The organism is Rhodococcus sp. BE178, assembly GCF_050433545.1.
In the GTDB taxonomy this organism is placed as follows: Bacteria; Actinomycetota; Actinomycetes; order Mycobacteriales; family Mycobacteriaceae; genus Prescottella.
This window is the reverse complement of the sequence record NZ_JBNPXA010000001.1, coordinates 631,753-689,423: the sequence shown is the minus strand read 5'-3', so window position 1 is coordinate 689,423 and position 57,671 is coordinate 631,753. Positions and strand designations below refer to the sequence as shown.

Below are 57,671 nucleotides of genomic sequence, written 5' to 3'. Positions count from 1 at the left end.
ATCCGATCCGGTACCTGTTGACTGCCTGCGCGACGGCCGCGGCGATCGGCATGGACACCGAGGGTCCGTGCCCCGGGAGGATGGTCTCCGCGTCGAGTGTCGCCAGATGGTCGAGCGCGGCGAGAGTGTCCGACGTCCCGTGGTCGAAGACCGCCGGGAGAAGTTGTGGGCCTTGCAGTTTCGACAGTGGATGCGCCGTGACCAGTGCGTCGCCGGTGACGATCACGCCGTGCTGCGGCAGGTGGTACGCCGTGTGCCCGGACGTGTGGCCGTGGGTCGCCACGGGGACGGGCGCACCGGGCAGGTCGAGGGGGCCGTCGGACGGGAAGGCGTGGGCGTCGTCGAGGGAGAGCGGCTTGGTCGCCCCGGCCCGTGCAATGCGCAGCAGCCACGGCAGCACTCCGTGCCTGTGAAGCATCGGAAGGAAGTCCTTGGCAGTTGCCTGCTCCAGGTAGTCCCGTCTCACGTGGGCGACCTCGGCAGGGTCCGTGAACACGGGAATTCCGTAGCGGTCGTGGAACGCGACGATCGCACCCATGTGGTCGATGTGTGCGTGAGTGAGCAGCATGCCCTGCACATCTTCGGGACGGCGGCCGAGGGAGCGGATTGCGCCTTCGACGGCGCCGATGTCGCCGGGATAGCCGCCGTCGATCAGGGTCAAGGCGTCACCGTCTCGGAGAATCGCCACGTTTACGTCCGTCCCGGTGGCACGGAAGACGTTGGGCGCCACTTCGTCCATTCTCGTCACGACGCCCATTCTGCGGTATGGCCGATCGACACCGGGAGTCGCGCACCATGATCCAGGCTTCCTCCGTCATGGCGGGATGGTTACATGATGTGAGGAAGCTGCGGAGCTCCGCGACGCCTCGACTTCCGGCGATCGGATCGAGGCAGCCGTCGATGTCATCGACGGCCCAGTGAAGGCGAGGCCCTCGGGTGGGCGCACTGTCACGCACCACCCGAGGTCACCGCTGTGACGTTGGCTCGTAGCGGGATTGTCCTGCGGGACAACCTTCGACGTCGAGCCTCGGTCTGTTCCGACACGGGCGGCTCCGAGAATGCAGTCAGTCGATGACGGCGGTCGCCTCCACCTCGACGAGCACGTCCGGCTCGAACAGATAATCCACGCCGATCAGCGATGCCGGCGGTAGCGGCAGCGGGAGCCCGATGTCCTCGGCGACCCGTTCGACACCGGTCATGAACTCGCCGATCTTCTCGGGATGCCAGTGCGTGACGTAGAAGGTCAGGCGAAGGACGTCGTTGAACGTCGCGCCCGCCCCGGCCAGCCCGGTAGCGGTGTTGCGCAGTGCCTGGGCGACCTGCCCCGGGAGATCGCCTGGAGCCACTGGGGTTCCATCGGCGAGCCGCGCGATCTGGCCGGCCACGTGGACGTGTCGGGTTCCGGAGCCGACGGCGACGTGATGATACGGAGTGGGATGCGTCATGCCCTCGGGCGTGAGGTACTGAACGGTCATGAGAGATCTCCTCGAAATACGAGCTGGATGGGTATAACTTTGATACCTGGTATACGGGGGTCACTTCAACGAGACTAGGTAGCATGCGCGATACTTCCCCGGCCGTTCGCGGCGAACTCACGATCACCCCGCCTCATCGAGAGCTGCTCGATCAGATCCTCGACAAGTGGTCGTTGGCGGTGCTCAACGAACTGTGCGAGAGGCCGAGCCGTTTCAACGATCTGCGTCGCGCGATCCCCGCGGTGACACAAAAATCGCTGACCGCCACGCTGCGTCGTCTCGAACGCAACGGCATCATCCAGCGCGAGTTGCTCAGTTCCCGCCCGATCGCCGTCGAATACCGGATCACCCCGCTCGGCAAGACCCTTCGTCACCCGGTCGACGTCCTCCTCGGGTGGGCCGAAACGTACTTGCCGGACATCGACAACGCCCGCGCACGCTTCGATGCCGAGTCGGAACTCGCCTGACGTTCTCGGCGCCGAACAGGTTGGTGAGGGAGCAGCAGGGCCGACAACTACACGACTCCTGGGCGCGCCGGGCTGAAGTGCCGGCCACCCAGGAAGCGATTCACTTGTCGAAGAGGAAGTTCCACAGACGCGGATCGGCAGGGTCCCGCCGGCCTGCGATGATGGCGAGGAACTGGTCGAAGTCGTCCGCTAGCGGCACCGATTCCTCGAACTCCGGCTCCTCGCCGAAGACCATCCTTCCGACACCCTCACCGGACGTCACGACTGCGACATACGAATAACCGTCCTTCACCGACACCAGAACCGGAAGGTGGCGGTCCCAGAAACGAACGACGGCCGAGACCTGTTCGTCGGTCACCGCGGCGTCCAAACTCATGATCTCGAACTCGTTCCACGCAAAGGCGTCTTCGCCGACGGCCGAGTAGTCACCTGCGGACAGAAACCACACTGTCTCATCCGCGTTCGACAGGCGCCCGAAGGCCGACGACCACGCCGAGAACTGCGGCGGTACCACCTCGTAACGAGAACCCGGAAACACCACCTGCCGGTCACCTGCAGGCTCCCACGCCCATCCAACAGCACGCAGGGCCGTGATCCCGCTCGAAATCAGATCCGTCACTTCAAAGCCTATTTCCCCAGACCATTCGAGGCGCCGACAGGTTCCGCTACATGGCTGCGACGTGCTGTTCGAGCAGATCGAGATTCTCGCCGTGATCATTGCCGACCTTGGCCAGCAGGCCGGTGGCCAGGAGCAGCCAGGACAGCAGTTGCGCACCCGGTCTACCGGCGAGTGCCGGGCGGAAGTGGATGGTCTCGGTCACGATGTGGCCGCCGTCCGCGGGCTCCATGGTGAGCACGACGTTCTGCCGGATCCCCCGCTGCTTGCCGGAGAACTCGAACACTTCGTTCGGCACGTGCCGGGTGATGGTCCATCGGACGACGTCGAAGTCGCATTCCTCGCCGTGCTTGCTGTCCCAGCCGTGCCCCGCGGCCATCGCAAAGTCGGGCCCGAGCACGGTCTCCGTCTTGTGCTCCTCGTACAGCCCCGTCTCCACCGGGTGGGTGAATGCGTGCCAGATGACGTCCGGGTCACCATCCAGTCGTCGCCAGTTGGTGAAGGATGCATAGCCCACGACTACCCCCAGATGATGTGGCCCGGCCGCGATCGCAGGGCGAAGGTTGCTGCAGGAAAGCAGAGTAGCGCCGACGGGTGGGGCGTCATGGGTGGAGGTCGCAGTCGTGAGTGCGTGAGGGTGGCTGTTCATCACCCCTCGGGGGACTATTCGCAGGCAGGGCACCCGACGGACGCTGGAGAGGCCTCGGAAACCGGCCACTCGTCGAGAGAGGTCCCCCGATCGAAAGGACCCCGCCCGCTATGCCCCGTATCCCCGGTACCGCCATCCCCGATGTTCACGAACACGGGCCGCCCGCCGCAGCCCTGCCCGCCGTCGAATCCGTCCGGAAGACGGTCCGTCCCGCTAGGCCTCCACCACCGGTCCCGCCGCACCGTCCTCCTCGCGTTCGTCACCGGCGCGGTGGTCCCTGTATGGGCTGGGCTCCTTGCAACGGTTGCCCTGTCGTCGCGCGGTGAGCACGACATGTTTCCGCTGACGCCGACGACGATCACGCTCTCGCTGATCGGGCACCTGATCTTCGGCCTCGTGCTCGGACTCGGCTTCCTGCGGGCGCGGGGCCGCCTCGGCCGGCACTGGCCGTGGCCGCCGCTGCTGGCGGTACGGTCCCCGGCCGGTGTGGGACGGCCGCGCATCGAGGCACTGGCGCGCGCGTGTGCTGAATGCGGCGCGCCTGCTGATGCGACCGAACGGTAGCGCTCCCGTCGGCGGCAGCCAGAGTGTGCCCGCGGGATGGTTAGCCGAAGGTGCGGGGCGGGGAGTGAGACGACGGTCTGGACCGCAACGACCCCGCCGTGGTGGCAGCATTGGAGCAAGTAGGGCTGGAATTGCACCGCGCCGATCCGAATCTTCGCCCTCACAGGGCACAGCAGACATTGTGCGAGCCGAAACCGCTGCGAGGTCTGGATCCGTCCGAAGGACCGTTCGGAAGATGAGAACCATGCGGCCTGTCGTCGCCGACACGGTAGGTGAGCCGTCCGAGGTTCTGCACCTGCAGACCCGCCCGATTCCGGAGCCCGGTCCCGGCCAGGTCCGGATCCGGGTGCTCGCCGTACCCGTCCATGCCAGCGATCTGCACACCATCCGCGGCCGATACGGATTCATCCCGGAGTTCCCCACCGTACCCGGAATCGAATCCGTCGGCGTGATCGACGAACTCGGTAGCGGCACAGACGGTCTGACCGTCGGGAAACGCGTCATCACGATCGGGGTCAAGGGCATGTGGCAGGAGTATGTCGTCGCCGACGCCGGGCGGGTCTTGCCGGTTCCCGCCGGCATGAGCGATTCCACGGCCGCCCAGATTCTCGCCAATCCGCTCACCGCCGTGATCTTGACCGGTGACGAGCTCGGCGGCGATGCGTCTCGTTCCGAGCCGACGGCGGCAGATGGCGGCGAGGCGTCGCGGATCGGCATCAAGCCCCGGCTAGTCTCGGGGCATGCTGGCCACCGCGATCATCGTCATCACGTTTGCCCTGGTCTTCTACTCCGTCGGCGTGTGGTCGGAACGCATCCAGAAGACCCTGAAGTGGTGGCATGCCGGCGCCTTCGCGCTCGGCCTGGTCTGCGACGCCACCGGTACCTTCCTGATGAGTCGAATCTCCGACGAGTCATCGGAAACCGGAACATCCACCTTCGACAAGATCATGATCGTCACCGGAGCCGTGGCAATCGTGCTCATGGCCGTTCACCTGGTGTGGGCCGTCATTGTCCTGCTCCGCGATCGTCCCTCCGAGAAGGCGAAGTTCCACCAGTTCAGCCTGGTCGTGTGGACGATCTGGCTGGTGCCCTACTTCACGGGGGCCATCGGCGCCATGACCGGCTAGCGCGGCCCGGGCCTGGCCTGCCGACGGCGGAATGTCGGCGCTGTCTGGTTCGATGTCGCCAGAATCGGATACAGGAGGGTGTGGACAGTATGGGGACCTGGGGCAGCGGCAACTTCGACGACGACACCGCCGCAGATCATCTCTCCGACATGACCGGCCGGCTCGTCGACGAGGTGACCAAGGCGATGTCCGGCGACCCGGTCGAGATCGAGCCGGATGAGTACTGGGGTGTCGCGGTGCCGTGCAACCTGGAGTTGCTCCACCTGATCGCGCAGCAGCACTACGTCGGGGTCACCCTGCCCGACGCAGAGACCATCGTCGGCTGGAGAGACCGGTTCCTGGCCGTCTGGGACGGGGCGATCGACGGGCTGGAGCCTGCGCCGGACTACAAGGAGCGGCGACGTGAGGTCCTCGTGCGGACCTTCGACCAACTGGCCGAGGTGGCGGCGGAGCGCGAGGGATGAGCGGCCGGGCTGGGGCGCAAGCGGACTGGCGCGGCTGACTGGTCGGCAGACACACGTATCGAGCACCACTGCTCATACGGATCCGGATCCGGATCCGGTCACGCCCATTCGGCAGCCGGGTGTCACCGTCGCGCATCTCCATCAGTGCTGTTGATTGATCGTTATCATTTTTGGGTGACTTATCATCTCGATCCTGGTTTGCGGGATGCTGACGGACAGTTGGCTCCCCAGTCCCTGGTGATTGCGCATGACGACTACCACGCGGCGTTCGTCGGGACGGCAGTCGACGGCCGCCAGTTCTTTGTCACGACTCCGTTCGCGTGGGCTAGTGGCGACGCGTCCGGGGCGGAGTTCGCAGCCAGGTACCTGTTCGATGTGGGCGGCGCGCTTGTGGATTCGACGATTGTTCCACTGGGAACCCGACCCGGGGATGGTTCGCTTCCCGGTAACGTCGCGCACTTCGACGAGCAGGAGAATGCCGTCGAGCGCCTGCTTTCGGAGATTCAACCAGTCTCGTTCTGCGACATTACCGTCGCCCCGTTCTCCGTGACGGCGCACGGGCACGAGTTCGGGTTGATCCTTCACGGGCCGGATTCGGAGGACGACCATGAGTGGTACTGGAATGTCACGGTCGAACCGGGCGACTATATGGCCTTCTACGCCCCGTGGGACGACGGAGACTATGACACCTAGTAGGACTTTGTTAGGTTGGAAACCTGTGGTGACACAGTGGGCAGGTGCCGATCCAGATGGCGAGTGCGCGTTGGATGTCGCGGACGATGCCGTAGAGGGTCAGCCCTGCCCACCGGCTTTTGGGTCGGTCAGCCGCAGGGTGGTCAGGAACAGGTGGGCGGCGGTGACAAGGGTGGCGTGGTGGTGCCAACCGGGCCAGGAGCGGCCTTCGAAGTGGTCGAGGCCCAGGGCGACTTTGAGTTCGCGGTAGTCGTGTTCGATGCGCCAGCGGAGTTTCGCGAGGCGGACGAGTTCGTCGATCGGGATGTCCGCGGGCAGGGTGGAGAGCCAGTAGTCGGTGGGTTCTGTTGCACCGATGGGCCATTCGGCCAGTAGCCACACCTGCTCGACCGATCCGTCGGTGGCGCGAGGCACTCGGTGGCCAGCGGGTCGGGCCCGCAGGGCGACGAACCGGGAGCGCATGACGGCGTCAGGATTGCCGGGTGTGGTCTTGGTGCCGCGCCGCCACGACACTTCCTGCGCCGCATCCGGTCCGGCGGCGATCACCATGTCCTTGCAGCTGGACTTCGGCACCCGGTAACGGGCGGTGAAGGGACGCCCGGGGCCGATCCGGGGCGGGGTCTCGGGCTGGGCGTCGGCCGGGTAGACGCCGGTCGCTGCTTTGACTGCCACCATGTAGGGGATACCGCGGTCGGAGAGTGCGGCGCGAAACTGTGCGCCCTCGCCGTAGCCGGCGTCCGCGACCACGACATCGGGCTGGGGACGACCCCAGGCGAGGAGTTCGTCGATCATCTCCACCGCCATCTCCCATTTCGGCCGGTGCCGCTCCCGGTCGGGTATCGCTGACTTCTTCCGGCGTGCCGCGACGACGCTCGCAGCACCTGGATCATCGACGCAGGTCTCGTCCCAGCTCTGCCGCACGAACAGTCGCCAGTTCAATGGGCATGACGCGTCGTCGGACGCGGCGTGCACGCTGACCGCGATCTGACAGTTGCCGACCTTGCCCAACGTGCCCGAGTACTGCCGGGCCACACATGGGGAGGCATCGCCGTCCTTGCCGAACCCCGTGTCGTCGACCACCCACGCGTCCGGTGCGATGAGCTCGCACGCCTTGCGTGAGAGCACCATCCGCACCGGCTCGACCTTCCACGGGGAGGTGGTCACGAACTGCTGTAACCGCTGATGATCGACACCGAGTCGGGCCGCCATCGGCTGCATCGACTTGCGCTCACCACTGAGCATCAATCCTCGCGTATACACCCCTGCCGTCGCCAGCCTGTCCTTACGCAACAACGACGAGAACACCTCACCGACAAAGGAATCAAGACGTTCATCGACCTCGGACAGGGCTGCGGCATCCACCCCATCATCGTCTCGAAGATCACGCCGAAACTCGAGACCCCACACCCAACCGTGACAGACCTAACAAAGTCCTACTAGTACTGCAACGGCACTTGCTTGACAGGTGTTCGATACTTGTTGAGTGGTTGTCGATGTGGTTGCTGCGGAGCTGGATACGTTGCATGAGCGGGTGTCTGGCCGGTTTGCGCGGGCATAGCCTCGGTCCCGGGTGCGTGAGTATGTCTCGGGTTTGGTTGCGGGTCTGGAACGGAAGAACGGGTGGACGCTGGCCGAGCGGGCCGGTGAGGTGAGCCCGGACGGGATGCAGCGGCTGTTGCGGCGGGCGGACTGGGACGTCGACGGGGTCCGTGATGATGTCCGTGATTACGTGGTCGAGCGCCTCGGCGACCGCTCGGGGGTGTTGATTGTCGACGACACCGGTTTCCTGAAGAAGGGCACCCGCTCGGCCGGGGTGCAGCGCCAGTACTCGGGCACCGCGGGGCGGGTGGAGAACTGCCAGATCGGGGTGTTCCTCGCCTACGCCTCCGATGCGGGGCACGCGTTGATCGACCGGGAGCTCTACCTACCCGAATCCTGGACTTGCGATCGGGCCCGGTGCCGCGCCGCGGGAATCGACGACGAGGTGGAGTTCGCGACCAAACCCACACTGGCGCAGCACATGATCGAACGAGCCCTGGACGCGCAGGTTCCGTTCTCCTGGGTCACCGCCGATGAGGCCTACGGTCAGGTGAAGTACCTGCGGGTCTGGCTCGAGGAGCGGGACGTGTCGTATGTGCTGGCCACCCGGCGCAACGACGACGTGTTCACCACCGACGGCCGCACCGGCCGCGCCGATCACCTGATCGAGGAGGTCCCCGCGAAGCAATGGCGCCGCATCTCCGCGGGCGACGGCGCCCACGGGCCGCGCGAGTATTCCTGGGTGCGGGTCCCGATCCGGATCGCCTGGGCGCCCGGGCGTGGGCACTGGCTCCTCGCACGCCGGTCCCTCTCCGATCCGACCCAGATCGCGTACTACATCTGTGCCGGGCCGCGCCGCACCACGCTCACTGAACTCGCCGCCGTCGCCGGGTCCCGGTGGCGGGTCGAGGAATGCTTCCAACAAGCCAAGAACGAGGCCGGCCTCGACCAGTACCAGGTTCGCACCTACCGCGCCTGGTACGCCCACACCACCCTGTCGATGCTCGCCCTCGCCTGGCTTGCCGGCACGAAAACCGAAGCAGCAAAAGGGGAACCGGAACACACGATCAGGGCATGATCGCGTATACGGTACCCGAGATCCGCCGCCTGCTCGTGCATCTAATCCTCCGACACGCCCACCCCGATGGCCACGTCTGGTCCTGGTCACCCTGGCGACGACGCCGACAACACCAGGCCCGCACCTGCCACTACCGAACCCGCGGACACCCGCTATAAGTGCCGTTGCAGTACTAAAGGGGCCCTCTGATCACACAGAATCTGGAGCAGTTCCGCTCAGCCGATGATCGGTCCTGCCGACACCCCGCGTCAGAATCAATCAGGAACCCTCTGTCTCTACCTACGTATGATCCGGTGGCCCTGTCCCTATCCGCGGTCCATCGATGCCACCAAGCTCGGCGACACCCCGGATCATTCGAGAGACAGGGGAAGAAAGTCATGCCGAACCTGGCGAGAGTGGCCCCGCGGTTCGGGACTGCGACGAAGATAACGGGGGTGAAGCCCTCAGACTGCTCACGCTCGTATGTCGGGCGCAGTCGGCCTATTGCGCATTAGCAACTGAAATGTCTGTTTGAACCTTTGCCGAAATTTCAGGTACGAAACGAGAGCGACGTCGGCGAAGGTGAAGACCGTGGTGCTGGGCCTGTGTGTCTTATCGGGTCTCGCGGGCTCACCAAGTTGTGACAGAGGGCGACTTGTTCGTCGCCAATCGTCAGGGTGATCGCCTCGACCCCGCACTGGCTGAAGGTCGCCAATCGGAGTAGGTCGATCATCGGCACCATCCGATCGACGAAATCGGCTATCGCGCCGGGGGCATCCCGCGGTAGCCGGATGCGCACACTCGCCTCAGCACGTCGTCGGCGGGTTCGTGGTCATGGTTGCGGAGGGCTGTGGGGGTTTCGAGTTTCCGCGACGGTCGCCGCGATTTGGCTGCGGGAGGAGAAGCCCAGCTTGACGAGGATTCTCTCGACGTAGCCTTCCGCGGTGCGCTGGGATATGACTAGGGCTTGAGCGATCTGCTTGTTGCTCATTCCTTGGGCCACGAGAGCGGCGACTTCCCTTTCGCGTTTGGTGAGCTCGTCGAGGGGCTCGTTGCTCGTAGCCGCCGTGTGAGTGGTGGTTTGCCCGAGCAGCTCACCTGCCAGTTCGCCGAGAGGCCGTTGGGTCCCTTCCGTGAACGCCTTGGTGTAGGCCCGTTCCCCGAGTGACTGTCGCACCTCTTGCTGGCAGCGCTGCTGGTATTCGTCGAAGTAGGGAAGCAGGGTGCCGCCGAATTCGGTGCGGACGGCACGAGCGGCGCCAGCCAGGAGCGCTGCTTCCTTGTATTGGCCGGCGCTCGCGGCAATCCAGCTCAGCGTCTCTAAGCAGAGCGCGGTGCAGTACTGGTCGCGGAATTCACCTTGCACGGAGAGACATTCCAGTTCGAGCGACCGAGCATGTGTCCATTCGCCTCGGCGCCAAGCCTCAATGCCTAGGCCCCACATCGCGTAGGCGCGGCGCCACCTTTCGCCGTGTTCCTCGCACAGGCGCAGGAGGTCTTGCCACTGGCCCATCGCCCGCTCGCGGTCACCTTGTATCGAGTAGCTATCGCCGAGCAGGATCTTGGCCGTGATTCCCCAGTCCCGGTCATCGCGGCGAAAGGGAATCTCTTCGACAAGCGCGACGGCGCCCGAGAAGTCGTACTGCTGCAGTGCGGCGAATGCTTCGGGAACCCTGTAACAGCGAGCATCAATGTCGTCGTCGAACTCGCCTTCCAGTTGCCGACTCTCCGGCAACATTCGGTTGGCCGCGGTGAGGTCGTTTTGCAGCAGTGCGAAGTGTATCGCGCTTGCGAGCGCACGAGCTCGGACAATAGTCGGCTCCCTATCCTGGTCCAGCAAGCGCTCGAACCAGTGACGTCCCTCGCTGATGAGCCCGTTGACCCTCCACACGTTGTGGCATGCGTCGGCGATCCGCAAACCCTCGTGGGATTCTCCCGGCGCGGCAAGGCAAAACTCAAGTGCGGCACGAATATTAGCGTGCTCCAACCACATTCGTTCCGCGAGTTGTACCTGGGTAGCCCCGAACCACCGCTGGTGGGTGTCTTCGGTCAGCTTCAGATACCACGCCTGGTGCCGCTCTTGGAGTTCCCGTTCATCCCCGTCGACGCGCAACGCCTCTCGGCCGTACTGGCGGATGGTTTCCAGCAGCCGGTAGCGAATCACGTCACCGCGTTCTTCGCGGAAGATCACGGACTTGTCCAACAGACCCGCTACCGCGGTTAACACATCACGTTCCGGCAGATCGTCGCTGGCGCAGACTGCTTCCGCGTCGCGGAGGTCGAAGCTTCCGGCGAAGACCGAGGCCCGGGCCCAGAGGGCCTGTTCCTGCTCGGTGCACAGGTGAAAGCTCCAGTCGATCGAGGCCCGCAGCGTTTGCTGGCGGGGGAGCGCGGCTCTGTTGCCAGACGTGAGTAGTGTCAGCTGGTCGTCGAGGTGCTCCAGAACCTGTCCCGGCGACAGAGCTCTGAGCCGGGCAGCAGCCAGTTCGATCGCCAGCGGGATGCCGTCCAAGCGGCGACAGAGGCGCGCGACTACGTGGGCGTTGTGGTCGTTGACTTCGAAGCCGCCCACTGCGGCGGCCGCCCGGTCCTCGAAGAGCTTGATTGCTTCGAACTTGCGCAAGGCTTGGGCAGACTGCGAGTCATCATCGGCCGGGGTGCGCATGGTCGACAGCGGCTGAACGCGTTCCCCGACGATGCCCAACGGTTGGCGACTCGTAGCCAAAATCCTGAGGTCCGGACACCGTTCCAAAAGTCTGGTGACGAGCCGAGAGCAGGTGTCCAGCAGGTGCTCGCAGTTGTCGAGCACGAGCAGTATCCGCCGGGCAGCCAGCTGTTGGGCCAGGGTGTCTGCCGTCCACCGAGTGGACTGGTCCTGCAGTCCCAGCGAGGTCACGATTGCCTGGGCCACGAGGCCGCCATCTTCCAAACCTGCGAGCTCTGCCACATAGGTGCCGTCCGGAAACGCTCTGCGCAATTCCCAGGATGCACGTATCGCCAGACGGGTCTTGCCCACACCACCGACACCCGTCAAGGTCACCAGCCGGGAGGTCGACAGCCCGCGCCTGACCTCGCGCAGTTCACCTTGGCGTCCGACGAACCCTGCCAGTTCGGCGGGCGGAAGGCCCTGGTGTTCCTGTACAGCCACGATGGTGCATCCTGATGAGGTGCTGTCGATGTTTGCGCTGCTCAATGGGAGTATAGCGGCGAGCAACCTGTGCGCGGGCACCGTTGTGTGCGCTACTGACGGCGTGGTGCCCGTGCCACGGCCTCGGGCACTTGCCGAGGACATTCGGATGGTCTGCCATCGCGTGAGACGGGCGAGGATCCGATAGACGCTCCCCGCAGGGGTGCATTTGCACCCAGTACTAGCGCGCTCCACATCCGGGCGACCGAGGCATCGCCAGCGTCGCTAGCAACCTCTCCCGCGTAATCGGCCCCGAACAGTGATGGGTGTCGTACCTGCTAACCAACTCTCTACGTACTAACTAAGGTCTGGAGGGAACGAATGTCGGAAACTGGGCGTTCTCCGGATGCCTCGAGAATTGGACGCGCAGACCCGGCGCGACGTCGGCAGGGCCCACCTGAACCCACGCAAAGGTCGACTGACCGCTGTCGAGCGCGATGATCGCCAGTTGGCTCGGATCGGGCTGTCGCCTTCGCGGTGGTTGCCGTACTGGTCTGAGTACCAGGACGGTTCCAGTTCGGGATGGATCGCCGGTGACCGGTGGGGCGATTTTGAGTAGGTGTCTCTCGGGGAACATGTGCTTCTCTCCGTGAGGCGGGGATTTCTGACGAGGTCAGCCTGTCGTAGTCCGGGAGAGGAAACTACGGTACAAATACACAGCTCAATACCCAGATTCCGTCCATGTATCCCCTGTCGGGACATGCCTGGACATCGGGACGGGCACAATCAGGAGTGGCGGTACGTCGATATTGCGTTTGGTATCGCGTTTTGCTCCTGTGTCACGGAAGTGGGATGTCCATTGAGGATGTAGCGTTCAGGAAAACGCGCATACCGTTGCGCCTCAACATGTTTCGTCAGCATTTTCGACGACCACGTTCGCGCCCACTTGACGACGCGGTCATCGCTCCTCCGTCTTCTCGAGTGCTGGATGCCGATCGTCGAGGTCGCCTGGCCTCCAAATGCGCGGTGCGGTGAAACGTCGAGTCAGGGGCGGACGAGGATCCCGAGGGTTTGGCGAGCGTCCATGGCCTGGTAGCCGTCGGGAACGGAGTCGAGGCCGATCTCGCAGTCGAATACCTTGCCTGGGTCGACGCGGCCGCCGAGGACATCGGGCAACAGCGTGTCGAAGTAGGCGTGGACCGGGGCCGGGCCGCCTGTCACAGTGATGTTCGGGCCGAGCAGGGAGGTGAACCCAGCCGGCGCGTTCTCGTACTGTGGCACACCGACCCGGGAAATAACTCCGCCGGTGCGCACGACACAGAGAGCTTGCTCGTAGGCGGAGATTAGGCCGCTTGTTTCGATCACGACGTGGGTGCCGGCGCCGCGGGTGAGCTCACGCACCGCGGAGATGCCCTCCGCGCCGCGTTCGACCACCACATCGGTGGCGCCGAACTCGCGGCCGAGGGCAATGCGATCCTTGTGTTGGCCCATCAGAACGATCCGCTGCGCCCCACGCTGTTTGGCGGACAGCACCGCCAGCAACCCGACCGCGCCGTCACCGATCACGGTCACTGTTCGGTCCGGGCCGACGCCGCCCGTCACTGCGGCGTGGTAACCGGTGCGGTAGATGTCGGACAGGGTCAGCAGCGACGGAATCAGCGACGAGTCCTCCGCGATCGGGGCCGCGACCAGGGTGGCATCAGCCTGCGGGACACGCACCGCCTCGGCCTGACAGCCGCCTACGGCGCCGGAATTCCAGATCACGAGATCGCCGCGGCGCACTGTCGAGACGTCGGCGCCGATGTCCTCGACAGTCCCGACGGACTCGTGTCCCATCGACACGCCGTCCGCGGTCGGGGCCATGGAACGATAACGGTGCAGGTCCGAGTCGCTGATGCAGCTACGCGCCACTCGCACCACCGCGTCGGCCGGATGCTCGATCACCGGGTCGGGCACGTCGATCACCCGGACATCGAACGGGCCGTACATGTATGTCGCTCGCATGGGGCTTCCCCTTACTGTCGTGGCGGGTAGGCCATGCTCTTGCACGCCGGGCATTTTCGGCGACCAGCGCCACGTCGAGGCATCGCCAATTGATGGTCCGGAGATCTCCGTCGGTCTGTCTTGCAGGACGATGTTGCACCACGATGCAGCGTGGTCGCGATTCGTGGCCAATTCCGATTTTGATCACTGGTATGCCCAAATGCGCATTCAGCACGGCCCGGGAGGCCCCCGGAATCCAATTGTGTGAAGGTTTTTTGCGCGAACGACGCTCGCGAGGGCGATCAGGAATGCCTATGCCTGTCTGGCTATGGTTGCGCATGGATCTGGCATTAGACGGTCATAGGCGGGCTACCGTACGTTCACTTCATGCGAGATGAGATCCGAGTCACTATGGCGAACCCGCGCGCCCTCGCCGAAGGTGAGTGCATCGAAGGGCGTTGCGCAGTCGGCAAATTCAGTGCACCTCCGGCGACGGATGTGGATTTGTCCAAGGTCAACGCCGGGCACCTCCGCGATAGGCGCGCCCTGCGCAGCCGGTCGCGTCGGTCTGGAATCGGCCGCGACGCCGGCACCGATTCCCTCGATTTCTACGCTGAATCGACGAATGTGTCCGTGGCGCTATGACAAGAACCTCAAGGCTCGCCGAATTTGCGACGTCGCTGGACAATGCAGTTACATCGGCCCGGGCGATTTCGCAGCTGAGTCTCGCGGACATGCTCACACTTGATGACGCATATCTCGTCCAGGGACTCGTCGCTAATCTGCGAATTGCGCGCGGCGATTTCGTGACGGGAGCCAAGCTGGGGTTCACCAGCAAAGCAAAAGCGCTGCAGATGGGCGTCTCAGACGTCATCTTCGGGCGACTACACGCATCACAGGCCTACGAGGACGGCGCCACAGTAGAACTTGACGGGTTTATTCACCCTCGCATCGAACCGGAATTGGCCTTTCGGCTTGGGCGGGCTTTCGACGCCGCTGGAACTGAACACCCCGCCACTGACATGGTCGATGCGATCGACGCAGTCGCGCCTGCCCTTGAGATCATCGACAGCCGCTATCTCGACTTTCGCTTCTCCCTTTCCGATGTCGTCGCCGACAACACCTCAGCTGCGGGCTTCGTTGTGGGCCGTTGGCAGCCTGTCGACCTGGTGGCGAGTCCTCCGGCTCTCAATGGCCAGCCAGTGACGCTGGACGTCGATGACGAGACTGCTGCTGCTGGCAGCACGAGCGACATCTTGGGCGACCCCTACCTCGCGATCCCCAACTTGGCGCGCATCGCCGCCGAGCAAGGAGTGGCGCTTCCTGCCGGAAGTGTGCTGCTTGCAGGCGCGGCGACCGCAGCTGTTCCACTCACTCCAGGTACCACCGTGATGGCCACAGTGGCCAGCTTGGGAACCGTATCGATCACCACTTCAAACACCGCAGGAGACCACCAATGAGCAATCAGACCCTCGTTGTCGAAGGCAAGGCCACCCCTCGCGGCCGCTACCCCCATGTCAAGGTCGTTGGAGACTTGGTCTTCGTGTCCGGGATGAGTAGTCGGCGGCCCGACAACACTCTCGCTGGCGCAGAAGCCGACGAACTCGGAGTGACCACGCTCGACATCGAGACCCAGACCCGAGCCGTCATCGAGAACATCCGTGACATTCTCTCCGAAGTCGGCTGCACCCTGAAGGACGTAGTCCAAGTCACTTCGTACCTCGTCAACATGAACGACTTCGCGGGCTACAACCGCGTATATGGCGAGTACTTCGATGAAACTGGGCCGGCGCGTACCACCGTCGCCGTGCACCAGCTTCCTCACCCGCATCTACTCATTGAGATCCAGTCGATTGCGATTCGCAGGCCAGGCGTGGTGGCAGAAGCCAGCTGAGAAGACCACATCCCTTTCGCCTTCAAATCTTCACGTGGTGCCAAGCCAGGACACCTGATCGAGCATCGATGCACGACCAGGAGATCTTCCCTGCGGCTCAACGAACACATCGTCCAGATCCTCGTCCGGGCCGAAGTGCTGCGACTTCCATCTCCCCTAGAGGAACACATGGCACTCGCCGCAGCGTCCCGGCGAAGGCCCGATTGGCGTAATGCGTGTTCGACGTGAAGGACAAACGCGTACAGCACGTTGTCGAAGTTGTCGAAAGCGCCGACACCTGACTGTTCCTGATTCTCCAAACACGTCCGAGCGTTCCCGCGACCGAGTCGTGAGACATACCCCATAGGCAGGGCGCGGCCCCGCCCTTCAGGCCGTTCCGCGCGGAAGGCACTGCCACAACACAAGCACGTTGAAAGGAACCGATCACCGTGATACTCACCAGCTATCGTGATGTCACTCCCTCCGTACTGGAGGTCATGGCGGAGACCAAGGATCCCCGCTTTCGTGAAATCATCACTTCCCTGGTCACACACCTCCACCAGTTCGTCAAGGAAGTTCGCCTGACCGAGGCAGAGTTTCGTACTGCGACAAAGATCCTCAACGAGATCGGTCAGGCGACCGACGACAAGCACAACGAAGCTGTGCTCATGTGCGGGTCCCTCGGCATCTCCACGCTGGTCTACCTGATGAACAACGGCGACAACGGCCAGACCGAGACCCAGCACTCCTCCCTGGGGCCATTCTGGCGTCTGCACTCACCTCGTACGGAGAACGGCGGAACCATTGTGCGCTCGGAGACACCTGGCGCCGCGCTTTTTGTCAACGCTCACGTCATCGATAAGAAGACGAGGCAGCCTGTCGTTGGTGCAGAGATCGACGTCTGGCACTCCTCCCCGGTCGGGCTGTACGAAAACCAAGATCCCGACCAGGTCGATTTCAATCTGCGCGGCAAGTTCACAACTGACGAAGAAGGTCGCTTCTGGCTACGTTCGGTGCGCATGTCGGGTTACCCGATCCCGACCAACACGGTCGTCGGACGGTTGCTCGAGGCACAGGGGCGGCATCCATGCCGGCCTGCACACTTGCATGCGCTCATCAACGCCGAGGGCTACAAGGTGCTGACCGCGCAGGTCTACCCCAGCGACGATTCATACCTGGAGACCGACGTGCAGTTCGGCGTCACCCGGGCACTGATCGGCAACGTCGTCGAACACCGCGAGCCCCATCCCGACCACCCAGAGCTTCAGACGCCGTGGTACTCGCTGGACTACACGTTCGAACTCGAGGAAGGGCCGACTGAGCTTCCCCTCGCGCCCATCAAATAGCCCGAGGGTCAGCTGTAGCAATGCAACCCGTTGGACTGAAACCAGCAAACATGCGAGGTCGTCCTGACCGTCGCAGGATCCAAGCCAGGACGACCTCGCATGTGGCGGCGAGTGTCCACCGCCCTATGCGTCGGCGGCAACGGTGGATGCAGACGACACCGTCGCGACCATCGCGGCGATGAAGAGTGGATCCAGCGATCACCACGGCAGCAGGGGAGAACGTCGAGCGGCTCGCACGAGGGCACGTAATCCGTCGATGGTGGCGACCTGCGACCTGCGACCTGATGAAGGGAGAGGTTAGTTTCAGTGACAAAGCAACATGTTCAAGTTGTTACGAATCTGATTACGTCTATGCCTGATTCGATGGTCGAGCCTATATTTGCGGTCATGGAAAGCCGGCGACTTCTCGACGGCAGATTGAAGCTCCGGCATCTGCTGCTCGTCGACCTCCTCTCCAGTCGTGGCAGCGTGGTCGGTGCTGCTGCGGCGCTCCACGTGACACAGCCAGTTGTCACCCGCAGCCTCCAAGAACTCGAGCGGATCCTCGGAGTCGAGTTGTATGAGCGCGGACATCGTGGGATCCAGCCTACGGAGGCTGGGGCGGTATTCACTGACTACGCGCGATCCGTGCTCGCCCAACTTCGACAAGCCGCACGGCACCTCGATGAGATCCAGGACGCGACCCGTGGCTACGTGGTCATCGGCACGCATCTTGCTGGCTCGAATCTACTTCTCCCGCGTGCGGTGGCACGTCTCAAAGGGGAACGGCCCATGCTACGGGTGGTGATCCGCGAAGGATCTCCCGAGTTCCTCCTCGAGGAACTTGCCGTGGGCACAGTCGATCTGATTGTCGGACGCGTGAGCGGCCCCACCCCAGAGGGCATGACCAGGCGCGTCCTGTACTCGGAGACTGTCAAGGTTGTCACCAGACTGGACCATCCACTGACGGAGCGTGCCACAGTCACGCTCGAGGACCTCTTGCCATTCGTGTGGATCCTGCCGGGCGTCGAAACGATGCTCCGCACCGAGATCGAGGCGTACTTCGCCCGCAACGGATACCCACTTCCGCCTAACAGTGTCGACGCAACCGCGTTTCTGACCGTGCGACAACTTCTGATAGAGACCGACATGATCACCGTACTTCCGGGACTCCTGGGAACACTCGACCCACGGCTCACGACACTGCCGATCTCATTCGATCAGGTAGGAGCGAATGTCGGCGTCACCCTAGCCTCCGATCGTCATCTCAATCCCGCCTCGCGCGCCATGCTCGACACTCTTGTCGAGGTAGCCCGCAGCATGCAGGACGAGTCCAGGGCTGGCTGAGCCCGCCTTATCAGTTTTTTCCATAACACCTCAGGAGTCCTGATGCAGTTTCACCACTACGGTTACGTCACCACTGATCCGCGCATCCAACCGGCCGCAGGTGTGGGGGTGGATCGCCAACCAGAGCTCCCCGATGACGTCGATGTGCTGATCGTCGGTGGCGGGCCCGCAGGCATGTTGTTGGCGGCTCAAATGTCGCAGTTCCCGACAGTCAACGCCCGCCTCATCGAACGTCGTCCAGGCAGGCTGGAAGTAGGACAGGCCGACGGAATCCAGGCCCGCAGCGTCGAGACATTCCAGGCGTTCGGCTTTGCCGAGCGAATCACGGCTGAAGCCTATCGATTCTGTGCCACTAATTTCTGGGCCCCCGACCCCGACGACCGGTCACGCATCATCCGAACCCAACGCACAGAGGACGACCCACACGGGGTCAGCGAGTTCCCCCACCTGACAATCAACCAGGCCCGGGTCCTGGACTACTTTGCCGAAGCCGCGGCCTACGGTCCAGGGCGTATCACGCCTGATTACGGCTGGGAGCTCGTTTCGCTCGAAGTCACCGATGGCGAGGAGTTCCCTGTCCAGGTCTCAGTCCGTCGTACCGGCGGCGACAACGCCGGCGAGGAACGTAGCGTGCGCGCTAAATACGTCGTCGGAACAGACGGGGCCCGGAGCGCCGTGCGTGAGGCGATCGGCCTCAAGCTGGAGGGCACGCAGGCAATGCATGCATGGGCGGTGATGGATGCGCTCACCGTCACCAACTTTCCAGACATCCGCACAAAGTGCGCGATCCAGTCGGAGAACGGCAGCGTTTTGCTGATCCCCCGCGAAGGCGGCTTTCTTCACAGGATGTACGTCGACCTGGGTGACGTCGCAGACTGCGACAACCACGCCATCCGTAGCACCACCGTCGAGCAGGCCATCGCCAAGGCCAACACGATCATGCACCCTTACACTCTCGATGTCCGTGATGTGCCGTGGTTCAGCGTGTATGAAGTCGGGCACCGTTTGGCGAAGAAGTTCGATGACGTCGCTGACGACGAGGTAGGAATCCGTACCCCGCGCGTCTTCATCGCGGGCGACGCATGCCACACCCACAGCGCGAAGGCTGGCCAGGGGATGAACGTCTCCATGCAGGACACCTTCAACCTGGGCTGGAAGCTCGGGCAGGTGTTGACCGGCCTCAGCCCGGAATCACTTCTTGACACCTACTCGGCCGAACGAAAGGCGGTGGCTCAAAACCTCATCGATTTCGACCGCGAATGGTCAGCGATGATGGCAAAGAGACCAGGCGAGATCCCCCCAGCCGAGTTGGCAGCGCACTTGGTCAAGAGCGCCGAGTTCACAGCGGGCTTCATGACGGAGTATCCGCCGTCGACGATAATCGGAGACCTGAACCACCAAGATCTCGCCTCCGGCCTCCCGATTGGCAAGCGATTCCGGTCAGCCCCGGTGGTCCGCGTCGCCGACGCCAACCCAGTCCATCTGGGACACCAAGCTCGAGCCGACGGCCGCTGGCGAATCTACGCGTTCGCCGACGGATCCACCGTCCGCGGAGCGAGCCTGTTACGTGACTGGTCGGAGTGGATGCTCTGTGCGCCCGACTCTCCGGTACAGCGATTCACGCGAATTGGGGCCGAGTTTGACAGCCTTTTTGACATCAAGGTGATTTTTCAGGGAACACACGATCAGGTTGCCGTGGAGGAGGTTTCGCGCCTCTACCTCCCATGCAAGGGACCGCACGCCGTCGTTGACTACGAGAAGGTCTTTGCCGTTGACCCGGCTCAAGACTTCTTCGACGCTCGGGGGTTGGAACGCAGCGGCTGTGTGGTGGTTGTCCGCCCGGACCAGTATGTCGCCCATGTACTGCCACTGACTGCGACGAGCGAACTCACCGCGTTCTTCGATCACATCCTGCTCGAATCGGGCCGGGCAACGGCGGCTCCGCCGGCGAATCTTGTAGACGCTCTGGCGCTTTGACTCCTATCCCCGGTCTGCGTCGAGGCGAACAGGGAAGAGAGGTGCCGAGAACTGGCATCAAACATGCACCAACTGAGGCATGGTCGGGCCTGCCGAGTATGCAGTGCAGCCACAGCACTCGCCTGACACTGTTCCGGTCCACAACCCTCCACCCTCCGCGGATCATTGATGACCGCTCCCGCGCGGAGACCGTCGCAATTCTCGAAACGGCGATCCCGCCGGGGTGCGATGGGCCTGTACCGGACAACTACCAGTAGGCGTCATCCCTAGCCAGACAGCCTCGCCTCTGCGAGCCCGGAAGCAATCCGATTCCTGCAACTGCCGAGCGAGCGCCCGGTCGAATAAAGAGGGATCGCGTCACGACAGAGCGCGCGAGCTGGTCCAACAGGGCCTCTCGTGCGCTTTCTCGGGATCTCCGATATCGACCGAACATAGCCGAATTGAAATACCCAGTGCCTGATTCGGCATTTGTGAGTCATGTCTCACGCGTGCAGAATCTTCTTCACGAGGCCGATACGGCCACTGGATTCCCTTGGTGAACAACAGATCTCGATGATCCCACCGCCCTCCACCGACACCCGATAGGTATCTGCGATGACCGACAGCACACGCGGTAGAGCCGCCGCCCCCGCCACAGCCGCGCGCAGCCGCGTCGCCATGGCGACCCTGGCCGGCGCCACGCTCGAGTGGTACGACTTCTTCCTCTACGGCACTGCCGCCGCACTCATCTTCAACAAGCAGTTCTTCCCCAGCCTGAGCCCCACCGCCGGAGCCCTCGCCGCGTTCAGCACGTTCGCGGCCGGCTTCGTCGCCCGGCCCATCGGAGGGCTGGTATTCGGTCACTTCGGTGACCGAATCGGGCGCAAGGCGACGCTGGTGGTCTCCCTCCTGATGATGGGTATCGGATCGACACTGATCGGCCTCATTCCGAACTACAACGCCATCGGCGTCTGGGCGCCGATCCTCCTGGTCGCCATGCGCGTGGTTCAGGGCATCGGCCTCGGCGGTGAGGGTGCCGGCGCGACGCTCATGTCAATGGAACACGCCCCCGTCGGGAAGAAGAACCTCTACGCCGGCTTCCCGCAGATGGGCACCCCGGCGGGCCTCGTGCTTGCGAACGGCATCTTCCTCACGACCAGCTCGGTGATGTCGGACAGTGCGTTCACCTCCTGGGGTTGGCGTATCCCGTTCCTGCTCAGCATCGTGCTGGTCGCGATCGGACTGGTCATCCGCCTGCGCATCACCGAGTCCCCGTCCTTCACCGGGATCGTCGAGAACAACAAGGTGTCGCGGTTCCCGCTCCGCGAGGCACTCGACGTCGGATTCCCCCGCCTGATCCTGACAGTGCTCGCGATTCTGGCGAATTCCGCTGTCGCCTATACCTTCATGGTGTTCTCGCTGTCGTACGGCACACGGCACCTCGGCTACGACAAGCAGTTCTTGATTCTCGGGGTGACGGCGGCTGCGGTGTTGTGGTTCGCGTCGATCCCCGTGTGGACCAGGGTCGCCGACCAGCACGGCCGACGCACGATGTTCATCGCCGGCTCCGCCGCCATCTTGGTGTGGTGCGCGGTGTTCTTCCCGCTGCTCAACACGGAGAACACGATCGTGGCCGTGATCGCCTTCCTCGGAATGGGTCTCATCATTCCGGTGACCCACTGCGTGCAGGGCAGCATGATCGCGGACACGTTCCCCGCGAAGGTGCGCTACTCCGGATCGTCGCTGATCCTGCAGAGCTCGGTCATCCTCGGTGGTGGACTGGCGCCGATGATCGCGACCGCGCTGCTCGACGCCACCGGATCGTCCACCGGTGTCACGTGGTACCTCGCGGTCGTCTGCACGATCAGCCTGCTCGGTGCCATGGCTCTGTTCCGCGTGGTTCCGGACTCGTCACGCGGGCTGCAACACGACGAGGCGCCAGCGGCCGTCCCCGCCTGATCGTTCGTCGCGGCAACCGGAGCCGCCCACCGTCGGGGTGGGCGGCTCCGGTGCGCTCCGCGTCAGGACCGAGCGGGTGTGACCTCGGCGGCGAACTTCTCGAGGAAGTCCACCAGCTCCGACGCCGACGGGCTCAGGGTGCGTCGGGCGGACAGGGTGTTGCGGGCGAAGAGCTCCTCGAGCTCGCGGCGCAGTGCGGTCTCGACGCCGGGCAGGATCCACGGGTACTGGGGGAGATCGTTCAACTGCAGCGTCGACCGGCCCGCGAGCGGGTGTCCCAGTCGCGTCACGAGTTCCATCGATTCGGCGTACAACGTGCGTCGCACGGCCATCTCGTCGTGGGGAATCTGCCGAGCGCCGGCTGGTTGGCAGAACGAATAGCCGAGCCGGAGAGGAAGGAGAGGACGAGCAGAGAGAGAAGAGAGACCGAGACCGCCAGACCGAGAGAGAGACAGACCGACAGACTGATGGATGGAAGGGATGGGAGGAGAGGTGTTCACCAATGGCGGCCGGCCCTGGACGGCAGACTTTTTGGCTAGACCGACCGATTGGTAGTCACACTTAACGAGGGCCCCTGATCACACAAATCTGGATGAGTTCCAGAGTGCAGGCCACTTGTCTTGTCACCACTGAATGCCGCAGTCCCCGAAAATACTTCGCGCAGGCGGCTCGGATCGGATGGCGTAAGGCAATGTCGAGGGCGTTGAACCCGTCCGGTCCGAGCATCTCCGTCACGCCCCGGCCCCAGGGCTGTAGGTGCGGAGGTCACCTTCGGGCGGGCGCCCGACCGGTCGGGTGTCGTTCCGCGCCACCCGGCCGCACACGCGCCACCAATGAGGGCACCCCGTCGCGGAGTTCGGATGTGTGAACACCGGGAGCGACGGGGTGTCGGAACATTCCGCTACCAAAGGCATACGTCATCGGCTTCACAACCCGTCCGGCGTCGCCGGCACCGAAGTCGCTGAGCTGGCGTGCCGGTGGGGTTGGCACCGCGCCGTCCGTCCAGAGGGTGGGGTCTTTGCGACGACCACTATGCGCGCGTGTGACAGGAGGTGGCGACAGATCGTTCGGAATGACCCGCCATTGATAAACACCTCAGTCGAGACGATCCCCGGGCGTCTCGAATATCTGCGTGGCATCGCACTCGGCTTCCGCAACCTCGACCACTACATCGTGCGGTCACTGGTCCATTCCGGTCATCTCGAGCATCGGATCCGGAAGAGCACCCTATGGGTGGTCGGGCGCAAGAGCCCGAGCGAAGGGATGAGTGTTGAAGAAGCGTGATCACGAGAGCGACATGGATGGGGGAGCGAGAAGAGTTCACGAATGGCGGGTCATTCTGCGCTCCATGCGGATTGGATAGGTCGACCGCTCGGTGATCACGCCGGACGAGGGCCTTCAATCACACATATCTGGATCAATTCGAACTGTTGCACGATTGGGTGCCAAGTTCGGCGACCCGATCGTGCAGCAGTCACATTCTGATGCCCGACGAACGGCCGTGAAGAGTGCGGCCCCGCTGGTCTCGGGTCGCCACATCGCCAACAGTGAAAGGATTGGCAAGGTGCACACGATCAGTGGGGTGTCGATGGGGATCAGAAGGTCGCCACTACGTGCACAGTGACGTCAGGGGACGACCACGTCCGTCGAGACCGGAATGCTCGGGTGGTCGGTCCGCATGGTGAGCCGAACACGTCCCGGGCCCGTACCCACATGCACGTATACCGGCCAGGCGCTCGTGTTGCTCGCAGGGATGTATCGACTCACTGTGCCGGTTTGACCGGTATCGAGGTTCTGCCAATCGATGATCGCAGTTGCGTTGCAGGCCAGGACAGTCGACCCCCACTCGCCCAAAGGTGAGAGGCCCTGCGTAACTCGCAGTTCGACGGAATGGACCGCCCCTGGAGCGCTGGAGTACTCCGACAGTGGTCCGTCGAACGCATTCCCGGAGGCGACCAGCATCCCTGGACAGATGCCGTCTCCCAGTGTCCACACCGGGGCCATCCCGACGTCTGTCATAGCGCACGTTCGTGGTCCCACATTCGACCACCCGAGCTGGCAAGGATCAGCGGCGCTGGCCACACCCGGCGCCGCAACGAACATTGCAGCGCCCATGAGCCCGGCAGCCGCGGCTGAAGTAGATCGATGTGAAATGTTCATGCTCCAAGCATCGCACGGTGTGCCGTGTTCAGTACGTATTGTGTGGATCCTGCTGTGCAGGAACCGTTCCGGCTTCTCTCGATAGGCGGAGGCGCGGCGAACTCGCGCGCCGCCGCCCGCTCCAACGACAACCGAAACATGCAGCGGATCGCCGATGCGGTGAACAGCACCAGCATCTGCTCGAGGAGTCCATCCGTGCGGGCTTCGACGACGGTTTGCCCGCTGAGGCAGATTGATTCGCTATGTGCTCGGTCGGTGACCACACTTTTCGGAGGCCCCTGAGCACACGACGCCTGTCGACCCGATGTGGCGTCGGACCTCACGACTTCCCGGTAGAGGTGGCCGAAAGTGGGACGACACCTCGCAGATAGGCAGTGAGGATGGATTCCAGGGGGGTGGTTCCGTGGATGACCGTTCGCGTGAACACCAAGGAGTCCGTGAGCGAGATCAGCTCCTCGATCCGTTCGTCGGAACTGGGAAGACCCGCGCTGGTGAGGAGTGACGAGGTCACCTCTCGGGTAACCGCATGGACTTCGGACTGCGTAGTCAACTTCCCCTGAAGCAGGGGAACGTCATCGAGTTCGAGGATGAGTGCGTAGCGGGCTTTCATGTCGTCGCGGCGGTCCGAGAGTCTCTCGACGAGTGCGCCGATCACGCCTGCAAGCTCGGTGATGTTCAGCTGGTGTTCGCCCTGAGGCGTTGCGGCCAGGGCGTCTGCGGCGTGCTTGGCGTCAGCTATCGCGCGTTCGGCGAGCGTGTCGACTACAAGTTCGAGTAGTGCGAGCCTGGTTCTTGCATGATGGGAGGTCGACCCCTGCGGGATCCCGGCTTCCCGGTCGACGGCTCGGTGTGTGAGCGCCCGAAGTCCGTCGCGGGAAATGATGCGGATGGCGCTGTTTGCGACCAGTTCTCGGCGTTCATCGGCGCCGGTTGCTCGTGTAGACACAACCACATGCTACAGGTGTAGCGTACTGGTCAGAATGTGCTACACCTGTAGCGCAACCTCGCGGTGAGGGTTGCTGCGCAGGGGGTGGGATTCGGTGGCCTGGGTTTGGTCACCGAGCGCGCGCCGGCCCTGTAGAGCGACGTGAAGAGATGGTCCGGACGAGGAGGGCGCTCAATGATGATCGATTTCGTTCCCGACGAGACCCTGTATCCGTTCGAGTCGCGATGGTTCGACTCGTCTGTCGGTCGGGTGCACTACATCGATGAGGGATCCGGACCGCCGATTCTGTTCTGTCACGGCTCACCGACGTGGAGTTTCCTATACCGCCACATCGTGAAGGGCCTGCGTGACCAGTATCGGTGCATCGCCGTGGATCATCTGGGCTTCGGACTGTCCGAAAGGCCGGAGAATTTCGACTACAGGATCGCTGAGCACGCGACGGTCCTGGGCGAACTGATCGACCATCTGCAACTGGACGGCTTCGTCGTGGTGGGGCACGACTGGGGCGGCCCCATCGGGCTGAGCGCGGCAACCGCGCGGGCAGATCGAGTCAGAGGGGTCGTGCTGGGCAACACGGTGTTCTGGCCGATCGATCCACTGGTCAATAGGGCATTCAGCGTGATCATGAGCAGCCGTCCCATGCAACGTCGCATACTCGGGCAGAACCTGCTTGTGGAGCGATTCCTGCTCGGGGAGCTGGGCCGCACGCTCACCGAGGCAGAGGCCGACCACTACCGCATGGTGCAACCCACCGAGGAAGCACGACGGGGGCTCACGTTCATGCCCAAGGAAATTCGCGCCGCACGCCCGCTATTGGACCAACTCGCCCAAGACGTACCCGCCCTGCTGGGACACAAGCCGACGCTGGCAGTGTGGGGGATGCGGGACATGATCTTCCGTCCGAAGGTGTGTATCCCGCGGATGCATGCCGCATTTGCCGATCTCGACGTCGTCGAGCTACCCCGTGCGCGGCACTTCATCCAGGAGCGCGAGCCAGACGAGATCATCTCGGCAATCGCCAATCGGTTCCCGTGAACAGCGCGGAGGGTGCGAATGCGTGCGCCCGGGTGGCTCATGATGGCTGGATGGCGGCTGGCTGAGGAAGAGAACCGTGAGGTGGAGTGGAGTGGATGGATGGAGAGGTGTTCACCTGTAGCTGGTCCTGTTGTGCCGTCGGTTCATTGCGTGAAGTGACGGATCGGTAATCACGCTTGGGAGTGGCCGCTGATCACGCCGAATCTGGACTGGTTCCACGGTTGGCGGCGGTCGGGTAGGCGGGGCCGTCGCGACAGGTTGCAGCTTCGCACCTCTGCCGGTGAAAAGCCGAGCACTCGCAAGCGTCGTCGGATCAGATGCCCCCCCACGGCAGGTAGCGTCGCTGTCGTGGGGACAGATCAAGCGCGGTCGTGGTGGGACGAATACAACGACGATATTCTCCGCGCGCGCGAAACCGGTTGGGGACGGTACGAGCCGCTGCTGTCCCGACAGATGTGCGAGTTACTCGCCGACGTCGACGCGGCATTCGCGACCAGCGGTGCAGCCACTCCTGGATGGCCGCACCCGTACAAGGATGGCCACGCTCCTGACGCGGCAGCGTACGAGAAAGTCACCAACCCGGAGAAGTTCCTGATCGTGGTGGCCAGAGCGCGAGCGTGGACGAAGGTTCTCCTCGACCGCGGCTGGGCGCGAGAAGCATCGCAAATAGATTGGGCGCTCCGCCCCTTTGATGCAGGCGGTGCCGACACCGTCCTCGAGCCCGCAGCCGACGGAGCAGTCCCCCTGGTTCTGACGACGCACACACCGGTGGACAACGACCACATCGTCACCGTCACCGTTGCAGCGGGAGACCCTGCAATGAGGTTGGCATCAATTCCCGATTGTGGATGCGACGCGTGCGATCGCGGGTCCGCTGAACTGCTCAGAGATATGGACCGATGGGTGCTGTCCATCGTCGATGGTTCCCTCGCCGTTCACCTCACAACCAACCGCTACTCGGTGCGCGCATCATTCGCCAATGAAGGTGGCACCGTTCAGAATGTCGCCGAGCCCACATCGTTCACAGCAGCACCGTGGCCCCCGAACTGGGTGTCGCGCCCCGTCTGAAACCAGGTCGAAACTGCCGCTCGCAGGACCAGCGTTTCCATGATCGGTTGTGGCCCCAACGGATGGGTGGGCATCCAACCATCCAAAGGGGGGTCACCCTTTCATGCCCGTTGTGTTTCACCGACGGAGAGAGCGCGACAGTGGATAGGTGTTCACCTATGGCGGTTCGTTCTGGGTTGCATGCGGATTGGATGGGTTGACCAGTCGGTAATCGCACTTTGACGAGGGCTTCTGATCACACAGATCTGGATGGGTGCCACTTGGTGCAGTAGCCGAGTGCCTGGCTCTGGGTTCAGTGTTCGTGGACAAGCTCGGGATGGCCCGTCTTCCACTTTGCTGACTCGCTCGTGCTGTGGGCACCTCAGCGGCGATGTGCTGCGTGGAAGCCGGACACGCACGGCACCTACCTCTATCCGAGCGTGAGCATCGCCTCGGTGACCTCGCCGACCGCCGCATCGGGTATCGCGGTGGCGGCTTCTTCGAGGACGAGCAGCCGTGCCGTGGGGATCTCGCGCGCGATCGCCTGGCCGTTGCCGACGGGGAAGAACCGGTTGCGGCGGCCGTGGACGACGAGCGTGGGGACCTCGATCTCGGGCAGGCGCTCGCGCCAGCGGGGTTTGCAGTCGAGCCTGGAAAACACCAGGCCCATCTGGTTGGCCATCTGGACCGGGGGTGCGGTGCCGGGCGTGCGGTCCCAGATGCGCCCTGCGATTGCTCGCGCGGCGACGGGGTCGTCGCCGAGGATCTCCGCGCCGGCGGCGGCGAACTCCGCGACCGCCTCGCGGTCGGTCCAATCGGGCATCGGGCGCGCGAACAGTCGGCTCATCGTCGCCTGGTCATGGTTGGGGAGGTCATCGTCGGGCGGGCCAGGGGCAACCGGGCGGGTGCCGACCAGGGTGAGCGCCGAGAAGGCGCCTGGATGGTCGAGCACGGCCACCTGGGCGACCATCCCGCCGACGCCGATTCCCGCGAGGTGTGCAGGCCCGCCGGCGAGCGCGTCAGCAAGGGCAGCGGCGTCGGCGGCGAGGCCGCGCAAGGTGTAGGCGGGCGCCTCCGGATCCGTCGTCGTCGACTCCCCGCTATCGCGCAGGTCGTAGCGCACCACACGGCGCCCGCCGGCGACGAGGCGCTCGCACAGCGCGTCTGGCCAGGAGAACATCGTCGTTCCGCCCGCGAGCAGAACCAGTGGCGCGTCGTCGTCACCGAACGACTCGATGCCCAAGGCGATCCCATTGGCGTTGATAGTGGTCATCGGATCACCCGAGAAGTCGTAGGTCAGTTGCGTCACGGTCGATGTCGAGCTGGAGGTCGCGGCCGAGGACGGCGGCGCCCGAGCGGGTGGCCCCCTCGCGCAGGATCCGGCGGTCGTCGGGGTAGTCGGAAAGAGCCCCCGTGTGCAGGGCCTCGCCGCCGGTGCCCAGACCGTAGTCCGGGCTGGGATCGGGCCCGGTGACGAAGCCGTCCAGAGAGACCGAGATGTCGGCAACAATTCGAGTCATGCCAAGGCAGACCCGATCCGCCGCCCAAACTCATCGCTGACGCATGAATGGTATGGCGGATGCAACTCGATAGCACGACGCGTGAGGCGGCACGTCGGATGTACACTGGACGATCGCCCGCGACCACCTAAGAGGCGCACATGCACTGGTGAAAGCACATGGCTTCTTTGGTGTTCGGGGTGGCCCGGTGAACGTTGGTCACGTCCATGCGTCCACGTTGCGCCGCCGCTTGGAGAGATGGCCCCACGGTGGCCGCCGGTGTGAGTAGTGGATGGATGATGGAGCGAGCGAGCGTGAGAGAGAAGAAGATGGATGGACAGCGAGAGGAGTGTCCACCAATGTCGGAGCGTGCTGGGCTACAAACGGATTGGATAGGTTGACCGGTCGGTAATCAGACTTAAGGACGGCTCCAGATCACACAAATCTGGATGAGCTCCAGGTTACTGATACTGGGCGGTTAGCGGTACGTCGGCGCCGTCGTCTGCCCGCGGATGTCGATGTCGAGTGCTCTCGCCGCGAGCGCCGCCGCGGCGACCAGCTCGCCGACGGTCGCGCCGTCCCGGGCACGGGTGGACATGCCCTGGATCGTCGCGGCGAGGAACTCGGCCGCGGCTCGCGGATCCACATCGTTGGGAAGCTCCCCCAGCTCATCACCGGATCGGAGGCGGTCTTGGAGACGCGCGACGTTTGCGTTGCGTTGATCCCGCAGTACGGATGCGACGGCAGAATCCATGACGGTGCTTCCCGCATTGACCACCAGACAACCACCAGGCTCGTCGGGGTCGGCGTAGTGGTGGGCCGCTTCGACGAGCAGTCGTCCTACCAGCCCCGGTACGGTCGTCTCTTCCTCGAACACGCGGTCCATCCAGGCGCCAGGACCGCTTAGGTAGTGCTCGACCACCCGATCGAACAACTGGCGTTTGTCGCCGAACGCCGCATAGAGACTCGGAGGTGAGATACCCATCGTTTTGGTCAGTCCGGCAACCGTGGTTCCCTCGTAGCCCTGCCGCCAGAACATGTTCATCGCGGCGGTCAAAGCGCTGTCGATATCGAACTTACGTCCCTGCCCAGGCACACCGGCCATGCTGATCCCTTCCCGCGGCCTCACCATGGATGATGAAGCCGCGCCACTCGAGGCTAGCCGGGGGTAGTCACAGTCCGACCGCTCACGCCACCGTGGAACGGTCGCGCCGAGTGGACGAGCGTTTCGGGCGTCTGCCCAATCATGTCTGCAAGGAGATCCGCGATCGCGGACGCCCCTGCATCGTTCGCGTGGATTCCGTCGCCGCAGTCGAACTCCGGCGCAAGAACGCCAGGTGTCTCCGGGTGCTCGAGCACCTCGTGAATCGGAGCCACGTCGAAGTCACTTGCGACCAGGACCTGATTGACTGCCGTGCGCGCTTCACGGAGGCCCGGCCTGCTGAACTGCGGGTCCATGCTCGTATCGCACGGAGGCAACGTCGCCACCACGACGTCGGGGCCTGCGCAGGAAATCGCTGCGGCGGTCTCTAGGATCCGTTCGGCGAGGACCACCCCGTCGTTCGCATCGAGTACTGCTCCGGGATGCGTCGCCGCGAGGTCGTTGATTCCGATCTGCACGACCACACGGTCCGGGCGTGCTTCCAGCGCGTCACGGGCGGTTCGGCTCTGCAGGGCCGGCCCGATCTCGTCGGCAGTGAGTCGATTCCCGGCGATACCGAGGTTGAGGATGGCGTAACCGTGACGGTACGCGAGGACACCCGGGAATCCGTGCACGGTGCTCCCGTAACCTGCGGAGACCGAGTCTCCCAGCGCAACCGTGAGCGGCGCGGTGTCCGGGGTGAGAACGTCGATCCCGGCTACGTAGAGTTGCGTGGTGAGTGTCCGAGTGTGTCGCGGCAGCGCGGTGTCGCGCCGCGTTGCCGGCGTGAGTAGCGTCCGGTGTGTCATCGACGGGTTGTAGGTTGCGAGTTCGGTCGAGCCGTGGGCGCGCACACCGATCGCGACGGTGTCGTTCCGGTCGACGTGTGGCGTCACCCGGTCGGACCACGCGAGTTCTCCGGGAGCGAGCGTCACCTTCTCAGCGCCATCGAAATGAACGTGCTGGGGCGGTCTGGTGTCGATCTCCACGCTGAGGGTGACCGGGGCGCGCCCGTATTCGTTGGACAGGGCGATACGGAACTCGGATCCTGCGAATGCGAGTCGGTGGTGCTGAACGGCGACAAGGTTGTCCGACAACGTGATCGATGCGACGTTCGATGTGGATTCGTACGGGCTGACCAGCGGTACCCGGTGGCCCGCGCGCCAGGATTTACGCCCCGACACGGGAGGCACCCGACTCGCGGGTCGGACGCAGCTCGCCTCGAACCGACCACAGCGCGACGAGCAGTCCGAGCGCCGTTGCAGTCGCGCCGATCCAGCCGAGATCTCGCTCGGACAGTCCGTGTGCAAGCGCAGCACCGCCGATCAGAGACCCGAGTGCAATGCCGACGTTGATGCCGGACGTATTCGCGGCGATGGCCGAAGGTGCACCGTCGGCCATCGTCAGTACTCGGGTCTGATAGGCCGGGACCACGGCGAATCCAGCTGCTCCGAGCAGGACGAGTGCCGCCACCACCGCTGGCTTGGACGGCGCAGTGATGCTCAGGGTGAGAAGGGCCACCACGAGAACGGCAAGCAGAATGGTCAACGCGCGGGGCAGGTTCCAGTCGGCGAGTCGGCCGCCGGCGAGGTTTCCGAGGAAGCCGCCGACGCCCAAGACGAGGAGCAGCAGTGCCACGGTTGCGCCGCCGAATCCGGAGACGTCTTCGAGCAGTGGGGTGATGTAGGTGTAGGCCGTGAAGAACCCGGTCTGTCCCAGGGCGCTGAACGCGAGGACGATGAGGACCTGTGGGCGGATGATCGTGCGGAGTTCTCCGAGGACGTCGGGAGGTGTATCGGCGGGGACATCGACCGGGATCGCTGCCGACACCGCGACGATTCCGGCAGCGGCGGTCACGGCAAGGGCAACGAATGTTGCTCGCCACCCGAGGTTTTGGCCGATGATTGTGCCGAGCGGCGCACCGAGGATCATCGCGAGGATCAGGCCTCCGGCGACCCACGAGATCGCTTGTGCGATGCGTTGCGGTGGAACCATCGTAGCCACCGTTGCGATCGAGAACGCCGCGAAGGCACTGAGGGCGAGGGCGGCGATGACGCGGCCGGTGAGGATGAGCACGATGTTCGGCGCTGCGGCGCTGATGAGGTTGCCGATGAGAAAGACGATCATGAGCGCGATCATGGAGCGCTTGCGCGAGTATCGCGCCAGGTACGCGGCAAGGAAGGGGCCCGTGATTGCAACGGTCACGGCATAGACGGTAACGATCCATCCGGACGCGGTAACGGTCGATCCGAGATCGCGTGCGATGTCGGGTAGTAGACCGATCACGGCGTACTCCGCGCTGCCGAGGGCGAACACGCACAGCATCATTGCGAGAACCGGAACGATGGGGATCGATCCCGGGGCTGATGCTGCCGGCGTGTCCGCGGTTGCGGTGGGACTTTCGGTTGTCATGTCGAGCCTCCGTTGAGTAGGCGTAGCGGTGCGGGTCGCTCAGGCAAGGATCTCGACGATTGCTGCGCCCCAGTTGAATCCGATTCCGGACGAGCAGAGGGCGACTCGGGATCCTGGTCCGACAGCTCCGGTGGAGATCAGGTGATGTAGCCCCGCAAGTTGATCGGCGGCTCCGACATGGCCGACCGTGCGACCCCACTCCCAGCACGTACGTTCCTCGCCGATTCCGTACTTGTCCAGGAACTTCCATTCACCGATTCCTCGGCCGGTGTTGGGGAAGACGAATCGATCGATGTCGGTGATCTTGCAGTCCGCATCGTCCGCGGATACAAGGAGGACTTCCTCCATTGCCCCGGTCAGTTGGGCGATCACGTCGTCCACCGAACATGTCTGCAGGTAGTCGTCTTTTCGTCCGCGTAGGTCGAGGGGAACATCGGGCGTGTTCGGGAGCGCACGTGGCGCGTCGCCGGCATACAGCGGCTCGAGACCGGGGTCCCCGATGAGCGCGGTGCTGCGCAGCGCCGCGATACCAGGCGTGCGCCCGAGCACCACGGCGGCGCCTCCGTCGCCGAGGACGAGCCCCTTGTCGCTGCGGTACCGGTCGAAGTGGGGTCGACGGAAGACGTCGGCTGCAGTGACCGCGACCGATCCAGACGTGAGCCGCTCTGTGTAGAGGGCTGCCGTGTTCAGAGCTGCGAGGCCACCGTTGGAAGCCTGCCGAACCTCCATCGTGGTGATACGTCTACCGGCCTCGTGGCGGTCACCGAGAGCCAGCCGTGCGATGTGCGCGGCCGGAGTCCAGTAGTCCTGCCCCTGAAAGTGAATTCCGGTGTGCACGAGCGCACGCACGTCGTGCGCGGCTCCGGGGCTCGTGTTCAGCGCGTCGCGCAGCGCGGTGGCCGCGACCTCGGTAGGGCGAGCGTCCGGAAGTACGGAGATCGATGCCAGATCGTCGTCTCGGGCCTCGTCCGGATCGTAATCGCCTCGCTCCACGGCCGATTCGACCGAATCCGGTTCCCCCAGTACTGTCGCGATTCCTGCGATGAACACGTCGGTGTGTCGCACACCGTCTCCCCTCCGTGATGGCCGAATAGGCCGGAACCTCGTGCGAGGTTCCGGCGAAGAGGCGCCCGCCGTCGCGTTCCCGGACGGGCACCACGATCCAGATCATTCCAATAGTGATCGATACACGAGTATGGGGGCGGGGTCACGAGAGTGCAACCATGCGAACCCGCGGATGTCGAGCAGCGCCTGTGAGTCGCGTCACTCCAGTAGTGATCGCTACACATATGGCCTAGCGTTCACCACGGGGGGAACATCGGGGAAAAATTTCGGATCGCATATCCAATCCTCCTGCAGCATCGGCATTTACATGCTCAAGGGCGTTGAGTGACGGGCGCACACGTAGATTCCACGACAGAGGAGAACGATTGACATGCGTAGCGGCACACGATTCAAGATCGGACTCGCACACGTCGCCGCCGACGACTCCGAATGGACGGTCGAAGCGGTCAAGCAGGTTGCGTACCAAGTCATTGCATCAGCAGACCTCTTCCATCCGGACAACACACAACTCCTGGACGGGTGCGCCGCGGCGCCGCTCAGGCCTGGGGAACGACGTCTCGTTCTGATCGACGCCTCCGTCGATCGGCCGCACGGTGAACGGGTGCGCCGATGGTTTACCAGGCACGGTGTCCGTGGAACTTTCGTTCCGATGCGTGCCAATGAAGCCGTCAAGGACTGGGAATCGGTCGAACAGGTCATCGACGCGATGAATACCTTCGGAATCGACCGCCGACGAGAACCAGTCATCGTGATCAGGGGAGGAGTCCTTCTCGACATCGTGGGCCTGGCAGCCAGCCTCTACCGACGCGGCACCCCGTACATCCGGATTCCCACGACGCTCATCGGTCTCGTCGACGCGGGAGTTGGCGTCAAGACAGGTGTCAACTACGGCAACGGAAAGAACCGACTCGGCTCGTAAGCTGACCGCGATGCGCGACGCCCTGGGCCGCGCCGGACTCAGCGTGAAGACTGCGGCCTCGGTTGAGGTCGGGTCAAGCCCCGCGTACGAGGGCTGCTGACGGAGGTACTCACGGGCGGTAGTCGTGCTGAGAGCCGCGCAGCGGGGGGCGTGGAGAGCGCCCCAGCGCCGGACTGGCTGACCGACGAGCTGGACGAAGCGCAGGCTGTTTGCGCTGACGACGTACTGGACGCCGAGGTGGTAGAGATCGACCAAAAGCCAGAACACACACCCACCCCGGTAGTCCTCGGCAATGGGCTTCTCTCGATGGAGGACGCGTTGGACCAGCTTTGGAGCACGTCGCCGCCGCCCGTGACGCAGGCGCGGCGCAGGGGACGACGTTAGACCCAGCCATCCTTCGCTCCAGCAGCTTTGACGGGCGGGGTGGGGTAGTTTGCCTGCCCTACCCGTAAACCAGCGGTCAAATCCGATTCGAAGGCGCGCGAGTCAGGCGAGCGAATAATCAAGTTAGAAAACGATACTCATGGTTCATGCGCACTTCGTTACGCCATGGTGGGGCGTAAGGCGTTGGCGTTGCATTACGCCCCAACCATCAAGGGAGACAGAGGGAATGACCGGAGTTGAACGGCAACACATGCTCGGCTATGTGCGCGTCAGCACTGACGAGCAGGCCCGCAGCGGGCTGGGGTTGGAGGCTCAGGAGTCAGCCCTCAAGGCTGAGGCTGAGCGGCGCGGCTGGGAGTTGACGATCTTGCGCGATGAGGGCGCGAGCGGGAAGCAGGTGAACCCCGGCCTTCGGAAAGCGTTGGAGCAGTTGGCGTCTGGGCTTGCGGATGGCCTCGTCGTCGCGAAGATGGACCGCATCAGCCGGTCACTCCTGCACGCGGTGGAGATCCTGGACACCGCCAAGGCGCAGGGATGGGCGCTCGTTGTGCTGGACCTCGGAGTGGACCTGACCACTCCCGCAGGCCGTGCCCTGGCCGGAACGATGGCGGTGTTCGCCGAGTTCGAGCGAGAGCTGATCCGCGAGCGCACCCGCGCAGCAGCCGCAGCCGCCAAGGCGCGCGGTACGAAGCTGGGCCGTCCCAGTCAGATTCCCACGCCGGTAGCGCGACGCATCGTGGAGATGCGTGAGACAGGGCTGTCGTACGGGGCTATCGCCCGAGCTCTCACCGACGACCAGGTGCTCAGTCCAGCGGGAAGGCCCACCTGGCAGGCGTCTACCGTGCGCCGGTTCTGCAACTCGGTTGAGCTGGCGAAGGCGGTGGCCTGACATGGCACATGTGCAGAAGCGGACCACCAGCGCCGGACAGACCCGCTACGTGGTGAAGTGGCGCACCCCGGACGGCAAGCAACGGAGTAAGGGCGGCTTCACCACGAAGAAGGCAGCCGACGACTACGCGACCGAGCTGGACTACAACGCCAACCGGGGAACGCGGTTCGATCCGAAGGCGGGTGTGGTGGTATTCCGGGTTGCAGCGGCAGCATGGTTGGAGTCGCGCCACGACCTGAAGCCTCGGACCCGCGCCGAGTACGAGAACCTGTTGCGCCCCAAGACGAGAGGGCCGATCGCTACTCGTGGGCTGAGCATCGACGCGACCTTTGGCGGCTACCCGCTGAACGCGATCACGCGACAGCGGATCAGCGAGTGGGTGCGCGCCCTCACGGCGGCAGGGAAGAAGGCCAGCACGGTCCGTCACGCCTACTTCATTGTGCGGATGGTGCTGGCGCAGGCCGTAGTGGACGGACGGCTGACCGAGAACCCCGCCGACTACGTGAAGCTCCCCAGTCAGCACAGCACCCACGGAGGTGCACCTGGCGTCGTGGACGACCCTGACCAGTTCCTAACGGCGGAGCAAGTGACCGCGCTCGTTGAGGCGGCGCCCTGGCCGTACAACGTGCTGGTTCACGTGGCCGCGTGGACTGGGCTGCGTGCCGCTGAACTGGCTGGGTTGTAGGTGGGAGATGTTGACCTACCCGCGAGGTCACTCAACCCGAACGCCCGACCCAAGCCCGGCACCCTGCGGGTTGAGCGGACCGTCATCACCGTGGACGGCGCGCTCGTCTACGACACCCCGAAGACGCGGGGGAGCCGGCGACGAGTTCCCCTCACTCCCGCCACGGTTGATCTGCTGCGGGACTACCTGGCGCGGCACCCCCGCGCCGACGAGCCCACCGCGCCATTGTTCCCATCGATGCGGCTGGTCGCGCAGAAGCCGACCGGACTACGCGCCACGGACGAGACCGGCCAGCGGGTAGTCCCCAAGGCTGAGGACGCCTTGGCCGCGCTCACCGTGGACGAGGCCGAAGCCCGCCTGACGCGGGACTGGGACGCGATGCTCCGGCACCAGACTTTCTACAAGGCAGTGTTTCGCCCAGCGGTGCTCCGCGCGAACAGGATTGCCGCAGAGCAGGGTCGCGGTGCCTTGGCGGGTCGGCCCGTCGCGCTACCGCCCGGCCTCAAGTTCCATGCACTGCGCCACACCTACGCCTCGCTCTGCGTGGCGGCAGGCATCCCGCCGTTGGAGCTGGCCCGGTTTATGGGGCACGCCAAGATTACGACCACCCTCAGCGTGTATGCCCACCTGTTCGAGGACGACCACGCTGACGCGATGGCCGCGCTCGGGGCGATGGGCCAACCGGCCACACCGCCCCGGCGGACAGGCAACGTGGTGCCGATGCGTGCGGGTTAGTCCGTCGGCTTCTTGTAGCCAGATCGCATGTATTGCACCAGCCACCCGTTCGGCGTGATCTCAATGGTCCTACGTCGGGAATCGTCCTCGTCGATCGCGCTGATGACGAGGTTCGCGTCCTCCAGTGTCTTAATGTACGGGCGCATCGCTTCCCTGCTTGAGAAGCCGAAGTGCTCGAACTCGCTGGGGCTACAACTGCCACCGAAGATGATCAACTCGTCGAATACGCGCCAGGTCCGATCGGTGAGCGAACCTGCATCCGCGGCGTACGCGTCAGCTTGATCTGTCAACCAGACCTCAAGCAATTTCAATCGGTCTTCCGAGCCGCCACCTTCGGAGTTCCTGTCGTACCACTTCGTGAATTCGCCAGCGTGCTTCAGCGCAATTCTCAAGTTGTTGTTGAGTACGCGATACAGGTGCAGGAATCCCTCTGGTTCGACTGGCGGGTTGGGGGTGACCCCTATTTGGTTCCCGTACTCACTGATCCGTCTCCGAATCACTTCCGGGACTGCAGTCCGTTGCAAGGGTTCCAAACGCAACGGATCGGCAATTCTCCCGGTCAGCCGCGGAGACCCGACAGCGCTACGCACAATGCCATTCGCGCCGCAAAGGACCCAGCGGATGCCGGGGATGCTCAGCACGCCGTCACGCATTTCCTCTAGCCGTCGTCGCGCTTCCTTGGAAGTCGACAGCAACTCCATGTTGTCGAGAATGCCAACGAATCCGCCAGCAGCCCTGGAGGGGAACATGTTACGGAGATTGGAGTTCACTAACTCGATCAGTCCGTTATCGGTGAAACCGGGTGATGTACTGGAGGCTGCACCGTAGCTTCCGCCGCCACCGAAGCCGAGAACGCTGCCGGAAGCGCCCTTGGTCTTGTTCGTTGGAGAGTCCAGCCATTGGCGAAGACCGCTCAGGTCGGACATGATGTAGCCCGCCTTTTCGAGGCGGTCCTGATTATCCAAGAGTGTTCGAGCGAGTGCGAGATAGACTCTGCTGGTAAAGCCTTCCGCTTCGGATGTCAGCTGAAAAATCTCGCCAATTGGGATGATCAGCGGCTTCCGTGCCGCTTCTCTCGCGACCATGTCCCGGTATGCCGCAACGGCCACCAAACTAGTCTTGCCAACGCCGTTGGCGCCCTCGACGGTTGCGTGTGTGTCGTAGGACGCCCAGTGGTCCTGCAGTTCCTCGACCTCAGCATCACGGCCAACAAGTAGGCGCGATCCCTCTTCGTTTCCCGGCAGTGGTGGCGTCGCGTACAGATTCTCGCGGAAGCCAAGACGTTCCCACACGCTCATCTATGTCGCTGCTCCTTCGGCCTCCGTAGTGGTGGCCACCGACCGCTCAGGATAGAGGGTCTCAGCCTGCGGCGGGTGTAGACACACCGCGCGCTGGAGGTACCACGGAGGTACGGGCGGCCCGAGAATTACGAAAGCCCCGACCAGAAACCGCCCTCTGGCCGGGGCTTTCATCTGAGGGATGTTCACCAATGGCGGAGCGTGGTGGGCTGCATGCGGATTGGATAGGTCTACCGGTCGGTAATCACGCTTAAGGAGGTCTCCAGATCACGGAAGTCTGGAAGAGTTCCAGACTTTGTAAGTCCGGGTGCGCTCGAGTCCGGTATAGGCCACCTTTCCCGGACTGAATGCAGGACGGTTACCGGGACGCCTGCGCCGGCCGCTGGGCGAGGTCGTCCCGACGCTGTGCCGCGTGGAGGGCGGCGAGGTACGTAGCGGACCTGCCAGCACAGATCACCGCCTGCGCCCAGGAAACCGAGGCGCTGCGGCGTGCCGACATGCGGATCGGACAGATGATGGACCTGCGCTCGGTTCATCCTGTAAATCCCAGCCGGATCGTGTCCAGCTTCTGGGTACCCCGTGGGGCCATCGCCATCATTTCCAGGTCGGTGGGGGACTCTACGCCGAACTTCCGCAATGCCGCTGTGGTCTCCGCGGCGATCCGGCGGCCTGATTGGAATGCGGGTGGGTACGACCGCTCGAACGGCTCAGCTCCCGGCAGATGAATTTCCAGACCCGCACCTTCGTCGGAGAACCAACCTCGAATGAAGATTCCGGGCTCCTCGGCCACCCGAAATCCCCACAAAACCCCGGTCGCATACGGAGCGAGCAGCGCCAGGTCACGCGCCAGCGACGGGAACAATTCAGCGATGTAGTCGTCGAGCATCGACCACGTCACCGCGCGCCGTTCCGGGACCCACCAATCCCGGGTCCCGAAGCGAACTCCGTCGGCACCAGTCGTCACCCGCCAACTCTCCGGCGGGTTCCAGTCGTCACCCCACTTCCACTCCCAGTACTCCAACCCTTCGACGGACTCGGTCGGCGTTGCGGTGAAGGACAGCCCACCACCGGAGTTCGACAGCGTGTAGGTGACGTTCGCTCCGCGCCAGATCGCCTGCGCGTTAGGGCCTCCGACGACAGGCGGTGGACCGAGCAACTCGACGCACGACCGGAGTGCGGCAGCGTAGGCCTCCGGCACGACTCGCCACGACAGCGACTGGCGCAGAGTCAGTCGCCAGTACTCTCCGAAACCCCACCGGTCGGCATCCATGTAGTCCTCAGTCCGACTGGCATGCAACGAGGCCCGCACCGCGTCCCCGTTCAGTTCGGCTACCAGATCTTCTCGGAACAGGCGTCCCTCACTGATGTCGATCGGCCACCCGACCGCCTCGAACAACGGATCCAGATCGGAGCGGGACCACGACCCCAAGTGCGCGTTCGCGATTCGCGGTAGCACGGCGAGGAACGGCGCAAAATCAGTGCGCTGCTCATCCCGTTCCCGCCATGTTTCAACCGACCTGTGCGCTTCAGGGCTGAGCAGGCGGTAGTACGCGCCATCGGTCAGACAGTGCAGTTCGACAACCACCTGCGGCAACACCCAGACGAGACTTCCGGTTTCCCCGTAGATATCCGAATCAGGCTCGCTCCAAGCCTCGATCAGATCCATACGAAGGGCAGCGAACCCCGTCCGCAACGCGTCGCGCTCCGCATCGTCGACCGAGTTGTTGCTGATACCCGCGATATCAATTATCACGACATCGAGTTCGGTGGTCGTCGCCGAGTGCACCTTCGAACCACGCAACTCGATCGGGGCGAGCAGGCTTTGCAACTGCGCGATATCGCTGGCCGACCACGACCATTCGAATCGCTCCACCCCCCGCGCTACTCGCATCGCTTCAGCAACATCAAACACGGGCGATTCGCTCACACGGCGCGACGTTACCATCAGCCACCGATACCCTGACCATGCATAGAAGGACCCCGCGCTCGGCGAATTGCTCGACCAGCAACCGTAATCCCGCACCTCTATGCGATGGTGTGCGGGAGTTCGGAACCTTGCCTCGCTCTCAAGATGCTGGCGATAGCGCGCGAGTGAGCGAAAATGGTGCTGGGTGAGCGCTCCTACCCGGCCGACTCTGCGGCGCCCGGTCGTCCGTATCGGGAGAGTCCCTGGAGTGGTTGGAATCGGTGAGGCTCTGACCAGCTGACCTTGCTGCGTGTCGCTGCCAGGTTCGGGGTGGGCCACCGCGTACTTGGTGCGTTTGCGGAGGAGAGAGCCGTCTGGAGCCGATGACGGGAATCGAACCCGCGTATTCAGCTTGGGAAGCTGATGTTCTACCATTGAACTACATCGGCATGCAGGGGTTTTACCGTGATCCGAGGATCCGGCCCTGCAAGCGGCAACTGTAGCAGAAGCCTCCGCGTGCGTGTTCGATGCCACTGAGTGTCCTGGTGTCGGCCGGCGATCGCCGAGGTCCGCGCCCGTCACAATGGTCGCCCCGGTAGCCTCTTGCTGTGCTGCTCTCAGATCGTGACATCCGTGCCGAGATTTCCTCCGGACGACTGGGCATCGACCCGTTCGACCCCGAGATGGTGCAGCCCTCCAGTGTCGACGTCCGACTCGACGGACTGTTCCGCGTCTTCGACAACACCAAGTACACCCATATCGACCCTGCGCTCCGTCAGGACGAGTTGACGTCGCTGGTCGAGCCGACGGCGGGGGAGCCGTTCGTACTGCACCCGGGGGAGTTCGTCCTCGGATCCACCCTCGAGGTGTGCACCCTTCCCGACGATCTGGCCGGCCGGCTCGAGGGCAAGTCGAGTCTCGGACGCCTCGGCCTGCTCACCCACTCCACCGCAGGGTTCATCGATCCGGGGTTCAGCGGCCACATCACGCTCGAACTCTCGAACGTCGCCAACCTGCCGATCACGCTGTGGCCGGGCATGAAGATCGGCCAACTGTGCCTGCTGCGCCTCACCAGTGCTGCGGAGAACCCGTACGGCAGTTCGGTGGTCGGATCGAAGTATCAGGGTCAGCGCGGACCGACCCCGTCGAAGGCCTACCTGAACTTCGCCACGCATCCGGGCGGCCGTACGCGCTGACCCACGCCCTCGTCGTCCTCTTTCTGAGCGCCGTTGGGATAGTTGAACATTCAGGCATGTGGCGGCTAGGCGTCCGTCGTGTGGGCAGATTCGGCATTCTGCCCGCCATCGTCAAGATGTGATTTCCGACACATTGACATACCGTTTGGTTTGCGCCGCTGGGCGCCATCTCGGCCGCGGTGGTGAATCAATCAAGAGGATCTTCCGTGTCCGTGCGGGGCTGGTCATGCCGCCCCTGTGCGGAGGGAGGGCTTGCCGCGGGCGGCCGAGAAGGCTGCAATGAGGCACTGGGTGCGGATGGTCTTCGCAGGTCGATTCGGTTACCAGAGAGTAGTACCGCTGTACCAGTAGTTGCTAAAAGGTCAGTCTCCCCGTTAATTTCGGGTAGGGACTTTGTTCCCTGATGTGCCGGCATTGTGGACGTTCGTCCAAATCCTCGAGTCCGTGAACCGGACGAATGCCCAACTCTTCCAGTCGGTCTCTTCGACTTTTGGCGAGCATCGGGCCGTGCTAGAACGATTCCGTACAGCTGAGGGTGCAGCGGCATTTCGCACCCGATGCGCATCTGTTCCAGGGGTGAATTCACGACTCGCGCAGGCTCTCCAGTCGGCGGGTCGGGGGATGATCCCGAGCCGGTGTCGTCGCCTTCGTGCGCCGGGCCGGGGGGACTGGGACAGGTGATGCGGACTGTGCGCCTCGACCGTGTCGAGCGCGGAGTTCGGGCTCGACAACAGATCGACCCGTCGGGGGTCATGTCATGTGAATGGTCGATGGAGGTGAAGGCGTGACGGCTTCGCGTTACCTGGAAACGGGAGCCGAGGTGGGGTTGGATGAAGGTCCCGCTCCGCTTCGACTAGTGGATGAAGCTTCTCCGCAACATAATTCGCGCAGCCTGTGGCAGCACTGCTACGTCAGTCGACTACGGATGGTCGACGCGGCCATCGTGGGATTGGCCGTCGCGGCAGCGCAGGTCGTTCGATTCGGAACGGCTACCGAGTCGGTAGCAGCCGGAACAACTTCCGGTCTCAGCTACACGATGATGTCCGTTGCGCTGGCTGGTCTGTGGATCGCGATGCTCGCGATCCACCGCACGCGGTCGACTCGTGTCATCGGCGCCGGCGCCGAGGAGTATCGCCGAATCGTCGCCGCGACGTTCCAACTCTTCGGGCTGATCGGCATGCTCAGCCTGCTGTTCCGTGTCGACATCGCCCGCGGATACCTGGCGATCGCCTTCCCTGCCGGACTCGCCGGACTGCTGGTCGGGCGATGGGTCATGCGGAAGGTCGTCACCTACAAGCGTGCCCAGGGCGACTGCCACACTTCCGTGCTCGTTGTCGGGAGCCAGCAATCCGTGCTGACGATGACGCGAAACTTCGAGCGTGAGTCTTCGTCCGGCTATCGCGTGGTCGGTGTCTGCATGCCCGGCTACGGCTACCGCGAGGACGAGCACGTCGTGGTCGACGGTCGCGAGATCCCGGTGCTCGGTAACGAGTACTCGGTGGTCGATGCACTGCGTGCCTGTGGTGCCGACACTGTGGTCGTGACCGCGACCGAACAGCTTGGTCACGACGGAATCCGCAGTCTTGTATGGGATCTGGAGCCCCTGAACGTCGACTTGGTTGTGGCACCGGGCGTCGTCGACGTCGCCGGACCGCGGCTGGTGATGCGTCCGGTCGCCGGCTTCCCGCTGATCCACGTCGAGAAGCCGCGGTACCACGGCGCGAAGCGCTTCGGGAAGACCGCATTCGACGCGTGCTTCGCGATGGCGGCGCTGATCCTGATCTCTCCGGTGATGCTCGTCGCGGCGATCGCGGTCAAGGCCACCAGCAAGGGACCGGTCCTCTACAAGTCGGAGCGCATCGGGCTCAACGGTCGACCGTTCCCGATGTTGAAGTTCCGCACCATGGTCGACGGCGCCGACAAGCAGGTGACAGCGCTGCTCGGCCAGAACGAGGGCGCCGGTGTCCTGTTCAAGATGAAGGACGATCCCCGCATCACGCCGGTCGGAAAGTTCCTGCGCAAGTACAGCCTCGACGAACTCCCGCAGTTCGTGAACGTGCTGCGCCGCGAGATGAGTGTCGTCGGCCCCCGCCCGCCGCTGCGGCGCGAGGTTGAGGCCTACGACGGCACCGTTCGCCGCCGCATGCTCGTCAAGCCGGGCCTGACCGGTCTGTGGCAGGTCAGTGGCCGCAGTGACCTGTCCTGGGACGAGACTGTGCGACTTGATCTTTCATACGTCGAGAACTGGTCGATGATGCAGGACATCCTGATCGTCGGCAAGACCGTCCGCGCCGTCACGGCCGGCAGCGGAGCGTACTGACCAACTGTCGCGGCTTCCGCGATCCCCGAATCCACCGGCAAATACCGGCGATCGTCCGACGCCGGTATTTGTCGATCACGAAACTCGAAGATTGAGGCAGATCATGAGCACTCCGATGGCGGTATTCGGTACCGGTTACCTGGGCGCGACACACGCCGCATGCATGGCAGAGCTTGGGCACCAGGTTCTCGGTGTGGACGTCGACGAATCGAAGCTGGCGAAGCTCGAGGCCGGCGAGGTCCCCTTCTACGAGCCCGGGCTCGAAGAAGTTCTCAAGCGCAACATCGAGGCTGGTCGGTTGCGGTTCACATCGTCGTACGAGGAAGCCGCGGAGTTTGCGGATGTGCACTTCGTCGGTGTCGGAACCCCGCAGAAAAAGGGCGAGTTCGCGGCAGACCTGTCGTACGTCGACGCGGTGATCGACACGCTGGCACCGCTTCTGAAGCGTCCTGCGGTGATCTTCGGCAAGTCGACGGTTCCCGTGGGTACGGCCGCGCGCCTCGGTGCGCGTGCCCGCGCGTTGGCTCCGGCCAAGGACGCGGTCGAGGTTGCGTGGAATCCGGAGTTCCTCCGTGAGGGATTCGCGGTGCAGGACACCCTCCATCCCGACCGTCTCGTTCTCGGACTCGATCGGGAGAAGCCTGGCCGCGCGGAAGAGGTTGCGCGGGAAGTCTATGCGCGTCTCCTCGACGAGAAGATTCCATTCCTTGTGACCGACTTGGCAACCGCCGAGCTGGTGAAGACCTCGGCGAACGCCTTCCTCGCGACGAAGATTTCGTTCATCAACGCGATGGCCGAGGTCTGTGAGGCTGTCGATGCCGACGTCACGGTCCTCGCGGACGCAATTGGTCACGATGCGCGGATCGGGCGGCGGTTCCTGAACGCAGGCCTCGGGTTCGGCGGTGGGTGTCTGCCCAAGGACATCCGCGCCTTCATGGCCCGCGCCGGTGAGCTCGGCGCGGATCACGCGCTGACCTTCCTTCGGGAGGTGGATGCGGTCAATATGCGTCGGCGCACGCGTATGGTCGAGATGGCGCGAGAGGCATGTGGCGGCAACCTTCTCGGTACACGGGTTGCGGTTCTCGGCGCGGCCTTCAAGCCGGAGTCCGACGACGTACGGGACTCTCCGGCGCTCAACGTAGCCGGCCAGATCCAGCTCCAGGGTGCAACCGTCACGGTGTACGACCCCAAGGCGATGGAGAACTCGCGGCGAATCTTCCCCACCCTGAACTATGCGGCTGACGTCAATGAGGCCGTCGAGGGTGCGGACGTGATCCTGGTGTTGACGGAATGGCAGCAGTTCCGGGATCTTCGGCCCGCCAGACTGAGCAAGTTGGTTCGGCAGCGCAGCATCATCGACGGGCGCAACTGCCTGCACCCAACCGCATGGCGAGACGCGGGTTGGAACTACCGAGGCATGGGGCGTCGCTGAGCGGTTCGTTGCGATCGGTCTTCTCCTGGAGTGAGCCCCCTTCGGAATGAACCGAGCATCGACTGGATCGATACGTACGCCATGAGCGGTGACGGCTCTTCCGCCGCCGAACACTGCGCGCCTCACTAAGGAGATTACCTGTGACAGAGAAGCATCCACTGGCTCAGCTCGTACCGCCTCAGGCGCGCGTGCTTTGGGTCGCGTCGTCGGGAGGGCACTTCTCGCAGCTGATGCGAATTGCGGATGCTGCTGACGCAGCTGTCGATTCCGATTGGGTTACCTTCGCGAATCCACAGACGTTGGGTGCGCTCGACGGGAAGCGCGCGCACTTCGTGGACTACATCGCACCACGTGATGTGAAGAACGCAGCGAAGGCCGCGCGCTGGGCCGCCGGCCATCTCCGGAACGAGAAGTATGATCTCTGCATCAGTACCGGTGCGGCGCTGGCGGTCTCCGTCCTTCCTGTGGCAGCAGCCCGCGGCATCGAGACGGTATACGTGGAGAGCATTTCTCGTGTCGACGGACCGTCGCTCAGTGGGAGGATGCTGCAGCGTTTCCCGCGTATTCGCACGTTCACCCAGCACGAAGGATGGGCATCGACGAAGTGGCAGTGGAAGGGTTCGATTCTCGACAGCTGGGCCGCCGAGAATCGAGAGACGAGCCGCGAGCCGAAACGATTCTTCGTCACCCTCGGGACCATCCGTCCGTACCGATTCGACAGGGCGATCGACGCAATTCTAGCCGTGCTGCAGCCGGGGGACGAGGTTACCTGGCAGCTGGGCTGCAGCGAGCGCGATGACCTTCCCGGTTCAGTTCACCGTGAGGTGAAGCCCACGGAGTTCCGTAAGCTCGCGCAGGAAGCCGACGTGACTATCACGCACGCGGGTGTCGGTAGCATCCTCGAACTGCTCGACATGGGCATTACGCCGGCCATCGTTGTGCGCTCACAGGACAACGCAGAACATGTCGACAATCACCAACGGCAGATCGCCGCGGCGATGACATCTCGAGGGCTTGCGTTCGAATTGGATCTGGAGCAGCCGTCACGTGGAACCTTGGTGCGTGCTGCGGAGTTCGGCGCCATGAGTGTGTCCGCCTGATATGACGCTGGGGGCAGAGACCCGCTGCGCGGAACGAACTGATGGAGAGCGACAGAAATGACCGAGACTGACCTTCGGCCGAGGATCACGGTGCTCCACGCGTTGGGCAAACCGGACGGAACCACCCGGTATGTCGACCACATGATCGACAGCGCGCCAGAGGAACTGAAGGTTGAGACATTCTCCTGGACCGAAGCTCTGTTCGGTCGATACGATGTTTTCCACATTCACTGGCCCGAGAATCTGCTTCGAGGTCGGCGTCGCGGTGCCGGCGCGCTGAAGAAGCTGATGTTCCTGATGCTCGTGGCGCGCCTGCGGATCACGGGTCGTCCGATCGTCCGTACCGTCCACAATCTCGACCCGCATGAAGACGGCGGCGCGGCCGAGGGGGCACTTCTCAGTTTGTGTGACTCGGTCACGAACGGGTTCGTCCGGTTGAACACGACGACACAACTGCCCGAGGGCAGGTCGTCGACAACGATCCCACATGGACACTACAAAGATCGTCCTGAGTATCAATGTTCGGTCCCTCAGGATCCGACACGACTGCTGTATTTCGGGCTGATTCGCCCGTACAAGGGCGTCGACGATCTCTTGCAAGCTTTCGCTGAGTTGGAATCCGACGACCTGAGCCTTCGGGTGGTCGGAAAGCCTCAGGATGCGGGGCTCGCTGCCCAGATCCACCAGGCTACCGAATCCGACAACAACATCTCGTGCCGACTCGAATTCCTACCCGACACAGATCTGGGGGAGGAGATCGCCCAGGCCATGCTCGTGGTGTTGCCGTACCGGGAAATGCACAACTCAGGCTCCACGATTCTCGCCCTGTCCATGGCGCGCCCTGTCCTGGTGCCCTCGACTCCGGTGAATCGTGCCCTGAAAGACGAAGTGGGTCCCGGCTGGGTGTATCTCTACGATTCTCCCGCACTGGATTCGGAGACACTTCGCAGAATTCTGCACGAGGTGGATACAGATCGTCTGACGAGATCGGGAGAGCCGAACCTGTCCGATCGGGACTGGGGCACCGTGGGTGAGCGACACTATGCGCTGTATCGAGAACTGCTGACCGCGGGCGGCAGTAAGAGTCGCGCACGGGTATGACAGCCGATTCGATCACGGAACGGGAGCCGTCTCTGGGCGCCGTCGCAGCGCGCGGCGCGGCGGTGACGCTTGCCGGTCAAGCGGTCAAGTTCGGAATCCAGTTCGGCGGAATCATCGTTCTCGCCAGGCTTCTCTCCCCGGAGGCTTTCGGACTGGTAGCCATGGTGACAGCGGTCGTCGGAGTCGGCGAGGTACTGCGTGACTTCGGCTTGTCTTCAGCTGCAGTACAGGCGAAGTCGCTCACGCCAGGGCAGCGGAGCAATCTGTTCTGGATCAACTCCGCAATCGGAGCTGCGCTGTCGGTGGGTGTCGTTCTCTGCGCGCCCTTGATCGCCGGACTGTACGGGGAGCCTCGGCTCGAAGCTGTCGCGCGCGTACTTGCGGTCACGTTCCTTCTGAACGGGCTCACAACTCAGTTCCGTGCGAACATGACCCGGCAGTTGAAGTTCGGGAAGCTCGCGGTTGCCGATATCGTCGCCCAGGCATGTGGGCTCGGGGTCGGAATCGGAATGGCCCTCGGTGGGGCCGGCTATTGGGCCATCGTCGGACAGCAGGTGGCTCAGGCGGTTCTGACGCTCGCACTCACTGCAGTGCTCGGGAGGTGGGCGCCGGGCTGTCCGCAGCGACGTGAAGAGATGCGCGGGCTGCTGTCCTTCGGGTGGAATCTGATGGGCACTCAACTGCTGCAGTACACAAGTAAGAACATCGACTCGGTCATCGTGGGACACCAGTTCGGCGCAACGAGCCTCGGCTACTACAACCGTGCCGGGCAGATAGTCAACGGGCCGCTGAACCAACTGAACGTTCCGGCGTCGACAGTAGCGCTACCGATCCTCTCGCGGCTGCAGGACGATCGCCCGCGCTACCGCAACTTCATCTTGCGCGGACAGACCGCGCTGATGTCGCTGGTGGTCGCGGTGTTCTTGTTTCTGTCGGCCCTCGCGGAGCCGTTCGTGGAAATACTCCTCGGCACCGAATGGCTGGCATCGGTTGACATCTTTCGATTGATCGCGATAGGTGCGGCCTTCCAGGGTGCCAGCTACGCAACCTACTGGGTGTTCACCTCGAAAGGGCTCACGCGGTCGATGCTTCGATATGCGGTGGTCGCCCGTACGATTTCGATCGCGCTGTTGTTCGGTGGTGCTTGGTTCGGTGTCACCGGTGTCGCGGCGGCCTACGCGTTGGGCATCGCAATTACCTGGCCGCTGGGTCTGTACTGGATTTCCCGGATCTCGGACGCCCCCGTGTGGGAGATGTTCACCAATGGTCTGCGAACGCTGGCGGTGTACACGGCGGCCGCCGTGGTGGCGTACCTGGCAGCCAGGTCGCTCTCAAATCCAATAGCGGAGGTGGGCGTGGGTGCGGCCGCTATGGCGGGGGCAGCGGCGGTGATGGCGATCCTGATTCCACGATACCGGGCGGATCTCATTGCGATGAGAGAAATCGGCGGTCTTGTGAAGCGCAGGTTGTGAAATGGCGAACGTCTGGTCGTTTCGAGACCGTTCTGCTGTCGACGATGAACTGAAGGGGCTGGTCGGGTGATCTACTACTGGTGCGCGGGTCAAGACGACAATGTCGGTGACATCATTCTGCGTCGGAGGATGTTGCGCAGCCTTCAGGCTGCCGGCCCGAGCTGTGACATCTATGTAGGCAAGGCGACTCGTGACTTCATCGCAGCTCTCGGTGCTCGTCCGGAGGACAAGATCTATACCAGCTTCGTTCGCTTCATTGCAGTAGCCACGCTTCACAGCCTGCGAAAAGACTGGATGTTCGGATTCAATCCCGGAGAGATCAAGTGCAATCGCAAGCAGAGTGTCATGCATGCACTGCTCATCCCGATGATGCTGATCTCGCTCATCCACGGGAAGCGCTGTGTCCGTGTCGGTGTCGGTGTCGGGATGCACGAGTATCGCCAACTGTGGCGGAACCTGATCTGGGTGACTGTGCTTCTGGCAAAGGTCAACGTCTGGCGCGACGCGGCTTCGAGAGATGTGTTCGGAAAGGGAACCGTCGGCCCGGACTGGGCATTCGATGAGGCATTGGAACAGCCATCGGCGGACGAGGAGTCGTCGGGACGCGGGTTGCTTGCGGTCTCTCTTCGGGCGGATAGTCCAGCCACGAGTCCCGAATGGACCGAGGGCATTCGCGAGCTGGCGCGGGAACTTGGGTTGATACCGACTGTTGTGGTCCAGGTGAAGCGGGACTCGGCGAGAGCGCGTGAATTGGCAGCCGCACTCGAGTGCGAGATCGTCGATTGGATCGACGAGTCTCACACAGACCAGGAGAAGAGGTTGCGATACACGTATCGCAAGTGTGAGGTCGTGGTCAGCGATCGGCTACATGTACTGATCATGGCGCTGACCGAAGGGGCCGTTCCTCTGGGTTTGATGGAACACGAGGACGAGAAGGTTGCGAGACACTTCGCTGCCGCCGGGTTTGACGCCGTCAGTTGGGATGTGCGTGGCTGGGACACCCAGGAGATCGTCATTCGTGGTGCCGCCAGGGCACGCGAGCGGAACGAGATCGAGTTGAGCACCCGTATCGCACAGTCGCGCGTTCGCGCGCTCGATTCAGTAGTGAGGGCCTGATGAGTAACGACGGTCGGTCAGCGACTCTTCCGCACGGCGATCTGGAGGGCCGAAGCCTGGAACCCTCGCCGTCGATTCACTATCTGGTCGGGGGTTTCCGTATATCCCTGGGTGATCAGTCGAACACGCCTGGTCCACGGACTCACATTTTGAACTTTGTGCGGGGACTGTCCCAGATCGGAAGGCGAACCGAGCTGCTGACGGCGTCGTCCTTCCCGATGATGGGCCGATTCACTCAGATCAGGCAGTCCGACTATGCAGGCGCGGACGGATCCAAGATCTGGATCGCCGATGTCGTGCGGGGTGCTGCGGCGGTGTGGTGCGGTGTCAACGTTTTCGTCCGAACGGCGAGACAACCCGCGCCGCAACTCATCTACGAGCGAGTGGCCGTGTTGCAGACGCTGACGAGCTTCCACGCACGTAAGGGATCCGCCGTGCGCGTCGTTGAAGCGAACGGGATTCTGTCCAGAGAAACCGCGCAGGACAGGAAGGTCCTGAAGGCCGAGCGCATTGCGCGGTATCTCGAGCGGCGAGTATTGCGTCGATCCGACATCGTCGTTGCGGTCAGTGAGCGGTTGTGTGACGAACTCGTCGAGTTTGCACGGATCGATCGGGACAAGGTGTTGGTGGTTCCGAATGGCGTTGACGAGAGGTTGCTGGACTACCAGCGTTCGGAGAGTGCCTGCCGTGTAATAGGATTCGTAGGGTCTGTGGTGAAATGGCAGAACCTGGACCAGTTGATTCTGTCCGTCGCTCGCGTGGCGAATGGGGCGAGCGAACCGGTCCGCCTCGAGATCATCGGAGACGGTGCTGAGCTCGGAAATCTGAAGCAGCTGGTGAAGGATGAAGGGCTGTCGGAGCTGGTCTCCTTTCATGGCCGGATGCCACAATCCGCCGCGTTCGAAGTGATGACGGCGTGGGACGTCGGGATCGCGGGTCACCAGAAGTCGTCCAGCCAGTCGATGTATCACAGCCCCCTCAAGCTGTACGAGTATGCGGCGCTCGGACTGAGCATCGTCTGCACCGAATCCGCCGACGCCGAGTCCTTGGCGCGTTCCGGGGCCGACATCCACATGTTCTCCGACACGGTCGAGTTCGAGGCAACACTGAAAGAACTGGTCGGCGGAGCCAGGCGCTCGAGCGGCGATATCGAGCTGAGTCGAGCAGCAGTTGTGCGCGATCATGCCTGGAGTACGCGTGCGACGGCGGTGCTTGATCGAGCCGGTCTCATCCCACAGAGTGACAAGCGGCCGGCGCGATGACGGTCCAGACCTTGGACATCCGCTCGGGCGATCGTCCAGCCGAACCCACGATCGGACCGGGCGTGGACGACACGCGGCCGGCCGTCAGGTGGGTCGGGCTGTTGCTGGGGGTGGCTGCCGCGGTTCCGGGCGTTCCGGCCCTCGTTCCGGTTCTGGGTATTCGGCCCTGGCACATGTTGGTCGCGGTTGCGATCCTCGTTGCCTGCACGCAGGCCGCCTCCGCCGCTGTGCCGCGGCTGCGTATTACCAGCCTCGATATCGTGGTACTTCTATACACGCTTGCCTCCGTGCTGGCGGAGTACACGAATTCCGGTGACCTCGGATACGGATTCGACCTGGTCGGTGCCGTGACTCCGCTGTTCTACCTTGTTGGCTACATCGCTGCCCGTCTCGTCATCGACAGCAGACAGAGTGCACGTGCCTTCTTGACCTCGTTCGCGGTCCCGGCTATACCCGCCGGAATTCTGTCGGTGCTCCAATTGGGATCGCCGGCCTTCTCCCTCATGGTGCTGAAGATCGCTCCAGGCCCGGGTCTTTCCGAACGCATCGTGGACGGGCGTCTGATCCGGGCAACCGGGCTGGTCGGACACTGGACTGGACTCGGCTTCTACTTCTGCACGGCACTTGCCGCATGCTGCTCGGCGGTCTTGCTCGCCGAGCGGGGACAACGACGGTTCACGCTGCCTCTCGCGGCGGCACTGTTTGCATCTGCCTTCGGAGCTCTCGCGTCGTTGACGTTGTCCGTGCTCGCGACGGTCGCGGTGATCGTCTTGGTGACGCTGTTCGTGATGGGGATCCGTATAAGTCGAGTCGTCGGCCTTGGCGCCGTAGTGTTACTCGGTTACATGCAGTTCGGCAGCTACCTGGACGAACGCTTCACGCAGCAAACCGCCTACCGCCCGGAGTATCTGCCCGGCTGGGTGCCGAACACGATCGCCTACAGGTGGAAAATCTGGACGCAACAGACGATTCCAGCCATCGAGGATCGCTTCTGGACCGGGTGGGGCTCGAGCGTCTACACGGGGCACTGGCGGCCGAGTCAGCTTGTTTGGGGATCGCCCGAGTCGCAATGGTTCGGCACCGCAGTAGCGTCGGGTGTCATAGTGGCGGTTCTGCTCGGTCTGACGCTGCTTGTCGCGCTTCGGTATGTCCTGAGGGGTACGGCCGAACGTCGTGCGCGGTGGAAGCTTCCGATCGGAGCTCTCGTGGTTTCGGCGTTGGTCGCATCGCTGACAGTGCCCGCGTTCACGAATCGTGGTCTGCCGATCGGCCTGTGGGTGTTGTTCGGAGTGGTCCTCGCGCTCGAATTCGCAGCCGATTCGGGAGGCACCGCTGATCGGGGCGGCACCCATCCAACAACGGTCTCGGAATGTGGAAAGGAGTCGTGCCAGTGAGCGTGACCGAAGCGCCGGCACTACCGGCGAAGGTCCAATCTCGGCGAGACTTTCGCGCAGACATCCAGGGCTTGCGGGCGGTCGCTGTCGGAGCAGTCGTCCTCTATCACGCTGGTGTGCCCTGGTTGACCGGCGGATACGTCGGTGTAGACGTGTTCTTTGTGATTTCCGGCTTCCTGATCGGCGGGCATCTGCTCGGCGAGCTCGATCGAACGAACAGCGTCTCGGTGATGCGGTTCTACGCGCGTCGCATACGTCGACTCATGCCGGCTTCGATCTTCGTCGTGCTGGTTACGCTGCTGCTGGCGCGAATATTCATACCGCCACTGGGGTTCGGTGACGTTTCCAAGGACGGAACAGCTGCGAGTCTTGCGGTTTCGAATCTGTGGTTCGCCGTGACGGGCACGGATTACCTGGCCAACGAGGCGCCGTCGGTCTTTCAACACTATTGGTCCCTTGGGCTGGAGGAGCAGTTCTACTTCGTATTCCCTCTGCTGGTCTTGGCGGCGTATCGCATCCTCCGCGGTAATCGACGCGGATTGATGGGCGTGATCTTGTCCGTCACGGCGGCATCATTTGTGCTGTGCGTCGTGTTGACCACGGTGAACCAGCCGGTCGCATTCTTCACGCTTCCCACACGTGCATGGGAACTCGGTGTGGGCGTCTGCTTGGCGGCGGTCGTCGGCCGATTGCGCGGACTCGGGCAGACCAGTGCCGCTGCACTCCAGTGGTTGGGGCTGGGAATCACCCTTACGGCGATCGTCTTCTTCGACCATGGCACGACCTTCCCCGGGGCGATGGCGGCGGTTCCGGTAGTCGGTGCGGCGATGTACATCGCGGGCGGATGTGGGCGACCTGCGGGGCGGCCAAGTTTGATCATGGAGAACGTGGCGATGCAGTTCGTCGGTCGAATTTCCTACTCTCTGTATCTGTGGCACTGGCCGCTCCTGATCGTCCCGGTCATGTACTCGGACCGCCAGTTGACCTGGCTGCAGGCCCTTGGGTTGGTTCTGCTGGCAGTCGTTGCTGCAGTTCTGACAGAGCGGTTCGTCGAGCGCCCATTTCGAGACGCACGTTGGATCGGCGCCTCGCTGGGACGCACGTATGGCTTTGGCGCGGCAACGGTGCTGGTTGCAGTTGTAGCCTGTGTCGCCGCGTCGACTCTTCCCAAGTTGTCGACCGATACCATTGCTACGGAGTGGATCGCGGGGACCCTGCCCGCCGATGTCGCAATACCGGCGGTGGTCCCCGCGAATCTCTCACCTTCCCTTGTGTCTTCGTCGAGTAGCGTGCCCGTGATCTACGCAAATGGGTGCCACGGCGACTTCTCGGCAACCGTGCCGCGCTCGGACTGCGTATTCGGCGACCGAGGTTCCGAACGATCGATCGTCCTCCTGGGGGACTCCCATGCGGCGCAGTGGTTCCCGGCACTCGAAGTAGTGGCATCCACCCACGGTTACCGGCTTGTCACGATGACGAAGTCTTCTTGCCCTGCCGCGGAGGTGACAGTTTGGAGCGATTCGTTGAACCGTCGCTACACGGAGTGCGAGACATGGCGGGAGAACGCTCTGACGATGATCGGCGAACTGGCTCCGGATTTTGTCATCGTGTCGAACTTCCAAGGCCAGAAGCCTGTCGGTGTCGCAGACGCCGACGAAGCCTTCGCCCGCGGGGTCGGTGCTCTACTGAACCAATTGCCGGCGGAGTCTGTTTCGGTTGTGCTCGGCGATACGCCGATGCACGACGTGGCGCCGCCGATCTGTCTTTCAGGTCACCTGTCTTCGACTGCTGAATGCGTCACGAGCGCCGAGCACGCGGTTGCGGCTCGATGGTCACAGAAGGTCGACGAATGGACGACGAAGTCGGGTGGGCGGTTTGTTGATCCCCTTCCCTGGTTGTGCCCGGGAGGTTTGTGCGTGCCGATCGTCGGGAATGTCTTGGTCTACCGTGACAGGCACCATTTGACGACGGAGGCATCGAACCTGCTGGCAGAGCAGTTGAAGAATGCTCTGTACCCGATCGGACTCGCCCACGGGCAGATTCACTGAGGACTGTCCGGATCCTGCTATCGACAACTACGAATGTCCAGATCGAGCGAGGGCTCTGCGATGAAGCTTTGGAGTGCGTATGCCGGTTGAAGTAGTGAACTGGAACCCGCGGAAGCGGCGTGTTCGTGGGCCGCTGGGAAGGGTGATTCCAAGAAGGCCACCTGTCAACAATTTTGGTGATCTTCTCGGTCCGCTGATCGTCGAGGAACTTCTTGCCCGTCAGGGAATCGATCCTGCCGGAACGTCGATCCGTCACCGATTGCTCAGTGTCGGTTCCATTCTTCGACTCGCGAACGACGGAGACGTCGTCTGGGGTTCGGGTGTCAACGGGAAGAGTCTCGACCTCGAGTACCAGTTCTCTGATCTCGATGTCAGGTCGGTGCGCGGGCCCCGAACGGCCGAATTCCTCCGTAGTCGGGGCATTTCGGTACCGGAGGTCTACGGCGATCCTGGACTCCTCGTAGGTGTTCTCTGGCCGCGTGAGAGTTTGGTGGCGCCGCGACTGTCCGCGGGCGTAACTCTCATTCCCAATCTGAACGACGTCGAGAAGTATCGAGGCCACCCGGACTTCTGGCATCCCTGTCGGCCGCTGTGGGACACGATCACACGGATCGCGAATAGTGAGTTCGTCATCGGAAGTTCCTTACATGCAGTTGTCCTCGCCGACTCGTTCGGAATCGAGGCACGGCTGATCGGCTCTGACCACGAACCACCCTTCAAGTACCAGGACTACTATCTCGGGAGTGGTCGCAGCGGCTACACGGCCGCGACGACCGTGGACGAGGCGCTGGCGATGGGAGGCGAGGAACCACTCGAGTGGGATCCCGCTGGCGTCTTGGGTGCGTTTCCGTACGAGCTGTGGGCGCCGTGAGTGAACGTGAGAAGGACTGCATCCGCGGTTCGACAACAAGACATCGAATGATGCTGCGCTAGTGCGCGATGAACCGGATCCTCCATCCGTCCCTGCGTGCGAGACGGAGGACTAGGCGTCTCCTCCTGGTCCTCGTTGTGTACGTAAGCGTCCTTGCGCCGGGAATTTTCGGGGCAAGGACTTACACATACGCAGGCTTCGATAGGTTGACCGACGTCGATGCCATTGTGGTGCTCGGAGGTGCGCACGATGGTCGCGAGAAGTACGCCATGGAGTTAGCGCTCCGTGGCTATTCCGATCATGTGGTTCTCTCGAATCCGTATCGACGGACTGATGTGCGGATGCGAGAGCTTTGTTCGACAGAACACGCCTCATTCGACACCACCTGTTTCGTTCCGGATCCGCCCACGACGCGTGGGGAGGCGACGGCGGTAGCGAGACTGGCATCAGAGAACGGGTGGGACAGCGTCATGGTCATCAGTTGGCGATACCACCTGCTGCGTGCACGGTACATCTTCGAAAAGTGCTTTTCAGGTGCGGTATTCGTGCGCCCGGTACCCCGGGAGTACAGGTACAGCATTCCACGCTGGGCGTACGAGTACCTCTACCAAACAGGAGGTTTCGTCAAAGAGACCTTGCTCGGCCATTGCTGAGGGTGTGTGTCGGAACTCAGCAGCTCGGAACGTCTATCCCGGCATCGGGTTGATCGAGGAGAGGTTGGATGGGCACCGATGCCGTTCCTGCCGTCGCTGGTTCGGTCAGTTCGTAGACGACCTCCGCGGTCTTGCCCTGTCCGATCGGGAACTGGATGTCGAATACCGGGTGTCCCAGTTCTGCTCCGGTGAAGGCGAAGGCCGGCTTACCGTCGACGGTGACCTTGTCGAGCTTTGCGCCGCGGGTTGCGACCAGCGACAGGTTCGTCAGGTTGGTTCCGGCGGGTGCGCCCATTGGGTTGTCGAACATTCCGGCTACATACTTCGTGTAGTCACCGTTCGGAAGCGTATTCGTCAGGCGCACTCTCACGGTGCTCTTCCGCACGCCGTCGGTGCACGACTCAGCGGTGTACGTGATCTCACGGCGGAGATAGTAGTCGAGCTTGTTGCCACCCAGGTTGTTGACGACCACGCCGGCGTAAGGGGCGTCGTCCTCAGGGACGATGTGCCCCAGTGCGGTACCGGCGAGGACGGTCTGTTCCTCGGGGTGTGAACTCCAGACTGCGATTCGTCGTTCGCTGGCCGCTCGTCCCAAGGCTTCGAGCAGCGCCTGCGGTCGGGAGATCTTCCCGGTCATCCGTTCGACCACCTTGGCAGCGACAGTCTGGAGATACGCCTTGCGCGCGGCATTGTCGTCACCGAATCGCGAGTATGCGATGGATTCAGTCAGCTCTACGACGTTCTCGGCGGTGACCTTCTCGCCGTCGGGCATCGTGATCGGTCCCACCACGTCGAGTACGTAGCTGAGTGCGACAGGATCGGTTGCGATGACTCCGTCGACCTGCTCACCGGATTCCTGTGCCCATAGGGATCGCCAGATCTGCGCGGCGTAAGGGAAATGTGAGCTGGCGTTACTGTTCCGGAAATCTGTTGTGGCACGACTCTGCCCGTACTGGCGCTCGAAGTCCGGACCGAGATCGATCGGTTGATTGCCGTTCAACGAGAGTTCCCGGTTGCTGGCGAGCTCATCAACGCGCACGGTGCCGTCTGCAGTACGCAGTTCGCCGAAACCACCGAGCAGCCCACCGGTGCCACGGGCCTCGGCGTTGGTCTGGAATCCTATGAAGTAGGTGCGGGGACCATCGGCGCCGAGCATCGCTGGGGCGATCTCCGCTGCGGTCGAGACGTTTCCGAGGAGGGTGGACAGATCCGATGTCTGCTGTTGGAGTTGTACGCGAGCGTCCTCGATGGGTCCGATGAACGTGCTGCCGACGCCTGCAGCGTCGGCAGCCAGCGCCTCGGCTGCGGTGGCAGTGTCGGCAAGGCTGGGCGCGGCGTCACGCAGGGCCTGCAGGTTGATTCGT

46 protein-coding genes, 1 tRNA gene and 5 pseudogenes (2 of these 52 only partly in view) are annotated in these 57,671 nt (G+C 63.4%); 32 read left to right on the top strand and 20 right to left on the bottom strand.

Features of this window, described 5'->3' with window-relative positions; genetic code table 11:
- Positions 1-739 carry the 5' portion of an MBL fold metallo-hydrolase gene (locus J2X34_RS03185; RefSeq protein WP_429516182.1) on the bottom strand. 2 nt of this gene lie to the left of the window's left edge, so only the first 739 of its 741 coding nucleotides appear in the window; the start codon lies at positions 737-739; its stop codon straddles the left edge of the window (only 1 of its three bases is visible, at position 1).
- 325 nt (positions 740-1,064) lie between these two features.
- Positions 1,065-1,475, bottom strand: coding sequence for a RidA family protein (locus J2X34_RS03180; protein ID WP_429516106.1), 411 nt, complete (start codon positions 1,473-1,475; stop codon positions 1,065-1,067).
- Between the two features lie 83 nt (positions 1,476-1,558).
- Here J2X34_RS03180 and J2X34_RS03175 point away from each other — a divergent pair, with 83 nt between their 5' ends.
- Positions 1,559-1,942, top strand: a complete 384-nt coding sequence (locus J2X34_RS03175) for a winged helix-turn-helix transcriptional regulator (protein WP_429516105.1) — start codon at positions 1,559-1,561, stop codon at positions 1,940-1,942.
- Between the two features lie 100 nt (positions 1,943-2,042).
- Here J2X34_RS03175 and J2X34_RS03170 read toward each other — a convergent pair whose 3' ends face one another.
- Both J2X34_RS03170 and J2X34_RS03165 read right to left on the bottom strand, forming a co-directional pair.
- Positions 2,043-2,561 carry a hypothetical protein gene (locus J2X34_RS03170; protein WP_429516104.1) on the bottom strand — a complete coding sequence of 173 codons (519 nt, stop codon included), beginning with the start codon at positions 2,559-2,561 and terminating at the stop codon, positions 2,043-2,045.
- A gap of 46 nt (positions 2,562-2,607) precedes the next feature.
- A complete protein-coding gene (locus J2X34_RS03165) occupies positions 2,608-3,075 on the bottom strand; it encodes a hypothetical protein (protein WP_429516103.1) in 468 nt (155 codons plus the stop codon).
- Positions 3,076-3,411: 336 nt separating this feature from the next.
- Here J2X34_RS03165 and J2X34_RS03160 point away from each other — a divergent pair.
- The 5 genes and pseudogenes from J2X34_RS03160 to J2X34_RS03140 all read left to right on the top strand — a co-directional run.
- A pseudogene (locus J2X34_RS03160) lies at positions 3,412-3,771 on the top strand (hypothetical protein); the annotation flags it as partial.
- Positions 3,755-4,333 (top strand): annotated as a pseudogene (locus tag J2X34_RS03155) (alcohol dehydrogenase catalytic domain-containing protein); the annotation flags it as partial. The pseudogenes J2X34_RS03160 and J2X34_RS03155, both read left to right, overlap by 17 nt.
- Before the next feature lie 178 nt (positions 4,334-4,511).
- Positions 4,512-4,898: an HsmA family protein gene (locus J2X34_RS03150; RefSeq protein WP_429516102.1), complete on the top strand. Its 387-nt coding sequence runs from the start codon at positions 4,512-4,514 to the stop codon at positions 4,896-4,898.
- Between the two features lie 89 nt (positions 4,899-4,987).
- Positions 4,988-5,362, top strand: a complete 375-nt coding sequence (locus tag J2X34_RS03145) for a DUF4259 domain-containing protein (protein WP_429516181.1) — start codon at positions 4,988-4,990, stop codon at positions 5,360-5,362.
- 174 nt (positions 5,363-5,536) lie between these two features.
- Positions 5,537-6,055 carry a hypothetical protein gene (locus J2X34_RS03140; protein ID WP_429516101.1) on the top strand — a complete coding sequence of 173 codons (519 nt, stop codon included), beginning with the start codon at positions 5,537-5,539 and terminating at the stop codon, positions 6,053-6,055.
- A 99-nt stretch (positions 6,056-6,154) separates the two neighbouring features.
- Here the strand turns inward: J2X34_RS03140 and J2X34_RS03135 are convergent, their stop codons facing one another.
- The gene (locus tag J2X34_RS03135; RefSeq protein WP_429516100.1) at positions 6,155-7,417 is read right to left on the bottom strand and encodes an IS701 family transposase; all 1,263 of its coding nucleotides are present in this window, start codon (positions 7,415-7,417) and stop codon (positions 6,155-6,157) included.
- A 121-nt stretch (positions 7,418-7,538) separates the two neighbouring features.
- Between J2X34_RS03135 and J2X34_RS03130 the strand changes: the two are divergent.
- Positions 7,539-8,672 (top strand): annotated as a pseudogene (locus J2X34_RS03130) (IS701 family transposase).
- Between the two features lie 811 nt (positions 8,673-9,483).
- Here the strand turns inward: J2X34_RS03130 and J2X34_RS03125 are convergent.
- Positions 9,484-11,799 carry an ATP-binding protein gene (locus tag J2X34_RS03125; protein ID WP_429516099.1) on the bottom strand — a complete coding sequence of 772 codons (2,316 nt, stop codon included), beginning with the start codon at positions 11,797-11,799 and terminating at the stop codon, positions 9,484-9,486.
- A gap of 1,023 nt (positions 11,800-12,822) precedes the next feature.
- On the bottom strand, positions 12,823-13,782 hold the full coding sequence (locus J2X34_RS03120; protein ID WP_429516098.1) for a zinc-binding dehydrogenase: 960 nt from the start codon (positions 13,780-13,782) through the stop codon (positions 12,823-12,825).
- A gap of 713 nt (positions 13,783-14,495) precedes the next feature.
- Between J2X34_RS03120 and J2X34_RS03115 the strand changes: the two genes are divergently transcribed.
- The 6 genes from J2X34_RS03115 to J2X34_RS03090 all read left to right on the top strand — a co-directional run bounded on the left by J2X34_RS03115 (position 14,496) and on the right by J2X34_RS03090 (position 22,221).
- Positions 14,496-15,221, top strand: a complete 726-nt coding sequence (locus J2X34_RS03115) for a 2-keto-4-pentenoate hydratase (protein ID WP_429516097.1) — start codon at positions 14,496-14,498, stop codon at positions 15,219-15,221.
- Positions 15,218-15,655, top strand: coding sequence for a RidA family protein (locus tag J2X34_RS03110; RefSeq protein ID WP_429516096.1), 438 nt, complete (start codon positions 15,218-15,220; stop codon positions 15,653-15,655). Before J2X34_RS03115 ends, J2X34_RS03110 begins: the two co-directional genes overlap by 4 nt.
- A gap of 428 nt (positions 15,656-16,083) precedes the next feature.
- On the top strand, positions 16,084-16,980 hold the full coding sequence (locus J2X34_RS03105) for a dioxygenase (RefSeq protein ID WP_429516095.1): 897 nt from the start codon (positions 16,084-16,086) through the stop codon (positions 16,978-16,980).
- Between the two features lie 351 nt (positions 16,981-17,331).
- A complete protein-coding gene (locus J2X34_RS03100) occupies positions 17,332-18,306 on the top strand; it encodes a LysR substrate-binding domain-containing protein (RefSeq protein ID WP_429516094.1) in 975 nt (324 codons plus the stop codon).
- A gap of 42 nt (positions 18,307-18,348) precedes the next feature.
- Positions 18,349-20,283: an FAD-dependent monooxygenase gene (locus tag J2X34_RS03095; protein WP_429516093.1), complete on the top strand. Its 1,935-nt coding sequence runs from the start codon at positions 18,349-18,351 to the stop codon at positions 20,281-20,283.
- Positions 20,284-20,877: 594 nt separating this feature from the next.
- Entirely contained in the window at positions 20,878-22,221 is a 1,344-nt protein-coding gene (locus J2X34_RS03090; protein WP_429516092.1) for an MFS transporter, read from the top strand.
- 62 nt (positions 22,222-22,283) lie between these two features.
- Here J2X34_RS03090 and J2X34_RS03085 read toward each other — a convergent pair whose 3' ends face one another.
- Positions 22,284-22,721, bottom strand: coding sequence for a LysR substrate-binding domain-containing protein (locus J2X34_RS03085; RefSeq protein WP_429516091.1), 438 nt, complete (start codon positions 22,719-22,721; stop codon positions 22,284-22,286).
- Between the two features lie 424 nt (positions 22,722-23,145).
- Positions 23,146-23,238, bottom strand: a pseudogene (locus J2X34_RS03080) (metal-dependent transcriptional regulator); the annotation flags it as partial.
- 60 nt (positions 23,239-23,298) lie between these two features.
- On the opposite strand from J2X34_RS03080, the pseudogene J2X34_RS03075 reads away from it, so the two are divergent.
- Positions 23,299-23,505, top strand: a pseudogene (locus J2X34_RS03075) (hypothetical protein); the annotation flags it as partial.
- A 1,195-nt stretch (positions 23,506-24,700) separates the two neighbouring features.
- Here the strand turns inward: J2X34_RS03075 and J2X34_RS03070 are convergent.
- Positions 24,701-25,327 carry a TetR/AcrR family transcriptional regulator gene (locus J2X34_RS03070; protein WP_429516090.1) on the bottom strand — a complete coding sequence of 209 codons (627 nt, stop codon included), beginning with the start codon at positions 25,325-25,327 and terminating at the stop codon, positions 24,701-24,703.
- A 174-nt stretch (positions 25,328-25,501) separates the two neighbouring features.
- Here J2X34_RS03070 and J2X34_RS03065 point away from each other — a divergent pair, with 174 nt between their 5' ends.
- Both J2X34_RS03065 and J2X34_RS03060 read left to right on the top strand, forming a co-directional pair.
- The gene (locus tag J2X34_RS03065) at positions 25,502-26,362 is read left to right on the top strand and encodes a haloalkane dehalogenase (protein WP_429516089.1); all 861 of its coding nucleotides are present in this window, start codon (positions 25,502-25,504) and stop codon (positions 26,360-26,362) included.
- Between the two features lie 348 nt (positions 26,363-26,710).
- Positions 26,711-27,430, top strand: a complete 720-nt coding sequence (locus J2X34_RS03060; RefSeq protein WP_429516088.1) for a DUF6226 family protein — start codon at positions 26,711-26,713, stop codon at positions 27,428-27,430.
- A gap of 409 nt (positions 27,431-27,839) precedes the next feature.
- On the opposite strand, the gene J2X34_RS03055 is transcribed toward J2X34_RS03060, so the two are convergent.
- The 6 genes from J2X34_RS03055 to J2X34_RS03030 all read right to left on the bottom strand — a co-directional run bounded on the left by J2X34_RS03055 (position 27,840) and on the right by J2X34_RS03030 (position 33,526).
- Complete coding sequence (locus tag J2X34_RS03055; RefSeq protein ID WP_174913181.1) at positions 27,840-28,682, bottom strand: alpha/beta fold hydrolase; 843 nt, start codon at positions 28,680-28,682, stop codon at positions 27,840-27,842.
- Between the two features lie 4 nt (positions 28,683-28,686).
- Positions 28,687-28,929 (bottom strand): hypothetical protein, encoded by a 243-nt coding sequence (locus J2X34_RS03050; RefSeq protein WP_429516087.1) that lies wholly within the window; start codon positions 28,927-28,929, stop codon positions 28,687-28,689.
- A 457-nt stretch (positions 28,930-29,386) separates the two neighbouring features.
- The gene (locus tag J2X34_RS03045; RefSeq protein WP_429516086.1) at positions 29,387-30,013 is read right to left on the bottom strand and encodes a TetR/AcrR family transcriptional regulator; all 627 of its coding nucleotides are present in this window, start codon (positions 30,011-30,013) and stop codon (positions 29,387-29,389) included.
- A 53-nt stretch (positions 30,014-30,066) separates the two neighbouring features.
- Entirely contained in the window at positions 30,067-31,146 is a 1,080-nt protein-coding gene (locus tag J2X34_RS03040) for a GDSL-type esterase/lipase family protein (protein ID WP_429516085.1), read from the bottom strand.
- A 73-nt stretch (positions 31,147-31,219) separates the two neighbouring features.
- Positions 31,220-32,461 carry an MFS transporter gene (locus J2X34_RS03035; RefSeq protein WP_429516084.1) on the bottom strand — a complete coding sequence of 414 codons (1,242 nt, stop codon included), beginning with the start codon at positions 32,459-32,461 and terminating at the stop codon, positions 31,220-31,222.
- A gap of 39 nt (positions 32,462-32,500) precedes the next feature.
- Positions 32,501-33,526 (bottom strand): ketoacyl-ACP synthase III family protein, encoded by a 1,026-nt coding sequence (locus J2X34_RS03030; protein WP_429516083.1) that lies wholly within the window; start codon positions 33,524-33,526, stop codon positions 32,501-32,503.
- Between the two features lie 370 nt (positions 33,527-33,896).
- Here J2X34_RS03030 and J2X34_RS03025 point away from each other — a divergent pair, with 370 nt between their 5' ends.
- The 4 genes from J2X34_RS03025 to J2X34_RS03010 all read left to right on the top strand — a co-directional run bounded on the left by J2X34_RS03025 (position 33,897) and on the right by J2X34_RS03010 (position 37,138).
- The gene (locus J2X34_RS03025; RefSeq protein WP_429516082.1) at positions 33,897-34,445 is read left to right on the top strand and encodes a hypothetical protein; all 549 of its coding nucleotides are present in this window, start codon (positions 33,897-33,899) and stop codon (positions 34,443-34,445) included.
- Positions 34,446-35,055: 610 nt separating this feature from the next.
- Positions 35,056-35,718: a recombinase family protein gene (locus J2X34_RS03020; protein WP_429516081.1), complete on the top strand. Its 663-nt coding sequence runs from the start codon at positions 35,056-35,058 to the stop codon at positions 35,716-35,718.
- 1 nt (position 35,719) lies between these two features.
- Positions 35,720-36,403 (top strand): hypothetical protein, encoded by a 684-nt coding sequence (locus J2X34_RS03015; protein WP_429516080.1) that lies wholly within the window; start codon positions 35,720-35,722, stop codon positions 36,401-36,403.
- Positions 36,404-37,138, top strand: coding sequence for a tyrosine-type recombinase/integrase (locus J2X34_RS03010; protein WP_429516079.1), 735 nt, complete (start codon positions 36,404-36,406; stop codon positions 37,136-37,138). It abuts the gene before it with no gap.
- On the opposite strand, the gene J2X34_RS03005 is transcribed toward J2X34_RS03010, so the two are convergent.
- The 3 genes from J2X34_RS03005 to J2X34_RS02995 form a co-directional block, all read right to left on the bottom strand.
- Positions 37,135-38,436, bottom strand: coding sequence for a hypothetical protein (locus tag J2X34_RS03005; RefSeq protein ID WP_429516078.1), 1,302 nt, complete (start codon positions 38,434-38,436; stop codon positions 37,135-37,137). The two genes, J2X34_RS03010 and J2X34_RS03005, sit on opposite strands and share 4 nt — an antisense overlap.
- Positions 38,437-38,968: 532 nt before the next feature.
- A complete protein-coding gene (locus J2X34_RS03000; protein WP_429516077.1) occupies positions 38,969-40,459 on the bottom strand; it encodes a DUF6301 family protein in 1,491 nt (496 codons plus the stop codon).
- Positions 40,460-40,717: 258 nt separating this feature from the next.
- Positions 40,718-40,791: transfer RNA gene (locus tag J2X34_RS02995), tRNA-Gly, on the bottom strand.
- A gap of 159 nt (positions 40,792-40,950) precedes the next feature.
- On the opposite strand from J2X34_RS02995, the gene dcd reads away from it, so the two are divergent.
- The 12 genes from dcd to J2X34_RS02935 all read left to right on the top strand — a co-directional run bounded on the left by dcd (position 40,951) and on the right by J2X34_RS02935 (position 56,307).
- Positions 40,951-41,538, top strand: a complete 588-nt coding sequence (dcd, locus tag J2X34_RS02990) for a dCTP deaminase (protein ID WP_114721457.1) — start codon at positions 40,951-40,953, stop codon at positions 41,536-41,538.
- 763 nt (positions 41,539-42,301) lie between these two features.
- On the top strand, positions 42,302-43,858 hold the full coding sequence (locus tag J2X34_RS02985; protein ID WP_114721458.1) for a sugar transferase: 1,557 nt from the start codon (positions 42,302-42,304) through the stop codon (positions 43,856-43,858).
- A 103-nt stretch (positions 43,859-43,961) separates the two neighbouring features.
- Positions 43,962-45,290, top strand: a complete 1,329-nt coding sequence (locus tag J2X34_RS02980) for a UDP-glucose dehydrogenase family protein (protein ID WP_114721460.1) — start codon at positions 43,962-43,964, stop codon at positions 45,288-45,290.
- 140 nt (positions 45,291-45,430) lie between these two features.
- Positions 45,431-46,390 (top strand): glycosyltransferase, encoded by a 960-nt coding sequence (locus tag J2X34_RS02975; protein ID WP_429516076.1) that lies wholly within the window; start codon positions 45,431-45,433, stop codon positions 46,388-46,390.
- 57 nt (positions 46,391-46,447) lie between these two features.
- On the top strand, positions 46,448-47,491 hold the full coding sequence (locus J2X34_RS02970) for a glycosyltransferase (RefSeq protein WP_114721464.1): 1,044 nt from the start codon (positions 46,448-46,450) through the stop codon (positions 47,489-47,491).
- On the top strand, positions 47,488-48,963 hold the full coding sequence (locus tag J2X34_RS02965; RefSeq protein WP_429516075.1) for a lipopolysaccharide biosynthesis protein: 1,476 nt from the start codon (positions 47,488-47,490) through the stop codon (positions 48,961-48,963). Before J2X34_RS02970 ends, J2X34_RS02965 begins: the two co-directional genes overlap by 4 nt.
- Before the next feature lie 66 nt (positions 48,964-49,029).
- Positions 49,030-50,079, top strand: a complete 1,050-nt coding sequence (locus J2X34_RS02960) for a polysaccharide pyruvyl transferase family protein (protein WP_114721468.1) — start codon at positions 49,030-49,032, stop codon at positions 50,077-50,079.
- The gene (locus J2X34_RS02955; protein WP_429516074.1) at positions 50,079-51,341 is read left to right on the top strand and encodes a glycosyltransferase; all 1,263 of its coding nucleotides are present in this window, start codon (positions 50,079-50,081) and stop codon (positions 51,339-51,341) included. The genes J2X34_RS02960 and J2X34_RS02955 overlap by 1 nt, the downstream gene beginning before the upstream one ends.
- Positions 51,338-52,735 carry an O-antigen ligase family protein gene (locus J2X34_RS02950; RefSeq protein WP_114721472.1) on the top strand — a complete coding sequence of 466 codons (1,398 nt, stop codon included), beginning with the start codon at positions 51,338-51,340 and terminating at the stop codon, positions 52,733-52,735. Before J2X34_RS02955 ends, J2X34_RS02950 begins: the two co-directional genes overlap by 4 nt.
- Complete coding sequence (locus J2X34_RS02945) at positions 52,732-54,783, top strand: acyltransferase family protein (RefSeq protein ID WP_429516073.1); 2,052 nt, start codon at positions 52,732-52,734, stop codon at positions 54,781-54,783. The genes J2X34_RS02950 and J2X34_RS02945 overlap by 4 nt, the downstream gene beginning before the upstream one ends.
- Before the next feature lie 79 nt (positions 54,784-54,862).
- Positions 54,863-55,654 carry a polysaccharide pyruvyl transferase family protein gene (locus tag J2X34_RS02940; protein ID WP_114721476.1) on the top strand — a complete coding sequence of 264 codons (792 nt, stop codon included), beginning with the start codon at positions 54,863-54,865 and terminating at the stop codon, positions 55,652-55,654.
- Between the two features lie 206 nt (positions 55,655-55,860).
- The gene (locus J2X34_RS02935; protein ID WP_258557848.1) at positions 55,861-56,307 is read left to right on the top strand and encodes a YdcF family protein; all 447 of its coding nucleotides are present in this window, start codon (positions 55,861-55,863) and stop codon (positions 56,305-56,307) included.
- Positions 56,308-56,323: 16 nt separating this feature from the next.
- On the opposite strand, the gene J2X34_RS02930 is transcribed toward J2X34_RS02935, so the two are convergent.
- On the bottom strand, positions 56,324-57,671 hold the 3' portion of the coding sequence (locus J2X34_RS02930; RefSeq protein ID WP_114721750.1) for a DUF4012 domain-containing protein. 458 nt of this gene lie beyond the right edge of the window; the window shows 1,348 of its 1,806 coding nt (coding positions 459-1,806); its start codon lies beyond the right edge, outside the window — the gene reads right to left on this strand; it ends in the stop codon at positions 56,324-56,326.

Excerpts from the sequence above, each read along its gene's own strand:
- J2X34_RS02980 (WP_114721460.1), top strand. The coding sequence starts at position 43,962 with ATGAGCACTCCGATGGCGGTATTCGGTACCGGTTACCTGGGCGCGACA.
- J2X34_RS03095 (WP_429516093.1), top strand. The coding sequence starts at position 18,349 with ATGCAGTTTCACCACTACGGTTACGTCACCACTGATCCGCGCATCCAA.
- J2X34_RS02950 (WP_114721472.1), top strand. The coding sequence starts at position 51,338 with ATGACGGTCCAGACCTTGGACATCCGCTCGGGCGATCGTCCAGCCGAA.
- J2X34_RS03055 (WP_174913181.1), bottom strand. The coding sequence starts at position 28,682 with ATGACCACTATCAACGCCAATGGGATCGCCTTGGGCATCGAGTCGTTC.
- J2X34_RS02955 (WP_429516074.1), top strand. The coding sequence starts at position 50,079 with ATGAGTAACGACGGTCGGTCAGCGACTCTTCCGCACGGCGATCTGGAG.
- J2X34_RS02940 (WP_114721476.1), top strand. The coding sequence starts at position 54,863 with ATGCCGGTTGAAGTAGTGAACTGGAACCCGCGGAAGCGGCGTGTTCGT.
- J2X34_RS03120 (WP_429516098.1), bottom strand. The coding sequence starts at position 13,782 with ATGCGAGCGACATACATGTACGGCCCGTTCGATGTCCGGGTGATCGAC.
- J2X34_RS03050 (WP_429516087.1), bottom strand. The coding sequence starts at position 28,929 with ATGACTCGAATTGTTGCCGACATCTCGGTCTCTCTGGACGGCTTCGTC.
- J2X34_RS03005 (WP_429516078.1), bottom strand. The coding sequence starts at position 38,436 with ATGAGCGTGTGGGAACGTCTTGGCTTCCGCGAGAATCTGTACGCGACG.
- J2X34_RS02985 (WP_114721458.1), top strand. The coding sequence starts at position 42,302 with ATGGTCGATGGAGGTGAAGGCGTGACGGCTTCGCGTTACCTGGAAACG.
- J2X34_RS03065 (WP_429516089.1), top strand. The coding sequence starts at position 25,502 with ATGATGATCGATTTCGTTCCCGACGAGACCCTGTATCCGTTCGAGTCG.
- J2X34_RS03025 (WP_429516082.1), top strand. The coding sequence starts at position 33,897 with ATGCGTAGCGGCACACGATTCAAGATCGGACTCGCACACGTCGCCGCC.
- J2X34_RS03045 (WP_429516086.1), bottom strand. The coding sequence starts at position 30,013 with ATGGCCGGTGTGCCTGGGCAGGGACGTAAGTTCGATATCGACAGCGCT.
- J2X34_RS03100 (WP_429516094.1), top strand. The coding sequence starts at position 17,332 with ATGCCTGATTCGATGGTCGAGCCTATATTTGCGGTCATGGAAAGCCGG.
- J2X34_RS03110 (WP_429516096.1), top strand. The coding sequence starts at position 15,218 with ATGAGCAATCAGACCCTCGTTGTCGAAGGCAAGGCCACCCCTCGCGGC.
- J2X34_RS02965 (WP_429516075.1), top strand. The coding sequence starts at position 47,488 with ATGACAGCCGATTCGATCACGGAACGGGAGCCGTCTCTGGGCGCCGTC.
- J2X34_RS03015 (WP_429516080.1), top strand. The coding sequence starts at position 35,720 with ATGGCACATGTGCAGAAGCGGACCACCAGCGCCGGACAGACCCGCTAC.
- J2X34_RS03020 (WP_429516081.1), top strand. The coding sequence starts at position 35,056 with ATGACCGGAGTTGAACGGCAACACATGCTCGGCTATGTGCGCGTCAGC.
- J2X34_RS03115 (WP_429516097.1), top strand. The coding sequence starts at position 14,496 with ATGCTCACACTTGATGACGCATATCTCGTCCAGGGACTCGTCGCTAAT.
- J2X34_RS03180 (WP_429516106.1), bottom strand. The coding sequence starts at position 1,475 with ATGACCGTTCAGTACCTCACGCCCGAGGGCATGACGCATCCCACTCCG.
- J2X34_RS03145 (WP_429516181.1), top strand. The coding sequence starts at position 4,988 with ATGGGGACCTGGGGCAGCGGCAACTTCGACGACGACACCGCCGCAGAT.
- J2X34_RS03150 (WP_429516102.1), top strand. The coding sequence starts at position 4,512 with ATGCTGGCCACCGCGATCATCGTCATCACGTTTGCCCTGGTCTTCTAC.
- J2X34_RS03175 (WP_429516105.1), top strand. The coding sequence starts at position 1,559 with ATGCGCGATACTTCCCCGGCCGTTCGCGGCGAACTCACGATCACCCCG.
- J2X34_RS03090 (WP_429516092.1), top strand. The coding sequence starts at position 20,878 with ATGACCGACAGCACACGCGGTAGAGCCGCCGCCCCCGCCACAGCCGCG.
- J2X34_RS03035 (WP_429516084.1), bottom strand. The coding sequence starts at position 32,461 with ATGACAACCGAAAGTCCCACCGCAACCGCGGACACGCCGGCAGCATCA.
- J2X34_RS02970 (WP_114721464.1), top strand. The coding sequence starts at position 46,448 with ATGACCGAGACTGACCTTCGGCCGAGGATCACGGTGCTCCACGCGTTG.